The organism is Pseudomonas sp. FW507-12TSA (assembly GCF_058781435.1).
The window spans coordinates 57,672-115,342 of the sequence record NZ_JBYSWT010000019.1 but is presented as its reverse complement, the minus strand read 5'-3'; the positions used below and the strand labels follow the sequence as shown (position 1 = coordinate 115,342).

Below are 57,671 nucleotides of genomic sequence, written 5' to 3'. Positions count from 1 at the left end.
TGCGGTTGCTGGCATTGGCGGCCAGCCAGGTGATAGTGCACCAGGACGCCATGGCCGGCGTTGTCGGCATCGGCGGGCCGGTAGCCAGCAACCAGTTTCTCGATCCGCGCACCGTGCTGTTCATGGAAGCGCAATATCGGATCCAGCAGCCCTCCTCGCTCGTCACGTGCCTGGATATAGTCGGCCAGGGCCAGGTGCCGGTGCCGGGGATAGTCCTTGCAACGGGTCACGCCGACCACCGTGTCCACGCCGTTTTGCAGCGTGCAGTATTGCAGCATGAGCTCCAGCAACTGGTCGCCATAGCCGCTGTACTGGTGCGCCGGCAAGATATTCAGGCTCTGGATCTGCACGATCCTGCCCTTGCCGTGGAACAGCTGGTCGACGGTGGCGAAATTGACCGTGGCCAAGTCCTCGATGCGCAAGAGGCGCTGGGAATAGATCACGCCCACCACTTGCCCGCCGAGTTCCAGGACCAATTGCCCCGCAGGATCCTGGCGCAAGCGGCGCCGCAGGATCGCTTCATCGACTCGCCCGCCTGCTGGCCAGCAAGCCTGTTCGAGCTCCAGCAAGGCGCCCATGTCCCCCGGGGCTGCATGGCGGACACGATACTCGCGGCGCTTGTAGCAACCGCTGGTGGCGCTGCAACCGAGGCCATCCTGGGGGAACTTGTGGAGCATGCCCGGCTCGGCGAACAGCCCGGCTCCGGCCAGCGCCATCAGGTAGTGCGCGGCCTCGACCGGATAGTGGCAGGCAAGGTTGCCGGCCCAGTGGTCGCCCGGGTACCAGTGGCTGTCACTGAGTACCAGCAACTGCTCGCCAGTCAGCATCGCCAGGCCTGCGGCCGAACGCTCGAGGCTGGCCAGCACCGCGGCGCCATCCACCGCCTGCCCGGCGAGGTCCAGGTAATGACGCCGTGGTACCAGGGACGGCGGGCGCGGCGTCGAGGCTTGGGGTGGCAGCAGGTTCTGCTGGCCGATACCCAGCCACAGAATCCGTGCATCACCCGGTACGCCTGCCTCTTGTAGTTGTTGGCGCGCCGCCTGCGGTTCACCGGCCAGGGCGCGATCCAGCTCCAGCCATCGCAGCGGGTGGTGTTCCAGGGCCCGCCCCCGAGCGGTATGCCGGCCTACCCAGTGCTCCAGCTGGTCCAGGGTGCCCGCGGGGGAGCGACCCAGGCTGACGACCCACTGCGCCTGGGCAGACACTGGCTGGGCATCGAAAAGCTGGCCCAACAGCAGCTCCAGCGTCGGTCTATCTCCCGGCCAGGCGTATTGCTCGCCTGCCTGCTGGAGCCATTGCAGCGCCTGTGCCCAGCGCTCCTCCTGGCCGAACAGGAGCTCTTCGACCATGGCGGGCAAGCTGGCGAAATAGGCCAGGAACGGTTGGCTCAATAGCTCGGCCAGCAGTGTTCGGCGCTCGGGGGCGAGCACCAGATGGCGTTCCTCCCGGCGAATCCAGCGCTGGCCCCGCAGGAAATCACTCAACCGGCGGCGGGCGTCGGGATCCATCGGCCCAGCCGCCAGGCGTCCAGGATCGACCCGGCCGCTGTCGACATCGATTCCTGCGTTGCGTTGCAACCGCTGTAGCAGCCCCAGCGCCAGCAACTGGTCCAGGCCCTGGCGGAGTACCGGGCAATGCAGGTTCCAGTCCAGCGCCGCCAGTTCCAGCCAGGGGCCTGCCGGCGATAGCTCTGCGGCTTGCGGTAGCTCTGGCGCCAGCCAGGAGAACAGCTGGCTGGCCTGGCTGGGCAGCAAGGCGATGGCCGATGCCGGGCCCTTGAAAAAATACTGATCATCGCTCGCCTGGCTCAACCAGCCACAACCTTCGAGGGCATCGAAGATCACCCGCAACGGACCGGCATTGACCGAGGCCGCATCGGTGAATTCGGCAAAGCCGAACGTCTGGTTGATGCCCCTGGCGGAAATCAGCTGGCGGCTTTCCAGGGCCAGCACACTGGCGATGAACAACAGCTGGTCGGTCAGCGCGGCATTGGTCGTCGGTTCCATGACAAGGCGTCCTGGGCTAGGTGCGATCACGATAAGGCGGTGTTGCGCGCGGCCTTGACCAGCTTGGTCAGAACCTCACCCGGTCCCAGCTCCTCGAACTCCAGCTCCCCCTGGCGCATCAGGTATTGCATGCTCTCGAGCCAGCGCACCGAGCCGCAGATCTGCCGGGACAGGTTGTCCACCACTTCCCCATCGCGATAAGGCGCGGCGTTGACGTTGGCGATGACCGGGGCCTGCAGCGGCCGGTAATCGAAGGTCGCCAGGTATTGACTGAAGGCGCGCATGGCACTGTCCATGTAGCGGGAATGGAAAGGCGCGCTGACCGGCAGTTCGACGAAGGTGATGCCCTGCGCCTGGAAGATCTCCCTGGCTTCGCTGAGCGCCACCACAGGACCGGCCAGCACCACTTGGGACGGTGAGTTGTAGTTGGCAATGTCCAGGGCCCCGAGGGCATGACGGTTCAACAACGCCTGGACCTCATCAGGGCTCGGGCCGATGACCGCCGCCATGCCGCCTCCGGTGGCGAGCGCCATCAGCTCGCCACGTTTTTTCACCAGTTTCAGGCCGGTCTCGAAGGAGAATGCCCCGGCGGCGAACAAGGCGCAGTATTCACCCAGGCTGTGTCCGGCCAGGAAGTCGGGCTTGCGCGGATCGGCCTGCTGCCTGGCCAGGAATGCCAGGGCGCTGACGGTATAGAGCGCCGGCTGGGTGAACCGGGTGTTGGACAGCTGGCGCTCGGGATCTTCCAGGCACAGGGTCTTGAGCGAATAACCGAGGATCTGGTCCGCTTGCGCCAGGTGGTCGGGGAACTGCTCGAACAGCTCCGCCCCCATGCCCAGGCGTTGCGAACCCTGCCCGGGAAACAGGTACACCCGCTTGGGGCCGGATGGCAATGGCGTCGACGGTCGCTGGACCAGCCGTGGTGGCGGGGACAGGACTGGCGCCTGCCGCGGGATGTCGAGCGGTGCCTGCACCGATGGTGCCGCCGCCATGTCCGGCTGGATGGCGGTCGGCAACGGCTGCAAGGCGCGGCCCAGGGTCAGGGCCTCGTCGAACTTCTCCAGGTCACGGCCGAACGGGCTCAACACCGCGATCGTCTGCGGCAAGGAGCGCTCGCGCAGGTTCTGCTTGACCAGGTTGGCCAGGGTGCCGCTGGGCCCGAGGTCGAGGTAGATCATCGACTCGCCGCGCTCGGCGGCTTGCTGCTCGAGCTGTGCCAGGGTCTGGGAAAAGCGGATCGGCTGGCGAATGCTCTGCCAGTAGTGGTCGCCGTCCAGCCGCTCCAGGACCTGGCCGCCGTGGCAGGAAACCACCGGGGTCTGTGCCGGTTGCCAGGCCACCTGGCGAAACAGGGCGTCGACCTCGGGCTTGAGAAAGTCGATATGCCGCGAGTGAAAGGCCTGGTTCACCGGCAAGCGTTGGTAGACCACGTCCCGGGCATTGAGCTGGCGCTCGGCCTCGGCGATCGCACTGGCCGAGCCCGCCACCACCATGACCGAGGGGGCGTTGTAGGCGGCGATATCGCAGTGCTCGTGCAACGCCGGCAGTTCCTGGAACAGCGACGGAGGAGCCAGGATCGCCAGCATCGCGCCAGTGCCCGTTGCGCCTTGCTGCTGGTGGAACAACTGCCCCTGGCGCACCACCAGGCGCACCGCCTCGGGCAGCGCGATGATCTCGGCCAGCGCGGCGCCGGCCAGTTCCCCGAGGCTGGCGCCCAGCAGCAGGTCAGGCTTGACGCCCTGCTCGGCCAGGGTCCGGCCCAACGCGTACTCGACCATGAAGATCGCCGGGTGGCTCAGGCGGATGTCATCGAACACCTGGGAGCGTGGATGGCTGTCGTGGTAGATCGTGGCGACCACCGACTGGCCCAGTTCGGCGCGCACCAGGCTATCGAGTTCGTTCATCCAGTGCTGGAACCGCAGGTTGTTCTGATAGAGCTCGCGACCCATCTGGTAGAACTGGCAGCCCTGGCCGGGAAACATGAACACCACGCAAGACTTCTGTCCCTGGAAAAGATAAGGCATGAATTTCATCCTGAAATGAATTGCGATAATGACGGCTCGCAGTATAGGAGCCGATCCGGAACGGCTCGGGGCCGTGAGAAAAAATCCTCGGCATCTTGGCCATCACCTCTATGCTGCTGTGGCGGAGCCCTTTGCAGCTTTCTCACATGGAGGTAGAAATGACGACCCAAGAACCAGTGACCGTATCGCCGATCAGCCAGTGGTACGACATGATGACCCGGATGTTCCCCGACCAGCGCCTGACGTTCCTCAACTACGGCTACCTGGCCAGGGACAGCGACTTCGACTGGATCGATGACCGGGACCTGGAGCAGAAATGCTCGGCGAACCTGATTCGCACCCTGCTGGGGAATATCGACCTGCGCGGCAAGAAGGTCCTGGAAGTCGGCTCTGGGCGTGGCGGCAACTGCTCCTACCTGGCCCGCTACACCGGGGCGGCGTCCGTCACCGGGATGGATTTCTGCCCGGCGCATATCGAGTTGTGCAACCGGGTGCATGCCCTGCCGGGGCTGACCTTCGTCGAGGGCGACGCCATGGCCCTGCCGTTTGCCGACAAGCAGTTCGACGTCGTGATCAATATCGAGTCGTCGCACTGCTATCCCGACCTCGATACCTTCGGCACGCAGGTGCGCCGGGTACTGAAGGACGATGGCTGGTTCCTGTACGCCGACACCATGAAGGGCGACAACCCCAGCACCTTGAACGAGCGTGACAGCATCGGCGTCGATTTCTTCGAGAACGTGCTGGAACAGCACGAAGCGATGATTCGCCATGCGCGCTTCGAGGTGCGCGATCACGCCGATATTTCCGAAGGCGTGCTCAGGGCCTTCGAAAGCGAGCAAGGTCACCTCAAGCACCTGCTCAAGAGCCTGGTGAACGAGAAGAAGCAACAGGGCACGCCGCTGCCGCCCGAGGTCTGGCACGCATTCGACACCATGTTCCACTTCTTCGATGACAGCGGCGTCAAGGCCTACAGGAACGGCCATCTGGCGTACAAGCTCTGGCGCCTGAAAAAAGCCCCATGAAGCCCATCGACAACAGGTGCAGAGACCGCCTCGGGCCTCAGCCAATGGCACTCTCCACCGCCTCTGGGCAATACAGGGCCGCACACGACCGGGCGATCACCCGGAATACCTCCGGTTGGGTCAACAGGGTCATGTGGTTGGCCGAAGCCACATCGGTCATTTCGAAATTCGGCAGCTGGCGTTGCCATTCCTGCCAATAGTCGGCGTGATTGAAAGCGGCGAACTCCTGGCTGTCGGTGGAAAAGAACGGTTCCAGCTCGCCCATCCACAAGCCACTGCCATTGCGAAAATAACGGCAGGCCACTTCCCCGGCCCTGGGCAGCGGCAGGATGCGGTAGTGCTCGACCTGGTAGGCCTGCTGGACCCGCGTGACTTGCTCCAGCCGCTCTTGCAGGCGTTGCTCGCTGATGGCCAGGCCACGCTGGCGAGCCAGCCCGATCAGTTGCTCGCGGTAATCCGCGATCGCCAGGGCCAGGTCCACTTCGTCGCGGTGGATCAGCACCTGGGCAAAACGCTCCGGCGTCTGGCCGATGGTCATTTGCAAGGACATGTTGACGGTCTGCAACAGGCGGGTCTTGTCACTAAGGCGCGCGGTGCGCTCGCCGGTCACGTCCGGCGAGTCGAGCATCACCAGGCTGTCGACGATTTCCCCCAGTTCCTGCAACTGCCGGGTCACTTCATAAGCCAGCATGCCGCCCAGGGAATAGCCCCCCAGGTCATAGGGGCCCTGCGGCTGCACCGACTGGATGACCTGGATGTAATAGGCCGCCATGGCCTGGATACCCTGTAGCGGCGCGCGATCGGTCATCCAGCCCCTGGCCTGCAGGCCGAAGAACGGGCGTTGCACCTGCTGGGCCAGCCCCTGGTAGATCTCGCTGCCCCCCAGGGCGCCGTGGAACCAGAACACCGGACGACCGTGCTGCGCCTGGTTGAGCCGCTGCAGTTCCGGGAAACGCACTGGCGATCCGCCGAGCAAGCCGATGATCTGCGCGGGCAGCGCCACCTCTGGCCGGTCATCCGGCGCCAGCGGCCGGTCGAGCAGTTCCAGGACATCGCCAAGGGTATTGCAGAGCTGGATATCCGCCAGCACCAATCGGGGATCGATCCGGGCCTGCACCTGCATCGCCCATTGCAACATCACGATCGAATCGGCGCCGTAGGCCGTGAGCGGCCTGGCCGGCGCCAGTTCCTCAGGCGCCATGCCCAACAGTTCCGCAAGCAGGCACAAGCCCTGCTCAGCGGCGGTACGCGGTGCTTTTCCAGATTCCAGGGGAGCGCTCGCGCCAGCGGCGGGCAGCTCATCCGTCGAACTGGGCGCGGCGCCCTGCTCCAGCCAATAGCGCTGCCTGTCGAAGGCATAGGTCGGCAGGTCGATCAGTCGCGCACCGGCCTTCGGGGCCAGTTCATGCCAGGGAACCTCGCCCCCCTGGGTCCAGAGCAATGCCAGCTGCTGCAGGTCGCCGGCACCGACCAGGCCCTGGCCGAAGGCCGCGGCCCCGGGCCCGGACAACAGACTGGCGAGCGCTGCCGGAACCGCCTCGACATCACCAAAGGCCAGCGGCAAGCCTCGGGCTTGTAACGCAACCAGGCTTTCGCCCTGGGCAAGCGCGGCCAGGATCTCGGCCAGCAGCGTGCGCAACTGGTCGATGCCGGCCACCCGCAATGCCAGGCGCAGCGGCATGGCCTCACGGCCAACCTGCAGGGTATGGGCCAGGTCTTGCAGGCGCACTGGCCTATGGCGATCCAGATGATGCGCCAACCTGGCCAGTGCCTGGTGCAGGGAGTGCCGGGTGCGCGCGGACAGCGGCACGATCTGTTCTTCGTCCGGTCCTGGCGGTGCCTCGCCCGCGTTCGTGCCTGGGTACTCTTCCAGGATCAGGTGGGCATTCGAGCCGCCGGCGCCGAAGGCACTGAGCGCGGCCCGACGCGGCACGGCCTGGGCCATGCCGTCGATCTCCAGCAGCGGCTGCGGCCAGTCGGCCAGCGTACGTTGCAACACGAATGGCGAGTTCTCGAAGTCCAACTGTGGATTCAACTGGCCAAGCAGCAACGATGGCGCCAATTGCCGGTGCCGCAATTGCAGTACCAGCTTGCTGAGGGCACACATGCCCGAGGCGGCTTCGGCATGCCCGACATTGGATTTGACCGAACCGATGGCGCAAGACCGGGGCGCAACCCCGGCCTCGGCGAATACCCGGCTGAGGGCGCTCAACTCGATCGCGTCGCCCATGGCCGAACCGTTGGCCGCCGACTCGACATAGCTGATGGTGCGCGGGTCGATGCCGGCCCGCTTGAAGTTGCCCTCGATCAAGGCTGCCTGCAGCTTGGCGCTGGGCATCGAGAAACCATGGGTATGGCCGCCATGGTTGACCGCCGTCGACTTGATCACCGCCAGCACCGGATCGCCATCGCGCTCCGCGTCGGCCAGGGTCTTGAGCAATACCGCCCCGACGCCTTCGGCCGGCAGGTAGCCATCGCCGTCGGCGAAGCTGCGGCTGCCGGCATGGCTGCCCAGTACCTGGCCGATGCTCAGGCCGATGTACTTCTTCGGATGCAGGCTGAGATTGACGCCGCCGGCGATCGCCAACCGGCAATCGCCGTTGCGTAGCGCTTCGCCGGCGGCATGGATCGCCGAGATCGACGACGAGCACATGGTATCGATGGCCAGGCTCGGTCCCTGGAAATCGAAGAAATAGGACACCCGGTTGGCGATGGCGCTGTAGGACGTCACGGACACCAGGGACTCGCGGACCAGATCCGCGGCGAACGCCTGGTATTGCTGGTACATCACTCCGACGAAGACTCCCACCTGCTGCTGATAGCGTTGCTTGAGCTGTTGCCGGGTGATGCCGGCGCTTTCCAGCAGGTTCCAGCAGGTCTCCAGGAACAACCGGTCGTTGGGGTTGATGATCGGTGCCTCGCGGGGCGAGAGATTGAAGAACAGCGGATCGAAATCCTCGATGCCATCGAGAAAGCCGCCCCATTTGCAGTAGGTCTTGTCGAAGCGCCCGCGCTCCGGGTGGAAATAGGCCTGGTGGTCCCAGCGCGCGGCTGGTACTTCGCTGATCAGATCCTGGCCCGCGGCCAGCTTGCGCCACAAGGTCTCCAGGTCTTCGGCGCCCGGATAGCGCCCACTGATCCCGACGATCGCCAGGTCGCGACCGCCAGTGGCCGCTGGCTGTGCGGCCCGGGCCTGGCGCTGGCCCTGTCGCCGCGCGGCTGCCGGTGCCACCCGGGGCGCGGCGTCGGCCTGACCGGGCGGCGCACGGCGCGCCTGTCCCGGCGCCAGCAACTGGCGCAGCCGCTCCGGTTGCTGGCGGCTGAAATACTGGCTCAACTCGCGCACAGTCTGGTGTTCGTACAGCAGGGTATTGGGCAGCGAGCCGAAGCTTCGCTCCAGCTGGCCGGTCAACTCGGTCAGCAGGATCGAATCGGCCCCATAGCGTTCGAACGACTCGTCGCTGTCGATCTTCTCCTGGGGACGCTTGAGGGTCTTCGCCAGCAGCTGCTTGAAATAGCGGAGCGCCAGGTTCTCCAGCTCATCCTCCATGACCTGCGGCACGGGTGCGGCTTCTGGCTCGACCGTCGCTGGTCCAGGCGCCTGGCGCTGCCCGGCGATGAAGCTTCTGATCCTGGCGATATCTCCTTGCAGCACCAGCCAGCGCCCAGCGCCTTGGGCACTGGCCAGTAGCCGGCGCAACGTGTTCAGGCCGCCGGCATCGCTCAAGGGACGGATTCCGCTGTGCTCGAACATCTGGCGTTCGCGCAGGGCATCGATCCCCATGCCGCCGTTGCGCCACAACGGCCAGTCAATCGCCAGGGTCCGCCCATGGCGCAGGCCTGCCTGGACCTGGGCGTTGCGCCAGCCGGCCCATTCATCCATGAAGCCATTGGCCAGGGCGTAGTCGCCCTGCCCTGGGTTACCGATTACCGCGCTCACCGACGAGTACAGCACGAAGCAGTCCAGCATCAGGTGCGCGCTGGCGAGGTCGAGGTTCAGCACCCCCGCCACCTTGGGCGCCAGTACCGCCGCCATGTCGCTTGCGCGCTTGTTGCACAGGCGACTGTCGCGAGTGATGCCCGCGCAATGGACAATCCCGTTTAGCGTGCCGAACAGGTGCTCGCAGCGCTCGACCAGTGTCCGTACCGCCTGCGGGTCGCTGATATCCAGGGCGTGCAGATGCACCTCGGCGCCCAGCGCCCGCAGTGCCTCGATGCGAGCCTGCGCGTGCGCCGATAGTTGGTCGGCCCCACGACTGGCCAGCACCAGTCTCACGCCTCGGGCCTGGCGGGCAATGCTGTGTGCCAGCAGCAAGCCCAGGCCACCGGTACCACCGCTCAACAGATAGGCCCCGCCCGGTCGCCAAGGATCGGCAGGGTCGTCGGCCAGCGTGGTTTCCTCCCAGGCAAGCACCTGGCGCTGGCCTGCGAGGTAACGCACCTGCTCGGCATCCCGCCGGCCATTGTCCAGCAGCCGTTGGGGCTCCAGGTCCCCGGGCAGTTCCAGAAGCTGGACGGCGGCCACCAGGCCTTCGTTCCTGGCCGTCTTGAGCAAGGCCAGCAAGGCCTTGAAAACGGCGGTGGCCGGCCCTGCTTCGCCCCATACCAGTTGCACCAGGCTGTCGGCGGGGCACGCCTGCAAGCGCTGGATCAGGAAGCTGGCCAGCTCCGGCAGGGCAACGCCCGGATCGTCGGGCACCTGGGGCAAACGTTCGATAACGATCGATTGCTGCGCGCCGGCCAGGGCCTGGCAACTATCTTGCAGGGATTGCAGGTCCACGGTCGGGGCTGCGGCCACCAACACCCACTGCCGGGCAACGGATCGCTGAGCGGGCTGTTCAAGGGTTTCGTCGCGCCACACTGGACGCAGGACCAGCAGCGGCTCGGCGGCCGCCGCAAGCACCCGCGACGAAAAACCCTGCAGGCGCAGGGCTATGCGCCCCTGATCGTCGCAAAGGTCCACGTCCAGCTTGCTGATACGCCCGGGCTGGTGGCCGGCGCCATGGCGCACCCAGGCCTGGCACGGCTGCTTGAGCAAGCGCAGATCGCCAAGGATCACCCTGTCCAGGGCGAACGGCACCAAGGGCCGTGGCTCCTGACCGGTTGCTTGATGACCCGGCTCGGCCAGGCCCATCCCGGCCTGCAAAGCGGCATCGAGCAGGCCGCACGGTAAGTCAGTGGCGGTATCTGGCTCGCCCAGCAGCTTGGCCAATACCTGGTCGTGGCCGGCCTGCAGTGCCTGGATCCGGCGAAACCGTTCGCCATAGACCAGGCCCATTGCGGCGAACACGCGATAGCAATGTTCCGGCTCCAACGGCCGCTCGCCGGTGGCGTTGGCGATGACCGCCAGGTCCAGCGGTGCCGGTTGCTCGCTGGAACCCAGCAGGGCCACCCCGGTGCAGTAACACGAGTCATCGCCCAGGGCATCGCGGATCTCGAAACGAATCTCACCGGCGCCCTGCTCCGCCAGTTCGATATCGATCAGCAACTCACCGCCCTCATGGCACATGGGGCGGCGCCAGGCGATGTTCTTCAGGCCTGCCAGGCGTTGCTCAGCGCCCAGGGACAACTCCAGGGCGGCCCTGGCCATCTCCAGGTAGGCCACGCCAGGCAGGGTCTTCCGGCCATTGACCCGATGCTCGGTGAAAAACCACTCGTTGCCGCTGAAGCGACTGCTAAAGCGTTGCCCCGAGAGATCCGAAGTATTGCGGTGTACCAGCGGATGCAGGGCGCCCGGCCCCGGTTGCACCGGCTCGGCGCCGGTGCTGAGCCAGTAGCGTTCGCGGCTGAACGGATAGGTCGGCAAGGGAATGCGTGTCGGCCGGCAGTGCCGGTAGAGCTGGCGCCAGTCCACTTCGGCGCCCTGGACCCACAAGCCCAGCAAGGTGCTGCCATCCTGCTGCTGAGCGCCAAGCACTTGCTTCGCAGCACTCGGGGCGCAGGCCCGGATGCCAGCGCCGCAGGCACGCAACTGCTCCACCAGGCTGGCGTGACTGTGGGCTACGAAGGCCAGCCGGTACTCCATCGCCTCGCGACCCAGTTGCAAGCTGGCGGCCAGTTCCGCCAGGGCCGGTGGTCGTTGGCCATGCAGGAACTCGAGCAACTGCCGGACCCGCGCCTGCAGGGCGTCGGGGCTGCGGGCCGAGAGCGGGAACAAGGTCGCCGCCATGCCTGGTTGCGCCGTGACCTCGACGGGGTCGACCGCTTCAAGCACCACATGGGCGTTGGCCCCGCCGAAGCCGAATGAACTGACGCCGGCCCGGCGCGGCAGCGGATTGCCTTGGCTATCCTGGGCCGATGGCCATTCGCGCCCGGCCTGGAGGATCTCGAACGGGCTGTCGGCCAGCTCGATATAGGGATTGAGCCGTTCGCTGTGCAGGCTCCTGGGCAGATAACCGTTGTGCAGTACCAGCAGGGTCTTGATCAGCCCGGCGATCCCGGCTGCGGACTCGAGATGGCCGATGTTGGTTTTCACCGAACCCAGGTAGCAACGCTGGCCGGGCTTGGCGCCCAGTTCGGCGAAGGCCTGCTTGAGCCCGCTGATCTCGATCGGGTCGCCCAGGCGCGTGCCCGTGCCGTGGGCCTCTATGTAGCCGATGCTGGCGATGTCCAGGCCGCGGTACGCTTGCTTGAGCAATTCGGCCTGGGCCCTGGGATTGGGTGCGGTCAGGGAGTTGGCATGGCCGCCATGGTTTTCCGCCGAACCGATGACCGTCGCGACGATATTGTCGCCATCGGCCAGGGCCTGCTGGTAGTCCTTGAGGATCACCACCCCGACGCCTTCGCCCCGCACATAGCCGTCGGCATCGTCGGCGAAGGCCTTGCAACGGCCGCTCGGACTGAGCATGCCGGCCTTCAGCGCACCGATGAACACCATGGGTTCCAGGCACAGGTTGACTCCGCCAGCCACCGCCACCGCGCAATCGCCGTTGCGGATCGCCTGCACGGCGCGATGGACCGCCACCAGCGAGCTGGAACAGGCGGTGTCGACGGGAGCGCTGGGGCCATGGAAGTCGAACAGGTAGGAAATGCGGTTGGCGATGATCGAGTGGGCATTGCCCGTAGCATCGTGGCTGCCAGCATCGGCGCGGGCCAGCAGGCCGTTGTAGTCGGCGGAAGAAATGCCGATGAAGACCCCCGTATCGCTGCCTCGCAGGTCGCCGGGGCGAATACCCGCATGCTCGAAGGCGGCCCAGGTCTGCTCCAGCACCAGCCGATGCTGCGGGTCCATGGCCTCGGCCTCGCGTGCGCTGATCCTGAAGAAGTCGGCGTCGAACGCCAAGGGCTCGTCGATGAAGCCGCCCGGGCACGCGAAGGCATCCCGCAGGTGGGCACGCTCGGCGATGCCCGGCAAGTGCCAATAGGGCAACTCACTGATGTGCGAACGCTCCTGGCGCAACGCCTGCCAGAATTGCCCGGCGTCGGCAGCCCCCGGAAAACGTCCGGAAAAACCGACGATCGCCACCCGGGTGCCCGCTGCCTGCGGCGCTGGCCGCGGGCGGGAAATCTCGCTGACCTGGCGCCTGTCCCGGGGCGCCGGCGCACCGGCTTGGCGCGGCGACGGTCGCTGGTTGGGCAGACGGATGTCGGATGTATGGTTCGAGGTTGTATCGTTCATGCCCTTACCGTCCTGGTTCGCCCGGCAGCCTGGCCGGCCGGGTCGCTTCTGCCGCTCAATGCAGCGCCTTGTGCTGTGCTTGCAGCCTTGCCGCCAATTCACCCAGTTGCTGCTTCTCATAGAACAGGTCGGGCATCAGCCGGGTGCCGAAGCGCTTGTTCAGGCTGTCGGTCAGTTGCATCACCATGATTGAGTCCAGCCCCAGGTCATGCACCTGTGCCGACTGGCCGATCTCCTCGGGCGAGAACCCCAGCTTGTGCTGCAACTGTTCCTGGATGAACGCCAGTACCTGGTCCCCTGGATCGCCGGCACCGGTATCCGCCCTGGCGACCTGCGGCTTGGCCTCGCCGGCGGAGCTGGCCTGCAGCGACGACCGGGAAACATCGGCGACCTGCCCCGCAAGCCATGGGTGGTCGTGGTCGATAGCCGCCAGCTGGCGTTGATCGAGATGCAGGCTGACCCGATCGGCCTTGAGGCAGATCCGCGCCTGCTCATCGAGTACCAGTAAGCAACAAGCCAGGCCGTCGGTTCCCAGCCCGATACCGCTGAGCACCACCGTGAAGTCGCCGGCCGGTGACTGGTAGCAGCACAGCTGCTCGATATTGCGTATCACCACCTGGGCCTGGCCCAGCCCCAGCTGGTCCAACAACAGGTAGAACGCCTTGTCGAGGGTGGTCGCCAGGTACGGCGTCAGGTGCAGGTTGGCGGCGTGGTGATTGTGCCGGTTGAGCGGTGGCCGGCCTTCGAGCAGCAAGCCACTGCCGCCGACGACCCACCCGCCGGTGTTCTCCAGGTAGGGAGCAAAATCGTAGCCGGCCCGGGCCAGGCGTTCGCTGGCATCGGTGGCCGGTTGGCGGCTCAACAGCTCGTCGGCGGCATCGAGCCAGGATTGCGCCACGACCGGTTGCCCGCCCGCCAGTGGGTTGATCAGGGCGAACCCCAGGTTGATCGACTGGCCATCCTGGCGTAGCGCATCGAAATCCAGCTCCAGTTGCCCGGCATCGATTTCCAACAGGCGATAACGCAGCCCGCCAACCGTCGCCCAATCGCCGATGAAATGCTCGAAGGCGCAGGATACCGCCAGCGTGCTGCCGTCGAATCGCTCCACCAGCGCCGGCATCGCCAGAGCCACATCGACGAAGTTGAAGGCACCGAGGCGCTGGCCGCCGGGTGCCCGGTACAGGTAGTCGAGCAACTGCGCCGGCGCCAGTTCGCAGCGAAACAGCGCGCCCTCAGCGGTGCTGGGGCAACTCTCGCTCACCAGTGGATGCAGTTTGCGGGTGAACATCGACGGGTTGATGATCGCCGACTCGTAGCCCGGCTCGGTGTACCAGCAGCGGTTCTTCTCGAAGGCGTAGGCCGGCAGGCTGATGCGCTGTGGCTGGCGCTCGTACAGGCTGGTCCAGTCGACATCGTTGTCGCCCCCCAGCCAGCGCCCCAACAACGCCGCCAGCGGTTCGTCCGCCCGGGGCAAGCGACTCGCCGTGGTTTCCTGGAAGTGATAGAGGCTTGCGTTGTCGTAGCGGCCCTCGATGCACTCCGCCAGGCCATCCAGCAGTGCCTGGCGGTTGGCGCAGCGGATCACCAGGCGGTTGCGCAGGTTGTTCTTGCCCACTTGCAGCGTGTAGGCGACCTGGGCCAGCGAAGCATCGCTGCTGGCCAGCCAGGTACGAAACTTTCTGAGGTTCTCCGCCAGCAGCGCCAACTTGTGCACCGAGAACACGAACGCCAGGCACTCATCCGCAATCTGCCCGGCGGCGTCGGCTGGCGGCACGAACTCCTCGACGATCATGTGGGCGTTCATGCCCCCGGCAGCGATCGACGTCAGGCCGGCGCGCCGTGGCAAGCTCTGCAGCCGGCCGTCGACCAGGTGCTCCGGGCGGCGCCACTCGACCAATTGCTGCGGCACCTTGAAGGGCGAATCGGCGAAGTCGATGTCCTGGTTGAGCACCCCCGAGTGGATCGATGGAGCGATCTGCCCGTGCTTGAGCTGCAACAGGGTCTTGGTCAGCCCGGCCACGCCCGAGGCGGCCAGCAGATGGCCGATGTTGGATTTTATCGAGCCCAGGTAGCAGAACTGCTTGTCCTGGGTATGGGGCATGAACGCATTGCGCAACCCCAGGACCTCGATCGGATCGCCCAGGCGTGTGCCCGAACCATGGCCCTCGACATAGGAAATCGACGCCGGGTGCACCTTGGCCTGCTCCATGGCCTGGCGAATCGCCAGGGTCTGCAAGTCCGGGTTGGGCACGTTGAAGCCATTGCGCTCGCCGGCATTGGTGATCGCCGAGCCCTTGATCACTCCGTAGATCTGGTCGCGATCGGCGATGGCCCGATCCAGGCGCTTGAGCAGCACCGCACCGACCCCTTCGCCGATCACCGTACCGTCGGCGCCCACTCCGTAGCTGTTGACCGACCGGGAAGTGATCGAGGTGAAGTTGCCCTGTGAGGTATTGACCACCGTATAGGGGTGGTACATCAGGTTCAGGCCGCCGGCCAGGACCATCATGGTTTCATCGTGGCGCAGCATCTGGAAGGCGGTATGGATGCAGGTCGAGGATGACGAACACATGGTATCGATGAACAGGCTCGGCCCGGTCAGGCCATAGAAGTACGACACCGTCATGGGAATGGTGGCCATGCCCGAGCCAGAAGCCATGGCGCCGGCGGACAGATTGTGTTCGAAACCGTAGTAGTGATAGTCGTTGCTCATGGCTCCCAGCAGCACGCCGACGTTGCCGCCATAACGGCGTTGCAGGGTCTCGCGGGAATAGCCGGCGTCCTCGAAGGTATGCACCGCGGTTTGCAGGAACAGCCTGACTTCCGGCGACATGTGGTCGGCATAGACCTTGGGCATCTTGAAGTAGCTGTAGTCGAACTTGTCCACATCCTTGATGAATGAGCCGTTGATGCACGTGGTCTTGCCCAGCACGTCACGGTTCTTGTAGTAGAGCTTGGCATGGTCCCAGCGCTCGGCGGGGAACTCGTCCATGCAGTCGACGCCATTGGCCAGGTTGTGCCACAGCTGGTCGATGTCGTCGGCCCCCGGGTAATGGCCGCCCAGGCCGATCACCGCCACGTATTGCGCCAGGTCGCTGTCCGGCACCGGCTGCTTGGAGGCCGACGCCACGGCCGCTGCGGCACGGGCGAAGCGATCCACCGGCGATGGCCCCTGGGCGATGCCGGCCGCTGGCGTCAAGGCATCACCGGCGAACATAGCGACGAAGTGCTGGCGATACTTCTGCGCGAAGTGCTCGACCATGCCGGCGATGTTGACGTGCTCGAACAGCAGGGTCTTGGGCAACGAGCCCAGGTGTTTTTCCAGTTCGTTGGTCACCCCGACCGCCATGATCGAATCGAACCCGTAGGCCTCGAACTTCTCCGCCGGGTGGATCTTCGCCGCATCGACCTGGGTCACCTTGGCCACGATCTGCACGATGAAGGCCTGGATCCGCTGGCGCAGCTCGCTGTCGCCGAGGCTTGCGCCGCTGTCGACGCGGGGTGGCGCTCCAGCCGGGGGGAGTCCCTGGCCGGCAGGGGCCAGGCCGATACCGGCCAGGCGCGCGGCCTCGCCATACACCACCCAGGCCTGGGCGGTGACCGACTCGGCTAACAACAGTTGCAGGCTTTGCAGGCCCACCTCCTGGGGCATGGGCACGATGCCAAAGCGTTCGCGCAGTTGTTGCTCGATCACTGGCGCCAGGCCCATGCCACCGTCGCGCCACAACGGCCAGTTGATGCTCAGCGAGCGGCCCTTGCGCTTGCCGTCGGCGCAAAGCGCTTGCCGATAATGCATGTAGGCATCCATCCAGGCGTTGGCACAGGCATAGTCCGCCTGCCCCAGGTTGCCCAGGGCCGCCTGGGATGAACAACAGACGAAGAAGTCCAGTGGCCGTTCGCCAACGGCCAGGTCCAGGGCCTCGAGCCCCCTGACCTTGGCCGCCAGCACCTGGGAGAAATCACTGGCGCGCTTGCCCGGGATCAGGCCATCGCGGATCACCCCGGCACTGTGGATCACCCCGTGCAGTTCACCCTGCCCGGCGTGGATGGCATCGATCCACCGGTTCACGGCCGCGGCGTCAGCGACATCCAGCGCCTGGTAGAACACCCGGGCACCGAGCGCCTGCAGCTGCTCGAAGGCCTGCTGCATCTTCGGTTCGCTGGCCGAACGCCCGGCCAGGTACAGCACCGGGTTGCGGCAACTACGGGCAATGTGCCGGGCGAACAACAAGCCCAGGCCGCCGGCGCCGCCGGTGATTGCATATACCCCGCCGTCGCGCCATGGCCCGGGCTCGCGCTGTGGCTTGGAGGCGACGGCCAGCTCATGCCATTGACGGGCATAGAGGCTGCCGTTGGCCAGCACTCGCACCCGCTGCCGGCAATGGACGCGGCTCTGCTGTTCGATCATCCGGTACATCCCCGCCTCTCCCAGGTCGGGGTCCAGCAGCACCAGGCGCGCCTGCAACTGGCCGTTTTCGATCATCGCGGTGCCGAGCAGCGCCTCCAGCGCCCCCAGGCGCAGGTCGGACTGGCCCTGGACGACATAAAGCTGCAGGTAGTCGCCCGCCGTGGCATCCCGCCGTTGCAGGTAGTCGAGCAAGGCCAGCGCCGCAGCCTCGTACACCGCCGCGCCGGTGGCCCCGGGCGCCCCGGGCAACAGGCTGACCTGGGCGCTGAACTGCTCGCGCAGTCGCGTTACCACGGTATCCGGCAGCCCCAACAGCAGCAACTGTGGCCGGACGCCCTCTGGCAGCGGCTCGCCGGGGTCATCCAGGCTCTGCCAGGACGGGGTGCGGATCGAGCGTGCCAACTCGCTGTCGTCTTGCCTGGCCTGCGCTACCGGCAACACCGAGGCCTGATCCTGGGTCCGCCGTGAGCTGAACCCTTCCAGTTGCAGCAGGCACTGGCCGGCCTGGTCGTGGATCTGCAGGTCGACCTTGTCGATCGTCGTGCCGGCCGGCAGCGCTCCACGGCTGGCGAGCACCGTCAGTGGACCGTCGCGCAGCGCCTGCGCGAGCGAGCCATGCACCCGCAGGCGGTCCAAGGCGAACGGTAGCGCCGGGCCCGTCGCCTGCGGACCTTGCCCCAATACCGTGGCGATATGCAGTGCACTGTCGAGGATGCCCGGGGGCAGCGCGACGCCGTTCATCTGCGGATCGAGGGCACCGGCCGACAACTGGCCGAGCACCTGGTCGCGGCCCAGGCGGATCTGCCCGGCCGCGCGGAAGCTGCTGCCGTAGTGCACGCCCAGGCTGGCGAAGCCCTGGTACAGCGCCTCGTGGCTGCGCTCGCCCAGGTCGCAGCCGGCTTCCAGCTGCGCCAGGTCCAGGGCGGCGGGAGCGACCACCGCTGCCAGCAGCGCATCGCCCTGGGCATGCAGTTGCTGCTCGCTGCCGTCGAGGCTGTAGATCTTGAACGACAGGCGATCGGCTGCCTGGGGCGTGAGTTCACAGAACAACTCGATCTCGCCGGCTTCCACCGTCGACAAAACCAGTGGCCGCAGCCAGGCCAGGTTGCACAAGGTGACGTGCTGCATGGTTCGTTCGCTGGCCCGGACGATGGCCTCGCGCGCCATCTCCAGGTAGGCGACCGCGGGAAACACCCGTTGCTCGCCGATCCGATGATCGACCAAAAAGCGCTCCTGGCCACTGAAGCGGCTGGCGAAGCACGGGCGGGCCAGGGTCGAGAGGTTGCGCTGCAGCAGCGGATGCAGCCATTGGGCTTGCGGCCCGGTCGCGGACGACTGGCGCTGGCGGGCCTGGGGCCAGTAGCGCTCGCGGGCGAACGGATAGCCCGGCAGCGCTATGCGCGCCGGCGGCGTGGCGAACAGCCGTCCGCCGTCGAGTTCGTAGCCCTGGCGATAACAGTCCGCCAGCCCCGCCAGGGATTCGCGCAGCGTCTCTGCCTCCGCGCCCCGGCAATCGCCCTGCAACTGCTCGATATAGCGCACGACGGTCTTGCCCGGGGTGAAGTCGCGATCCACCTCGCCGGCGAACAGGTTGGGCCGTTTCTCGCCGGCCAGGTGGCACTGCAAGGCGTAGCACGTTTCCTGCAGGTCCGCCGCCACCAGTGCCAGGCGATGCCGGAAGTGATGGCGACCTTCGAGCAGCGTATGGCTGATGGAGGGCAGTTGCTCATCCAGGTAGCCACCGCGCTCCAGCGCTGTCTTCAGCTGTGCGGCCCGGTCCTGGAGGGCCTCGGCGCTCTTGGCCGACAGCACCAGCAAGTAGCACGCCTGCCGTGCTTGCCCCGCGGCCGGTTGCCGACTGTAGGCCTGCAGCACCACGTGGGCATTGGTACCGCTCATGCCGAAGGCACTGACCGCCCCGATCCGTTCGTGCCCGCGTCCGGCCCGGGGCCAGGCTTTGTTGGCCTTGTTGACGTAGAACGGACTCTGTTGCCACTGGATGTAGTCGTTTTCCTGTTCGCAATACAGGCTGGCGGGAATGGTCTCGTGGCGCAGCGCCTGCACCAGGGCAATGACACTGACCAGGCCCGAGGCGGCGAAGGTATGGCCCAGGTTGGTCTTGGTCGAGGTCAGTGCGCAATGCCCCGGGGGATTGCCGCGGAACGCATCGTTCAGGGCATTGATCTCCACCGGGTCGCCCAACTGGGTGCCAGTGCCGTGGGCCACGATGTAGTCCACCTCCCGGGTCTGCAGTCCGGCGCGCCGGTAGACGTCCTCCAGCAAACGTTGTTGCGAGGCACCACTGGGCGCGGTGATGCCGTTGGTCTTGCCGTCGTAGTTGATGCCGCTGGCCCGCAGGGTCGCGTAGATCCGGTCGCCGTCGGCCTCGGCCCGGGCCAGGGGCTTGAGCAATACGCAACATACGGCCTCGCCCGGGACCATGCCGTTGGCCCGGTGATCGAAGGCGAAGCACTTGCCATCCGGCGAGAGCATCCCGGCCTGGGTCATGCCGATGAAGGCGTCGGCCGAGAAGATCAGGTTGACCCCGGCGGCGATGGCCATCTCGCATTCCTGGTTGCGCAGGCTGGAAGCGGCCTGGTGCAATGCCACCAGCGCCGACGAGCAGGCGGTATTGATCGCCATGGCCGGGCCGGTGAGGTTCAGGAAGTAGGCCAGCCGCGAGGCGAGGATGCCGTTATGGCTGGAGGTCAGGCTTTCTTCGCCGGCCAGCCGCTGGAAGTCGCCCTCCTCGACGCCGACGAACATTCCCACCCGCTGCGCCGCCAACTGGCGCGGGCCGATTCCGGCATCCTCCAGGACGTTCCAGCCCTCCTGCAACAGCAAGCGCTGGCGGGGATCGAGTTGGCTCGCCTCGCGGGGCGAGATCTCGAAGAACAGTGGGTCGAACTCGTCGATTCCCGGCACGCTGCCCATCCAGATGCAACGGGTCTTGGCTGGGTTTTCCCGGGGATCGCCGTAGTGTTCGCGCCAGTCGTAGCGTTGCGGTGCGATCTCATCGACCATGTCCCGGCCTTCGGCCAGCAACTGCCACAGTTCATCGGGGCTACGAGCCCCGGGAAACCGTCCGCTGAGGCCGATGATCGCGATGCTGTCCGCCTGGCCCCCCGGGCTCGTGGCCTGTGGCATCGGCGTGGCAGGCTCAAGCTCAAGCTCAAGCTCAAGCTCAAGCTCAGGCGCGGGGGCTGGGCCCTGGGGCCGCAGGTAGCAGGCTTCGACGGCTTGCCGGTGCTGCGTGAGCAAGTAAGCGGCCAGTTTCGCCAGGGTCGAGTGGCTGAAGAATACTTCCGGGGTCAACTTCAACCCCAGGTGCCGGCTTAGCAGCCCGGCATATTCGGCCAGGCTGATGGAATCGAAACCGAAGTCGGCCAGGTTGCGGTCGTCGTCCAGCGCCTGCCGTTCGGCCTGCAAGGGCCTGCTCGCCAAGTCGCGCAGGTCCCAGGCCAACGCCTGCTCGAGACTCAGGCCCTTGAGTTCCGGACGCCCTGCCCCTGCATGGCGCGTCGACGCCACGGTGGCGGCCTGGGGCTTGGCGAGCGGCCGGTCGATGCCGGCCACCAGTTGCCGCAGACGCTCGGGTTGGCCGGCCAGAACCATGACCTGCTGGATATCGCTGGCGACCGCCCTTTCCAGCCAGTCCAGGCCCTCGGCGCTTTCCAGCAGCCGCTGGCCGCTGGACTTGAGATAGAACTCGGTGGAATCGCCCTCGCCCACCGTCATCCCACCTTCGCGCCATAACGGCCAGTTGATCGTCACCACCCGCCGGGCCTGCTTGGCCTGGACATGCCGGGCGTAGGCCTGCTGGAAGCGGTTGGCCATGGCATAGCTGCAGGCACCCATGTCGCCGAGCAGCGCCGAGCTCGAGGAAAAATGACAGATCAGCGCCAGGGGCTGCTCCGCCAGCACTTGGTCCAGCACCTGGCTGGCCTCGACCTTGGCCTTGAGCACCGCGGCGAATTCCTGCGGCGAACTGGCCAGCACGTTGCCACTGGCCTTGAGGCCGGCGGCATGCACCAGGCCATCGATCGGCCCGCTGTGGACCAGGACCTGGGCCAGCGCGGCGGTCAGTGCCTGGCCATCGGCGCAATCGGCCTGGACATGGAAAACCCGGCAGCGCGCATGCCCCAGCGCCTCGATGCGCGCCCGGGCGCTTGCCGACAACGGCGAGCGCCCGTTGAGCAACAGCTGCAAGCGGCCGCTGGAGCGTTGCCTGGCCCGCTGCGACAGGTGACTCGCCAGCAGCCAGCCCAGTTCGCCGAGCCCGCCGGTGATCAACAAGGTGTCCAGCCGCTCCAGGGCCAAGGGGGCGCTGCCAGCCTCGAGGGTGACAGGAACCAGCGTCGGCCGCAGCGGCTCAAGGTCCTGGTACAGGCGGCTGCCCAGCACTTCGCCGCTCAGTTGCCGCCACACCCGTGGCAACCAGCGGTGATCGTCGGGCGAGTCCTGGGGACAATCGATAGCCACCGTCACCGGGCAGTCGAGCAAGGTGCCCAGGGAGCGCTCGATGCCGATCCACGACTCCAGGTGGCAACGTTCCAGGACATCCCTGGCGCGTCCGGCCAACAATAGCCGCTGGATGGGCCTCGCGCTGGCGGCCATGGCCTTGAGCAAGGCGACGATCGGGCTGCTGTCGCTGCTCCAGCGCCGATCGTCCATGGCCCACAGGTACAGCACGCGGTCGGGGCAAAAATCGGCCAGCGCCTGGTGCAAGCCATGCTGCAGTCGCTGCGGATCCTGTGCCGCGACTCGGCGCTGGCCATCCTCCTCAGGTTCGTTGGCCAGGGCCGCAGACACGAACAGCAGTTCGCTGCCCGGGCTCAGGGTCTGCGCCACATCGGCCAGTTGCCGGCGTAGCGAGGGATCGCCCAGCAGGCACAGCACCCGCAGCGGCCGGGCCTCACCCTCGGGTTCGGCAACGGCCAGCCACTGTTCGCTAAAACCCAGTAGCGCGCTGTCGGCGCTGCCGGTGCCGAGGCTTGTGGCGTCGCCAGTCGTCGTGCCCTGGGCCGGGGCTTCCAGCCAGTAGCGGTCCTGGGCGAAGGCATAACCGGGCAGGCTGATTCGTGCCGGCAAGCAGTCGGCGTCATGCAACCGCTCCCAGTCGATGCTCTGCGCCGGTTCGCTGAGCCACAGCGCGGCCAACTGCGAAAGGTCTGCGCGGTCCAGGGCCTGGTTGATATCGAGGCTGGCGGCGGCAAAGGTGGCGTCGCGCTCGCCAGCGCTCCAGGCTTGCAGTTGGTGTTGCAGTTGCTGCAAGTCGGTGACCAGGAAAATCGCCCGGGCCGCCATGGCCTCGCGGCCGACTTGCAGGGTGTAGGCCAGGGCGCCGAGATCCGGAGCCTGGTGCTCGAGGTAGGCCAGCAGTTGCTGCACCTGCTGGCGCAAGCGCGTGTCATCGCGCGCCGAGAGCGGCACCAGCACCGGCTGGCCATGGTGGATGGCGAACCGGCGGAGTTCACGGTACTCCTCCAGCACCGCGTGGGCATTGGTGCCGGAAAACCCGAAGGAACTGACTCCGGCACGCCGTGGTGTGGCCTGTTCCGGCCAGTCGCGGCCTTCCACGTCGATCAGCAGCGGCGAGTCATCGAGCCTGATATGGGGGTTCTGCTCCTGGAAGTGCCCCAGGGCGGGCAGCTTGCGGTGCTTCAGCTGCTGCACCACCTTGAGCACCCCGGCGATGCCGGCCGCCCCCTCGGCATGGCCGATGTTGGCCTTGACCGAGCCGATATGGCAGAAACCCCGGTCCTGGGTATAGCGGGCAAAGGCTCGCTTGAGGGCATTGATCTCGATCGGATCGCCCAGCCGGGTGCCGGTGCCATGGGCCTCGATGTAGCCAAGCGTCCGCGGATCGATGCCGGCGTTGCGCCAGGCCTGCACTATCACGTTTTCCTCGCCGGTCACGCTGGGCGCCGTCAGCGATGGGGTATAGCCGCCGTGCAGCGCCGCCGAGCCCTTGATCACGGCATGGATCGGGTCACCATCGGCCAGGGCCCGGGACAGCGGCTTGAGCAGCAGGGTCGCTACGCACTCCCCTGGCACATAGCCGTCGGCGCGGGTGTCGAAGGTGTGGCAACGGCCAGTGGGCGACAACGCGCGGATCGTCGAGAAATAGCGGTAGTGCCAGGACGACAGCAATAGGTTGCTGCCACCGACCAGGGCCATGCCGCATTCGCCGTTGCGCAGGGCGACGCAGGCCGCGTGCAACGCGACCAGCGACGAAGAGCAGGCGGTATTGAACATCAGGCTCGGCCCCTTGAGGTCGAACCAGAAGGAAATCCGGTTGGCGGCGATGGTGCCGCTGCCGGTGGCGATGTACGGGTCCATGGGCAGGCCGAGCTCGCCGATCTTGTCCACATACTCGTTGAAGCACGAACCGATGAACACGCCGGTGTCGCTGCCACGTAACCGGCGGATCACCCCGGCATCCTCGGCGCAGGTATAGGCGCTCTGCAGCAGCAGGCGCACCTGCGGGTCCATCCACTGCGCCTCGCGACGCGACATGTTGAAAAAGCCGGCATCGAAGCGGTCGACCCCGTCGATGAAACTGCCCCAGCGCGAATAGGTCTTGTCCTTGGCCTCGGGGTCGGCATCGAACCAGGGCGCAATGTCCCAATGATCCTCGGGCACGGTCTTGATCAGCTCGCGGTCGTGCCAGATATTGCGCCAGAACTGCTCCAGGTCGCCGGCCTCGGCGAACTGCCCGTGCTGGCCGATGATGGCGATATCCTGCTCGCTTGCGTCACTGTGTCCGGCCCGCGCGGTCGGCGCGCTGTTCGGGACGGGCGCCGGCATCGCGCCGGTGGTGTCCGTGGTATCCGGCTGGTCGAGCAAACGACCGAAGGCCGCCCCGTGCTCCTGCCAGAGAAAGCCCGCCAGCTCGACCAGGCTCGGGTATTCGAAGAACACCGTCGGCTCCAGTTCGATGGCCGTGGCGCTGGCGATGCGTTGCGCCAGGTCCACCAGGTGCGCCGACTCCAGGCCCAGGTCCATCAGGTTGCGCTGACGTTGCTCGCGACTGATGCCGCTGGCGCCGATCCCGTGCAATTGGGCTAGCAGGTAGGCCTCGATGGCCTCGCGGCTGGCGCCCTCGGTCGGTAAAGCCGGTTCCAGGTTGCTGTTGCGCAGGCGCTTGAGCGAGCAGCCGCTGAACTGCGCGACCAATTCGCCGTCGTCGCTGTACAGCCCGGCATCGAACAGCAGCAGTTCGCCGGAGTTCTTCAACAACTGCCCACGGATCCAGCCACTCATCGGGGCTTGGCGGCGGTGCAGCGTCAAGGACTTGATCCCCAGGGGAATATGCATGCCGGACAGGCTCTCCCCGTCCAGCAGCGGGACGATGCTCAAGAATGCGCTGTTGATCAGCAAGGGGTGCAAGCCGTAGTGGCGCTCGTCATCCACCACCACCCGGGCCAGCACCTCGGGACGTTCCGGCTGCCGGTAGAGCGCTTGCAGGGTGCGATAGCTGTCGCCGATGAACAGCTGTTCGCTGACCTGGTAGATGGAGGCCGGGTCCAGCCGGGTCATCGTGCTGCTCAACTCGACGGGAGCGATGGCCTGGTGCTCGGCAGCCACCGCCGTCAGCTCGCCGCTGGCCGCCACTTGCCAGGGCGCCTGCGCGCTGCGTCGGCATACCGCTTCGAACCCGGGCCCGCCAGCCCGGATCGCCACCTCCAGCTGCTCGCCACTCGCCAGTGCCACTGGCGCGGCGAACAGCAGCTGGTTCAAGCGCAACGCCTCGCCCTCGGCGAGCTGGCCCAGCCCCTGCTCCAGCGCCAGGCTGGCATAGGTCAGCCCGAGGAGGATCCGTCGTTGATCGAAGCGATGATCGCGCAGGCAGGGTTCGTCGTAGCGATACACCGCGGCCGCGACCAGGTCGGCACCGGCCGTGGGCACCTGCAGCCGACGGCCTGCCGGCCCGGCCCGCAGGCTGGCCCGCAACATCTCGAACTCCCGCGCCGCCTGCTCCGGGTTGATCTCCTGGCGCTGGATCCTGCCGTGCAGAGCCCTGATTCTACTGTCCACTGCTCTCTCCAATCCTTGGTTGCGGTAGTGCCTGCATGAGCCAGAAGTACGCTGTGCCCCGCGCGTTCATGCGCCACTGAGGTCGAGCAGGGCCTTGTTCGAAGGGCGCAGGAATGGCAGGTAGGCCGGCGGCGGCAACTTGCCCACCAGGCGCGGCACGATGCCCCTGGGTCCCAGCTCCCTGGCCAGCATGGCGATGAACAGGGTGATTTCCAGCGCTGCGACATGACGCCCGAGGCAGGCGTGGGGCCCGCCCCCGAACTGGCAGGTTTCCACCTGGTTCAAGGCACGGTCCAGGCCCAGCCAGCGCTCCGGCCGCCAGCTGTCCGGGTCCGGGTAGCGCTCTGGATTGCGCGACACGTGCAGCAGGCTGACCCCGGCCATCACTCCGGCGGGGATGGTGTGCCCCATCAGCTCGAAGCTGGTGTGCACCTTGCGCATCTCGAAGGGCGCCGGTGGATACAAGCGCATGGTTTCACGGAATATCCCCTCGGCCAGCGGCACCTGGCTGGCCAGCTCCTCGTGGGTCACGGGCATGCTCGGCAGCCGGGCGACCTGCTCGCACAGCTGTTGCCAGACCCCGGGATGTTGCGACAGCTGCAGTACCGACCAGGCCATCACCGCCGCGGTGGTCTCGGAACCGGCGAAGCCCAGGCCGAGGATGTTGTGCACCAATTCGACCTCGGACATGCCATTGCCGTGGTCATCGCGTCCGAAGATCATCGCCCCTACCAGGCTGTCGTGATCATTCCTGGCCCGGGTGTCGGCGACGATCTGCGCCACCCGTTGCTCCAGCCAGCGCCGCGCCTTGCGGCAGCGCCAGGCCGGGAAACCGGGCAGGTTGATCTTCAACGGGATCATGCCGAGGAAGAACTCTTCGTATTGATGGCGCCACAGCTCCAGCTCCTGGGTCTGGATCCCCAGGATACGGAACACCACCTCCAGGGCGATGTCCTTGGTCTGCGGGAAGATCGCCAGTTTGTTTTCCCGGCACCAGTGGCTGACGCGCCGCTCGATGGTCTGCACTATGGCTTCGCCGACCTGGGCCCGGCTCAGCCCCCTGGGGGTGAAGGCGTCGGTGCTGGCCTTGCGCGCATTGCGATGGCGCGGGCCATCGAAGGCGTTCATCGCCTCACCGGTGATCACCGGCATTTGCTCGCGCAGGTAGGAGTTGTCGGTGTACTTGTTCTGCAGGATCGCCAGGCCCGCCTCGTCGGTGATCTGCAGCACCGGCAACTGGCTACCGAAGTAGGTCCAGAAGATCGGTCCGCATGCAGCCTCGGCCTGGCGCAGTTCGCCGAGGGCGTCCTTGCCGATCCGGTGGACATGGCCCAGCAAGGGGAGCTTGCCCGGCATGACCGGGAAGCCGTCCTTGAGCTTCAGATTGGCCGCCAACGACTGGGCGTGCCGGCCCGCGCCGTGGACTGCGCCGGTATCTCCTTGGATCGCTGTGGGTGTGTCCTGGGTCTGGCTCATAACATTCCCTGTTCGCTGGTTGAGCGGGTGAGCAGTTGGGTAAATTGCGCAATGTCCATTTCGCCACCGCTGATGCGCTGGTACAGCTCGCCGGAGAACAACGCCGAAGACGTCGTGACAGGCTCCGATGCAGGTAGCGGATGCTCGAACACATAGCCGGGCAGCGCGATGCGATTGCCGCCCCGGGGATACCGCGCCGGGATGTTTAGCCCGGCGCCACGGCACCAGGCCGCGGCTGCTTGCCTCGGCGAACCCGCAGCGAGCGGCGGCTCGCCAGCCTCGATGCCCGTGCTCGCCGAAAGCCAGCAATCACCTGTGGGCAGGCCGGCCCGCAACGACTCGAGTCCGGCCAGCAGTTGCGCCCGATCCTGGACCACCAGCGCGGCCCGGTGGGCCAGGCGGTGTTCGCGCAGGGCTAAACTGTAGGCCAGATCTGCAATTTCGATAGTCGGATGTTCCTCTACCAGCGCCTGGAGCTTGTGCAGGTAGAGCATCAGGCTCGTGCGGCTGGCTGCGGCGATGATCAACAATTGCTCGCCCACTGTCCTCTCGCGCTGCGCCCGGGCGTCCCGGTATTCCTCCACCACCAGGCTGGCGTAGGCACCGCCGGCGCCGAAGGAGTTGATCAGGCAGCGCCGTGGCTGGCCGTTCGCCCCGGGCTCCCAGGGCCCGCCCTCGAGCTGCAGGCGCAATGGGCTGCCTTCCAGGCGGATATGCGGATTCAGCGGCTCGGCGTTGATGGTCGGTGCCCATTGTCGATGTTGCAGTTGCAGCAGCACCTTGGTCAGTTGGGAGATGCCCGACGCCGCCTCGAGATGGCCGATGTTGGATTTCACCGTGCCCAGGGCGCAGCTGCCGGGAGGCAGTTCGCCAAAGACCTTTTTCAACGCCGCCACTTCGATCGGATCGCCAAGCTCGGAGCCATTGGCCGCCGCTTCGATATAGTCGATTTGCGCCGGTTGCAGGCCCGAGCGGCGCAAGGCCTCGGTGATCACGCTGGTCTGCTGGCGAGTATTGGGCGCCGAATATTGCAGCTTGCCGCCGCCATGGTTCAGGGCCGAGCCCTTGATCACCCCGAGGATCCGTTCGCCATCGGCCAGCGCCGTCGCCAGCGGCTTGAGCAGCACGGCACCGGCGCCCTCGCCTGGCAACATGCCGTCGCTCAGGCCGAAGCCACGGCTGAGCGTCGAGGTGCCAAGCAGATTGGCCTGCTTGAGGGTCTGGTAGCGCGACGGATCGAGGATCAGGTTGACGCCGCCGGCCAACGCCATCGCGCACTCGCCCTGCAGGATGCTCTGGCAGGCCAGGTGGATCGCCGACATCGAGCTGGCGCAGGCGGTATTGACCGCCAGGCTCGGCCCCTTGAGATCGAAGTGATGGGAAATCCGGTTAGGCAGTTGCCAGTCGGTGACATTGGCGGCGATCGCGGCGAGCTCGTCACTCTCCTGGCCCGCCGCCGGCTGGTTGTACATCGAGCCGATGAAGACCCCCACGGCTGCTCCAGCCTCCTGCTGCAAGCGCATCAGGGCATCGCGGTTGTAGCCGGCGTTCTCGAAGGTCAGCCAGGCCACTTCGAGCATCTGGCGCAGCGGCGGCGAAAAATGTCGCGCCTGGGCTTCGTCGATGCCGAATGCCTGGTGGTCGAAAGCCGTGACCTGTTCCAGGAAGCCGCCGTAATGGCCTTGTACTTGGCCATCAGGGGTTGGCCAGCGCTGGCCCTCGGCCGCGCTGACGCAATTGCGCCCGTTGCGCAGGTTGTCCCAGAACGCCTCCAGGTCGGTTGCCAGTGGATAACGACCGCCCACCCCGATGATGGCGATATCGCGTCCGTGAACCTCAGGCTCTGCAGGACCCGCAAATTGCGCGCCGGCCACCGGGCCTCGTAGCCGACTGGCCTGGGGCGCGCGTACCGTCGGCGCCGCGGGCGCTGTCATCGGCGGCGTGGCCGCGGTTAGCGCCGCCGCGAAGCGCGCGGCCAGCGCCGGTCGATGTTCGGCCATCAGGTAGCTGGCCAATTGGTCGATGGTGTTGTGTTCGAACAGAAGGGTGCGCGACAGCTCACCGGTAGTTTTCTCCAGGGCCTGGATCAGGCTGATCTGCAGGATCGAGTCGATACCATAGCGATCGAAGGCCATGTCCCGCTGCAGGCGTTCGGGCGCCATGTTGACCAACTGCGACACCACCTGCGTGACCCATTGCCGGCACTGCCCGGCCAGCAGTTGATCGTCGCTGGCCATGGGCTCGGTGTCGGCGGCCACCGGCGCCGCGACCACGGCTGGCGCCCACTCGACCGCGACCGGCAGGCAGGCCACGCCATCGCTGGCCGCGACGATGATCTGCTGGCCCAGGCCATGGCTTGGCGCAGCGGGGAAGGCGATGCGCTCGAAGCCCTGGGCCTGCAGCAAGTGCCGCCAACGCTCGGGATACAGGCCCGGGCAGCCGGGAATCCGCAACGCCGTATCGTTGTGCAGCCACCAGCCTTCGAGCAAGCCGAAGGTCAGATGGGTGAACAGCGAACGGTCGCTGATTTCGTTGAGCACCAGCAGGCCGCCCTGGCGCAGCGCGCTCTTGGCGTTCTGCAAGGTACGCCGCAGGTCGGCCGTGGCATGCAATACGTTGGTGGCGATGACCAGGTCATAGCGCTGCGGTTCGATGCCTTGCTCGGCGCAGGGTTTGTCGACATCGAAGATCGCCGTGCGCAAATAAGGCGCCCGGGGCGCGAAATGGACCTGGGCATGGCGCAGGAATGCCTGGGAAATATCGCTATAGCAGTACTCCTCGATGCCTTGTTGCCACGGCCGCAACGCCTCGATCAACGTGGCGGTGGTACCGCCGGTGCCGGCGCCGATCTCCAGGATCCGCAATGCCTGGCCACTGGCGGCCTGGCGCTGGGCGACATCGGCCACTACCTGGCCCAGCACCGCATTGAAATAGTCGCAGATCCGGTTGTTCTGGTAGACGCCCTCCACCAGGCTCATCGAGCCATCGGGAAACATCACCGCGGTGGCGGCCTGTTCACCCCGCAGGATCGCCGGCAATGCTTCCATGCAGGCTTGCACCAGGTGCAACTGCGCCTGCAAGTCGGCATCGCCCCGCCACGGCTGGCTGGCTTGTTGCCATTGCCTGCGCAGCGCCGTCGGCTCGGGCAGGGGCGAGAGCAGGTGGCCCTGCTCGTCGATATCGGCATTCTGTACCAGTAGCCGCAGGCTCTCGCGCAACCAGCGGCGGTAGAACGGCTGGGCCAGCAGGTTGGCCGCCACCGCCGGCGCGGCGGCTATCCGCTGTTCGGTCAGGGGCCCGCCGCCGGCCAACTCGCCCAGGCAGGCGAAGATATGGGCCAGCAGCAGCCGGTTCATCTCCCCGGCCGCCGCGTGATGCTGCGGTGCCGCGCCGGCGCCATGGGCCACCTCCGACCACGATTCGCGAACCAGCGCCGACCGCGCCGGGTAGCACGCCAACTGCCATTGGCTGTCGATGCCGGTGATCGCCATGGGGCGCAGTAGCTTGATCAAGCCCAGTTGCGCCAAGGGGCCGGCCAGCAGGCGATCGAGCGCCGCCATGCCCTCCGGCGGTTCGATCGAGCCCAGGCCCTGGGCAGACATGCGGGCCCGATAGGCCGGATCGGCCACCACCCCGACGGAACCCCAATACCCCCAGTTCATCACCTTGACCGCACAGGCCAGCTGTTGCCCGAGCTGCGCGGCGAAGGCGTCGGCAAAGGCGCAACCGGCGGCGTAGTTGCCCTGGCCGGCGGCACGGCTGAAGGCATTCATCGACGAAAAGAACAGTACGAAGTCCAACGCCGGGTTGTCCGCCGCGCCGCAAGCCGCGGCCAGGGCGATGCAACTCAGGCGCTTGGCATCGAACACCGCGCGAAATCTCGCCTCGTCCATCTGCGCCAGGCGCGCATCGTCCAGCACCAGTGCCGAGTGCACCCAGCCATTGATCGGCCCGCAGGCCTCGGCGACCTGCCGACTGGCCCGCACCAACTGTTCCGGGTCGGTGGCATCGGCCTGCAGGTACAAGGGTGGGGCCGCGTCATGCTGCAGGGCCAGTTGCGCCAATTGCTCGAGCTGGTCCTCTATCCGCTGGTCGGCCGCACGCCGCCCGAGCCAGACCACCCGCGCCCGCCAGTGGCTGATCAGATGGCGGCTCCAGGCCTCGCCGATTCCGCCGGCCCCCCCGATCACCACATAGACCCCGCCCTCGCGGTAATGCACCGTGCCGGCGCCCGGCTCCGGGCTGTCGGCCAGGGGCAGCAGGCGTTGCTCGAACCACTGCCCGTCGCGCCAGGCCAGGCACTGGCCCGGCACTTGCGGCTCAAGCAGCGCTTGGGGCAATGCCTGGTCATCCGACGGCAGATCCACCAGTTCCACCCGCCACTGTTCCTGCTCCTTGGCCAGAGAGCCGGCCAAGCCGTGGCAGGCGGCCAGTTCCGGCAGCAAGGGCTCAGCGGCATGCAACGTCACGCTGGCGCTGAAGACCAACTGCAGTTGCAGCGCCTGCTGCGCCACCTGCGACTGCAACAGTGCCTTGATCAAGCGAAACAGCATCAGCGTGGCCTGCTGTGCCGGGGCCACCCAGACCAGGCGCTGGAATGGCCGGCAGGCGGCCAGCTGGGCAGCGAGTTCCTCGATGTCGCCGGACTGCGCCGCGATGCACTCGAGCCCGGGGTACAAGCCGGACAGCCATTGGCGATGTCCCTCGGATGCCCCCATGACCAGGGTCGGCAGTGCCTGTATCGGGCCTGGTCGAGCGGTGCAAGCCGACCAGCGTGGTGCCAACAGGCTCAGGCCTGCCGGCAGCGCTGGGGAGCCGGCCAGCGCTGCCACCGGTTCGCGCGCCTTGCCCAGCGGCCGCGAGCTGAAGCCGCGCAGTGACACGGCGACGTGCCCCTGGGCATCGCACAGCTGGATCTCGATCCGTTGCACGGCCGAACCTGCGCGCTTGTCCAGGCTGACCAGGGCCCACATCCGTGGCTGGCAGCGACCGTGCACTTGCACCTGTTCCACGGCGAAAGGCAGCAGTGTCTCACCCTCGCCTTCCGGGCCTTGCAGCAGGCCGATGGACGCCTGGACCGCGCAGTCGAGCATGCCCGGATGCAGTAGCCAATCGCCCTCGAACCACTGTTGCGCCAACTCCAGTTGGGCCAGCACCCGGCCCTCGCCCAGCCACAGTCGCGACACCCCGCGATGGCTCGGGCCATAGGCGATGCCCAGCGCGGCGAAGCGGGTATACAGTTCGTCGGCTTCGATGCTGCGCATCCAGCCGTCCGCACGCAGTCGATCCAGGTCCAGCGCGGGCGCCTGGCTCGTCGTGACCACCTGGGCGCTGCCCTGGCAATGCTCCTGCACCACGGCACCGACCTGGGAATAGATCCGAAATTCGATCCGCTCCTGCTCCAGGTTCAACTCCACGTGCAGCTCGTCGGCTTGTGGCATCGGCCCATAGGGCACCAGCCACGCCACGTTGCGCAGTTGCAACGTGCCGCCATCCAGGACTTGCGGGTCCAGCGCGCGGACCATCGCCGCCCGGGCCATTTCCAGGTAGGCCACGCCGGGCATGGTGCTCTGGCCCGCGACCCGATGGTCAGCGAACCAGGGCTCGTCGCCCCGCCAGCGACTGCTGAAACGCTGCCGGGAGAAATCCGAGGTGTTGCGCTCCAGCAGTGGATGCAACCAGGCGCCAGCGACCGGCTGGCCGCTGCCTGGGGTACAAGCAAGATCGGTGACCCAGTAGCGCTCGCCGGCAAAGGGGTAGCCCGGCACGTTCAGGCGGCGCATCGGCCGTCCTTCCCGGTAGAACTGGCGCCAGTCGAGCGCCAGGCCCTGGACCCAGAGTTCCAGTAGCTTGTGGTACTTGCGCTTGGCGATCCAGGCCGTCAAGGCGGCCGCCATGTCGTCATCCTGGCCGAACAGCGCCAGCGCCGGGTTGTCGCCCGTGGCCAGGCCGCGATACGGCGCCTCGCCGCTGGCGACGAAGGTGTCGAGCTGGCGTTGCAGGTCCGCCAGCGAGTCGCTCAACAAGGCCAGCCGCTGCGCCATCGGCTCACGGCCGACTTGCAGCGTGTAGGCCAGGGCGTCGAGGTAGCCCTGGACATCTCCAGCGGCCTGGCTTGGGACGCTGGCGATGAACTGCGCCAGGCGTCGCGCCGACTCACGCAGCTGGTCTTCGGTGCGGGCCGAGAGCAGGAACGCCCTGGGGCCCGGCGACGCCTCGCTGGGCAACGGCTGCGGAGCGCGGTATTCCTCCAGCAGGATATGGGCGTTGGCGCCGCCGAAACCGAACGAGCTGATGCCTGCCCGGCGCGGTAGCTCGTTGCCGTCTCGATCCTTGCAGGCGGCCCAGGGACGGCTGTGCTGGACAACGTAGAAGGGGCTGCCATCGAGTTCGATATAGGGGTTGAGCGACTCGCAGTGCAGGCTCTTGAACAGGGTCTTGTGCTTGAGTTGCAACAGCACCTTGATCACCCCGGCGATCCCGGCGGCCAGTTCCAGGTGGCCGATGTTCGATTTCACCGAACCGACCCCACAGTAACCCTGGCCCGGTTGTTCGCCGCCCAGCTCATCGGCCAGTTCGCGGAACGCCATCTTCAGGCCATTGATCTCGATCGGGTCCCCCAGTTCGGTCCCCGTGCCGTGGGCCTCGATGTAGCCGATGCTGCGCGGATCGACCCCGGCCTTGCGGTAAGTGCTCTTGAGCAGCTCGGCCTGGGCACGGGGGTTGGGCGCCGTCAACGAGTTGGCCTTGCCGCCGTGGTTCTGTGCGGTACCGCGGATCAGCGCGTAGATCGGGTCGCCATCGGCTTCGGCCTGGGCGCGGGTTTTCAACACGATCATCCCCACCCCCTCGCCCCGGGCATAACCGTTGGCCTGGGCCGAGAAGGTCTTGCTGCGCCCGTCGAGCGCCAGCATGCCGGCCTTGCTGAAGCTGATCTGGGCCTCGGGAGCGACCAGGGTATTGACCCCGCCGGCGATCGCCATGGCGCAATCGCCGCTGCGAATGGCTTGCACGGCGCGGTGGATGGCCACCAGCGAGGAGGAACAGGCGGTTTCGATCGGCTCGCTGGGGCCATGGAAATCCAGCAGGAAACTCATGCGGTTGGGGCCAACCGAAGGCACCATCGCCGTGGCGCTGTAGCCTTCCACCGGTACCCCGGCCTTGGCGATCAGGCTGCTGTAGCCGGTCACCCCGGTGCCGACGAAGATCCCGGTATCGCTGCCGGCCAGGTCCCTGGCGGCATAACCGGCGTCTTCGATAGCCAGCCAGACATGGGTCATCAGCAACCGCTGCTGGGGGTCCATCAACTGCGCCTCACGCGGCGAGATGGCGAAGAACAGCGGGTCGAAGTGGTCGACACCGTGAATGAATCCGCCCCATTTGACGTTGGTCTTGTTCGGTTCCCGGTGCGGATCGCCGTAATACTCGCGCCAGTCCCAACGGCTGGCGGGCACCTCGCTGATGCAATCGCGGCCATCTTGAAGGTTGCGGCAAAACTGAGCGACGTCCTCGGCCATGGGGAAACACCCGCTGACCCCGATGATCGCGATGTCATCCAGGGCCGCACCTGCCGCCGTCGTGGCCGGCGGTGGCGCGGCTGGCCGTGGCGTCACTGTCGGCTGCGGTTGCTCAAGGGCTTGCTCCTGGGGCGCCTCGCTCCGCGGCGCAAACCGCGCAGCCAGCACATCGTGATGCTCACGCTCCAGGTAAGCGGCGAAGCGGCCAATGGTGGCGTGTTCGAAGAAGATCGTCGGCGCCAGGCTCAGCCGCCATTGCTGCTTCAGGCTGTTGGCCAGCGTGGTCAGGCTGATCGAATCGAAGCCGTACTGGCTGAACTCGGCATCGGTGCGGATATCGCTGGCGGGAATCTTCATCTGCGCGGACACCTGCTCGATCAAGGCCCGCTGCAAGGCCTGGCCCAGCCCGGGAGCCGGGGGCGCCACGCCGGCGGACCCGGGCGGCGGCGCTGCCGGCCGTGGCGCGCCGGCCACCAGCCGGATGATCGGCCCAGGCTGGCCGTGCATGACCAACACTTGGGGCAATGCCAGGGCAACGCACTGGCGCAAGGCATTGATCCCGGCGTTGCTGGGCATCGCCAGCATGCCGGTGTCCTGCTGCATTTGCCGGGCGGTGGCGGCATCCACCCGCATGCCGCCGTCCTTCCACAGTGGCCAGTTGATCGCCAGGCTGTGGCCTTGACGCAGCCCCTGGGCGACGAGCCGCTGGCGATAGGCCGCATAGCGATCGACGAAGGCATTGGCTGCGGCGTAGTCCGCCTGGCCGACATTGCCGACCACACCGGTTCCCGAGGAAAAACCGATCCAGAAATCCAGCGCCAGGTCGGCGGTAGCCAGGTCGAGGTGACGGGTACCGGCGACCTTCGCCGCCAGCACCTGCCTGAACTGCTCGTCCTGCTTGTTGACCAGCAAGCTGTCCTGGATCACCCCGGCGCAGTGCAGCACGCCGTCCAGATGCCGATGCTCGGCGACGATCTCTGCCACCAGGCGCCGTACCGCCGGTTCGTCGCTGACGTCCAGTCGCCGGTACTCGATGCGGTTGCGCCGCGGATCGATCCCGGCCGTGGCATCGGCGGTCGCTGGCGAACGGCCGGTGAGAATCAACACAGCGTCGCTGACGCTGGCGACGATGGCCTGGGCGAACACCCGGCCCAGGCCGCCCAGGCCTCCAGTGATCAAGTACACCCCGCGATCCCGCCACGGCGCCTCGATCGCCAGGTCCATCGGGGGGCAAGGCAGCCAGTGCAGGACCTGGCGCCGGCCACCCTGGTAACGGATCGCGACATCGGACGCTGGCGCATTGTCCGCCAACCGTTGTGCCAGGCACTGGGGTTCGTCCAGTTCGAGCAGTTGGGCACGCACCGCCGGCACCTCCAGTTGCAGGCTGCGCAGCAGCGCCGCCAGGCCGCCGACCAGGCGTTCGCCTTGGGGGTCATGTACCGCCAATTGCAACAGGCGCCGGCCGCCACCTGCGCCGAGCAGCCCCCTGATTTGCTGCAACAGCGCCAGGGCGGTCCGTTCATAGTCCAGGGCGCAGTCCTGTTCGATGAAGTCCAGCACCCGGCATTGGCCCCCGACGCCCTGCCCGTCCAGTTGCCGCTGGACCTGGCCGGCGCTTTCCGGCTCGAAGCCGCTGAGCAGGACCAGGCGCTGCTCGAACTCCGGCGCGGCTGCCGCGGGCGCGGGTTCATCAAGCCAGCGCGGCTGGAACAACAGGGTCTGTGGCAGCGCCGTTGCGCCATCCACCGGCTCGTCCACCGGGTTCAGTACCCGGGAGGTGAACCCTCGCAGCGCCACGCACAGCTTGCCTTGCTCGTCGAACAACTGGATGTCCAGGCGCTGCAGGGCCGTCTCGGCCTGCTGGTCCCCGCGGCGTTCGGCATAGCTCACCCGGGCCCACATCCGTTCGCTGCAGCGGTCCAGGACCTGCAAGGCCTCCAGGGCGAACGGCAGCGTCGGCCGGGACAACGCCGGCAACTGCTGCCGCTGTTCCTCGTCCAGCACCACATCGGCTCCGAGGCTCAAGGCAATGGCGGCCTGCAATGCCGAGTCCAGCAGCGATGGGTGCAGCACATAGTCGCCAAGGCTCGCCTGCTGGCAAGCGGGCAGCGCCAGTTGCGCCAGCACCTCGCCATGCCCCAGGTACACCCTCTGCAAGCCCTGGTAGGCCGGACCGTGATCGAAGGTCATGGCCTGGTAAGCCTGGTAGCACTGCCCGGCACCAAGCTGGCCACCGTTCATGCGTGCCTTGAACGCCGCCAGGTCGGCCGACTGCGGCGCGGCGGGCGCGGCGGGCGCGGCGAAGTTGGCCAGGCCCTGGCTGTGCAACAGCGCTTGGCCCATCGCCTGGCCGGTCGCCGGATCCAGTTCGCGACTGCTGATTTCGAAGCGCAGTTGCCCATCGTCCTCGGCCGTGAGTTCGATCTCCACGTGCCGTGGCCGGTCCTCGACGATCAGGGGCCGCAGCCAGACCACCTGGCTCAGTGACGGTTGTCGTCCGGTCGCGACCAGGGCCACGGCGGCCCGGGCCATTTCCAAGTGAGCGACCCCGGGAAAGATCCGTTGCCCCGCAACCCGATGCTGCGCCAGGAACCACTCCTGGCCATCGAATCGACTGGTGAAGCGTTGCCGCTGCGGATCCGAAGTGTCGCGTTCGAGGAACGGATGCATGGGCGCCGCGATACCGGCGCCGGCCTCGCCCGCCGCGGCGCCGCGTTGTGCTGGCGGTATCCAGAAGTTCTGTCGGGCGAAAGGATAGACCGGCGCGTGTATCCGTCGCGCGGTGCTGTGGTGCTGGCGATTGAACGCAGCCCAGTCGAGGCTGCCCCCGGCCACCCAGGCTTCGGCCAGTGCTTGCAGGCTCGCCGGATCGCCAGCGACGGGTAACGGGATGTCCCGGCGTTCACCGCTCACGACTTGTCCGTCCCAGCAATGCCGGCAGGCGCGGCGATCCAGCCAGTGGTTGAGTTGCTGGCGCAACTGCTCCTTGTCGCCGCACAGGAACATCAATCGATGCGCCAGGGCCTGCCGTCCGATTTGCAGGGTATAGGCCAGGTCCGCCAGGCGCAGGTCCGGGTCCAGCAAGGCCTGGCGCAGCCGCCGGGCATAGCGCCTGAGGCTATCGGCGGTACGCGCCGACAACGGTAGCAGGCAGGGCTGGCCCGGCTCCTCGGTGGGGGCAGCCAGGGTTTGCGGCGCCTGGCGAATGACCATGTGCACATTGGTGCCGCTATGCCCGAAGGAATTGAGCGCGGCCATCCTCGGGCCGTCGGCGGGCCACTCCCGAGGCTCGCGATGGATATGGAACGCCGAGCCCGCCAGCTCGATGCGCGGGTTGAGCTGCTGGAAGTGCAGCAGCCCCGGCAGTTGCCGGTGTTTCATCGACAACAGGATCTTGATCAGGCTGACCACCCCGGCGGCCGCCGAGGCATGGCCGATGTGCGCCTTGGCGCTGCCCAGCGCGCAATAACCGGTGTCGCTGGTGAACTGGCGGAACGCTCGCACCAGCGCGTTGACCTCCACCGGGTCTCCCAGCGGCGTGCCGGTTCCATGGGCCTCGACGTAGCTGATCTGCCGTGGGTCGATGCCATGGCGCCGATACAGTTCGCCGATCAGCCGCTCCTGGGCCTGGCCGTTGGGCGCGGTGATCCCGTTGCTGGCGCCGTCCTGGTTCATTCCCGAGGCGCAGATCACCCCGTGGATCGGGTCGCCATCGGCCAGTGCCTCGGACAGGCGCTTGAGCGCCAGCATGCCCACCGCCTCGGACAGGACGATGCCGTCGCTGCGCTGGTCGAAGGTATGGCAGCGCCCGGTGGGCGAAAGCATGTCCATCTGGGCGAGGCTGATCAGCCCGGGCTCGCCGAGGGTGGCGAATACACCGCCGGCCAGGGCCAGCGTCGACTCCCCGTTGCGCAAGCTTTCGCAGGCCAGGTGAATCGCCGTGGCCGAGGACGAACAACCGGTATTGACCACCAGCGCCGGCCCCTTGAAATCCAGGTAGTAAGACAGCCGCGAAGCGATGATCGCGTCGGAGGCGCCGATGAAGGTCTCGTGGAAATAACCCGCCGGCTCGGCACCGACGAAGATCCCCACGGCCTGGTCACGCAAGCCCTTGGGGTTGTAGCCGGCATTTTCCAGGGCCTTCCAGCTCTCCTGGAGCACCAGCCTCTGGTGCGGATTCATCGACTCGGCATCGCGGGGGGAAATATTGAAGAACAGCGGGTCGAAGTCGTCCCGCTGTTCCAGGACCCCACCCCACTTGCAATAGGTCTTGCCGCTTTGGCGCTCGGCCGAAAAGGCCCGTCGCTGGTCCAGGTAGCGCTCACCCAGTTCGCCCACGCCGTCGACGCCGGTGCTGAGGTTGTGCCAGAAACGCTCGACGTCGGCCGCGCCGGGAAATTGCCCGGCCATGCCGATCACCGCGATTTGCTCGGCAACCGCCGGCCGCTCTCCGAGACCCTCCTGGACCACGCCCTGGCCATCGGCCTTGAGCCGCCGCAACAGTTGCCCGGCCTCGTCGGCACTGATCTGGCGCTGTTGCAGCCGGGCGATGATGGATTGAAATGCTTGGCTGCTCATGATTGTCCCTTCCCCACCGCTGCCTGCGCGATGCCCTGGTTGGCCGCAACGCTGTCGTTGACGATTTTCAGCAATTCATCGATTGCCAGTTCACCGTTGAGAAACGCCGCCTCCAGGTGCTCTACGGATGCGCCTGGCGGCGCCACCATGGCCTGCTCCGGGTTTGCGTCCAGGCGGGCGCATTGCTTCGGGTAATGCTCCAGCAGGTAGTCCACCAGGGCTTGCAGCGATGGGTAGTCGAACAACAGCGCCGTGTTCAGTTCCAGGCCCAGGGCGTCGCCGATGTGGCTGACGAAGCTCACGCCGAGGATCGAGTCGATACCGTAGTCGGCGAACGGCTGGTCCACCTGGATACGCCCGGGCTCCAGTTGCAGGGCCTTGGCCAGGCCCTCCAGGGCCAGGGCGGTGAGCGCCGTGCGCGCGCCCTCGGTGGTCGCGGTGGTGACAGGCGCTGTCGCGGGCGGGATCGCGCGCGGCGCGGCATTGGGCAGGGCCTGCGGATGCTGTCGAGTCTGGTCACGGCGCCCGACTATCACCTGCTGGCCCAGCTCATGGGCGCACTGTGCGGGGAACAGCACCTGGTCGAAACCGCTCTCGCCCAGCACGTTGGCCCAGCTCTGCGGGGCCAGCGCCGGAGTACCGGGAATGCGCAACTGCGGATCTTCGTACAGCCACCAGCCCTTGAGCAGGCCGAAGGTCAGGTGGGAGAACAGCGATTGCTGGCTGATTTCGTTCAGCACCAGGATCCCACCGCCGCGCAGCAAGGACGCGGCATGGGCCACGGTCCGGCGGATGTTGCTGGTGGCGTGCAACACATTGGCGGCGATGACGATGTCATAGCCGCCCTCCTCCAGCCCCTGGGTGTGTGGCGGCTGCTCGACGTTCCACACCTGGTAGCTGAGAAAAGGATGGTCCGGGCCATAGGTTTTCCTGGCGTACAGCAAGAACGCTTGGGAAATGTCGGTGTAGCAGTACTCGGCGATGCGCTCGCGCCAGGGTTGCAGCGCCGGCAGCACGATGGAACTGGTGCCCCCGGTGCCGGCGCCGATCTCGAGGATCCGCAGCGGTCGCTGCGCTGTGCTGGCAGGCAGCATTTCCAGATGCTGTCGCACCACTGCGGTCACCACCTGGTTGAAGTAGTCGGACAAGGCGTTGTCGCGGTATACCCCCTCGACCTTGCTCATCGAACCGTTGGGAAACAGCACATCGGTGGCCTGGGTGCGACCGGCGAGTATCGCCGGCAACTGCCGCAGGCAAGCGTCCACCAACTGCACCTGGGCCTTGCGCTGGGGCTCGGCGAGCAACGAGTCCCTGAGCCGGTCCCAGGATTGCTCCAGCTGTTCCACGGGCGCCTGGGCAGCCAGGGCGGCCTGGCTCCCCCGCTGTTCGATCAGCCCATGCTGCTGCAACCACTGCAGGCTGGTGGTCCACCAGCGGCCATAGTGCTCGCCGATACCCGCGAACTGGCGCAGGGCATCGCACTCATCGAACTGTCCCGGCTGCAAGAACACGCCCAGGCGGCGCAATTGGGCCAATGTCATGGCCGCCAGGGCGGCATCGAAGGGCAACGGGTCGTGGGCCGCAAGCAACGGCCGGGCAGCCAGGCGATAGGGCTCCAAGCCAATCTCGCTCCCCTGTGCCGCATCCTGGCCAAGGACCACCCGTGCGGGTTGCAACTGCATCAATTGGCGGACCGGCGCCGAAGCCGCCATGCACAGTACCTGCTCCAGCTGGCCACGGCTCAGGGCGTCGATGAAGCGGGCGAAACACAGGAAGCCCTCGCGGTCCTCCAGGGCCGCGGCGTGGCGACTCATGGGTTGCGCCGCCGGATCGGCCTCCTGTTGCTCGGCCAGGGAAGCCAGCCAGAACCCCCAGTGGATAGCCCCCACCGGGAACCCGGCCTGCTGTCCCAGGCTGCGCACCAGGGCATCGCCGAAGGTGATGCCGGCGGCATAGGCGCCCAGGCGCGCAGCGCCGGAAAAGGCAAAGCTCTGCCCGGACGAGAAGTAGCACATGAAGTCCAGCGGCTCATCGGCCAGCGCCCGGTAGAACTCGATGGCGCCCCGGCTCTTCACTGCCAGGATCGCCTCGAACTGCGGCTCGGGGATACGCGTCAGTGGATCTTCATGGCTGAACACCACCGCGGAGAAGATCGCTCCATTGATCGCCCCGTAGCGCTGCTTGATCTCAGCCACGGCGCCGTGCAGCGCTGCCGGATCGTTGGTGTCGGCTTGGAGGTAGTGCAACTGCGCCGGCGCGGCCAGGCCGGGAACCTGCTGCCGGCAGTGGGCAAGCCGGCTTTGCACCCGGGGATCGTCCACGGCGCGGCGCCCGAGCCAGATCACCCGGGCCTGGTAATCGGCCAGCAGATGGCGACTGATGATCGAACCCACGGTGCCAGCGCCGCCGAGAATCACATAGACCCCGCCTCGCTTGAGCGCCGGCGTGCTGAAGTGGCCGTCGGCCGGTTGCCCCTGGGGTTGCCAGCCCAGGTTGAAGATGCGCTGGCGATAACGCACGCCATCGCGCAACCCCACCACCTCGCCCCGGGCCAGCCCGGCCTCGCCCTGGATCTGGCGCAGCAAGCGCGACCGGCTCCGGGAATCGAGCAACTCGCGATGATCGACATCCAGGTTGCGCACGCGAAACCGATGCTCGCCCTGGGCCATGGCATAGGCCATGCCCGTCAGCCCGCCCCCCACGGCGTTCACCGACCCGGTGCCGATGGCGAAGTTGTCCTGGCTGATGATATAGCTGTCGATGAACGGGCAAGGGCTGTGTTGCTTGAGCCATTTTCCCAGGCGCAACAGGAGGATCTCGTTGGCCTTCGGACTGTCCAGTTGCGCCTGCCAGTGGCTGGGCTCGGCATGGCCGCCGAAAAAGTACAGGCAGTCGATGGGCGCCCGGGTACCCGGGCACTGCTCCAGTGCTTGCGGATCGTCCACGTCCAGTTCCCAGTGGTCCGGGGCCAGGCAGGTCGTGCGCTGGCCGGGTTCCAGGCGAATCACCCGGCCACCGTCGGTGGCGAAGCCGGCGCCGAGCAGGTACTGGGCGGCAAGTGCTTCGACCATGGGCCGGTTGCTGGCATCGGCGACGATCAGCACGCAGCGGTGCCCGGCAATCGCCCGCTCGGCAATCTGCGCCTGATCGTCCTGGTCATCGGCCTGCCAGCGGGCCAGGTAGCTCAGGTGGTCAATGCTGGTCGCTAGCGGCAATCCGCTGGGCGCCGTTGCGGCCTCGGCGCCGGGCACCGGCTCCAGGCTCGGCAGCCAGTAGGACTCCCGGGCGAAGGGATAGACCGGCAGGCTGATCCGATACGGCGGCGACCCTTCACGCCCGACCTGCAACTGCGACCAGTCGACGGCCTCGCCACGGGTCCAGGCCGCCAGCAAGGATTGCGCCAGGGGCGCGCCCGGGGCATCACCAAGCTCGGCCGGGAGCTCGGCGGCCGCGCGCTTGCCGCGCAGGTCGGCGCCATATGCCCCCGGCGGGGCCGCGCCGTCGTCGATGAAGGCGCGCAAGGCCATGGTCAGCGCCGCAGGCGAATCGACGATCAGGCCAAGTCGCACGGCCATCGTTTCCCGCCCCTGCTGCAAGGTGTACGCCAGGTTCGCCAGTTCGCCGCCCGCCAGCGCCGGACGCGCCTCCAGGTAGGCCAGCAGCGCCTGTGCATAGTCGCGCAGGCGCTCCGGGTCCCGGGCCGAGAGCAGGATCACCTCGACCGCCCCAGCGCTGGGCAGCTCGCGGTACTCGGCATGCTCCTGCAGCAGCACATGGGCATTGGCGCCTCCGGCCCCGAAGGACGAGACCCCGGCGATACGCCGCCCGCCATCGGCCGGCTGCCAGTCGGCGAGCCGCTGCTGCAGGTGGAACGGCGTGGTTTCCAGGTGCAGGTTGGGATTGAGCGTCGCCGCGTGCAGGCTCGGTACCAATTGCTTGTGCTTGAACTGCAGGAGCACCTTGCTCAACCCGGCGATGCCGGCGGCACCTTCCAGGTGACCGATGTTGGCTTTCACCGAACCCAGGGCGCAGCGGCCAGGCTCCACGCCATCGGGGGCGAAGGCCTGGACCAGGCCGCTCACCTCGATCGGGTCGCCCAGCTCGGTGCCGGTGCCATGGGCTTCGATATAGCTGATCTGGCGGGCATCGAGCCCGGCCTCTGCGATGGCCTGGCGGATCACCCGGGCCTGGGCCTGGGGGTTGGGCACGGTGTAGCCGTTGGTCTTGCCGCCGTGGTTGACCGCCACGGCGCGGATCAACCCGTGGATGTTGTCGCGATCAGCCAGGGCCTGGGACAAGGGCTTGAGCAGCACCGTGCCGACGCCCTCGCCCGGCACGAAGCCATTGCCGCCCTCGCCGAAGCTGCGGCAGCGGCCGTCCCTGGAGAGCATCTGCCCGGCGCTGAGCTCGACGTAGTTGGACGGGTGCAGGTACAGGTTGACACCACCGGCCAGGGCCATCCGGCATTCACCGCGACGCAGGCTCTGGCAGGCCCGGTGCAGGGCGCTCAGCGACGACGAGCACATGGTGTCCACCGGTTCGCTCGGGCCGTTGAGATCCAGCACATAGGACACCCGGTTGGCAGTGGAACTGAACGAGGTACGCGGAAAGATCAGCTGGCCCCGGGCACGCAACTCGGGGCCATAGAGGCCATAACCGGTCTTGGTGATCCCGGCGAAGACCCCGACCTTGCCCTGGTACTGCCTGGCCAGGTCGGCCCGGGTGATCCCGGCGTCTTCCAGGGTTTGCCAGCAGGACTGCAGGAACAGCCGTTCCTGCGGGTCCATGTTCAGCGCCTCGCGCGGCGAGATATTGAAGAACAGCGGGTCGAACTCGGCGAAGCCGTCGATGAACCCGCCCCACTTGCTGTAGCTGCGGCCCAGCTTCAGGGCCTCGGCGACCGAGTCGACATAGAAGTCCTCGAGTGGCCAGCGCTGCGCGGGGATCTCGGTGATGCTGTCGCACCCGGCCTTGAGGTTCTCCCAGTATTGTTCGAGGTTGGCCGCCTGGGGGTAGCGACCGCTGATACCGATGATGGCGATGGGCTCGACGGTGTCCAGCGGCGCGGCTGGCGCTGCCGCCTGGGCAGGCGCCTGGCCGGCCGGCTGGGCGCCCAGGCCGCTCCACAGCAGGCAAGCGCGTGGGTGCTCGGCCACCAGGTAGGCGGCCAGCGCCTGCAGGTTGGGGTATTCGAAAAACAGCGTCTTGGACAGCAGGCGCTCCGCCGGGGGCAACTGGGTCAGCGTCGAGAACACCTCCTCCAGCGCCCGGTTGAGCCGGATGATCATGATCGAGTCGATGCCGTATCGCTCCAGCGGTGCCAGGGTTTCGACCCGACTGGCCGGCAACTTGGTGACAGCGCAGAACACCGCCTTGAGCCGGTCCAGGATCGCTTCGTCAAGCTGCGTGGAGTCGCCAGCGGGTGCCATCGAGCCCTGCTCCGGCTCGCTTACCCCAGGTTCGGTGGCGGCGAAGTGCCCGCGAATGCGCGCCAGGTCGCCCTCGATCACCAGCAGCCGTTCAAGGCCCGCGCCCAAGCCCAGCTGCAAGGCCTGGATCCCCTGCAACGACTGCATGGGCACCATGCCGCTGTGCTGGCGAATATGCGCCTGGTCAGCGGCGCTGATGCGCATGCCACCGTCGCGCCACAACGGATAGGCGAGCGCCAGGGTCTGGCCGAAACGCAAACCCTGCTCGACCCGCTGGTTACGCCACGCGGCGAAATGGTCGATGAAGCCGTTGGCAGCGGCGTAATCGGCCTGGCCGATGCTGCCGAGCACCGCCGAACAGGACGAGAACAACACGAAGAAATCCAGATACAGCTGGCGGCAGGCATGGTCGAGCAGTTCCGTGCCCAATACCTTGGCGGCGAATACCTCGACCAGGTCCTGGGGTGTTTTCTGGGCCAGCAAGCGGTCCCGGTTGATCCCGGCGGCATGCAGTACCCCATCGAGCCCGCCGTGGTCGGCGCGAATCCTTCCGACCAGGCGCTCCAGGGCCTGGGCATCGGTCAGGTCCAGCGCCTGGTAGACCACCGTGGCGCCCAGCCGGCCAATGGCCTGCAACTGCGCCTGGCGCGCCTCGTCCAGGGTCGAGCGCCCGACCAGGATCAAGGTGGTCTCGCGGCATTGCTCGGCAATCGCCCGGGCGAAGATCAGCCCCAGGCCACCGGCACCGCCAGTGATCAAGTAGACCCCGCGATCCTTCCAGGGCACATGCACGCCGCCGCGATTGGCAGCACCGTCGTCCGCCAGTTCCTGCCATTGCAGTTCCTGGTGCTCGCCCTGCGCTGCAATCCGTTGCAGCACCGAGCTGGCGCGCTGGCGGCGCTCCCCCCACAGGCTGGTCAAGCGCGCCAACTGCGCCGCCGGCAGTGGTTGGCCGGCGTCCACCCGCAGCAGCAGGCACCTGGCGCTAAGCAATGGCTGCTCCAGGCAGGCCGTTTTCAACAGCCCCTCCAGGCCTGCGTAAAGCCCCTGTTCCGGGGTCCGTTCGGCGATCATCAGCTCTATCTGGACCCGCTCCTTCAACCCTTGCACGCACCGCAACAAAGCAACGGCCAGCTGTTGGTAGCAGGCTCCCGGAGTGCTCTTGTCGCAGGCCAGCACTTGCGCCTGGACCCCGGCACCGCCAACGCGGGCCAGCTCCTGCAACTGCGCCAGTTGTGCCGGGTCGAAGCCGACCCACAACAGCAAGCGCCGATGGCTCCCGGCCCCGGCATCGAGGCTCGTGCCCAGGGGTTCCTGCCACACCGGGCGAGCAAGGAACAGCCCGGTCGCCGGCGCAAGCTCCGGCGTCGACGACCGGGCCGGCTCGGCGGCAGACACGGGCACCTGCTCGATCCAGTAGCGCTCCTTGGCGAATTGATAGGTCGGCAGGTGAATGCGCCTGGCCGAACCGGCCGGCCACAACCCCGCCCAATCGACCTGCGCTCCGGCCAGCCACTGGCTGGCCAGGGGGTCGTGGTCGCCGCTGAGCTCCGGTGTTTCGCCGTCGGCCAGGCGCAGCAGCCGCGCGCGTAATTGCCCGGCATCCTCGGCGACCACCAGCGCCCTCACGGGCATGGGTTCCCGGGCGGTTTGCAAGGTGAAGGCCAGGTGTTGGAGCGGCACGTCGTTGTGCTCCAGCCACTGCCCCAGGGCCCTGGCGTTGTCACGCAGGCTATCGAGGGTCTTGGCCGAGAGTGGCACGAGCCGGCCGACAGTTTCCGGCGCCTGGCCCGGGGCATCTAGCGGCTGCCCTTGATATTCGCCGACCACCAGGTGGGCGTTGGTGCCGCTATGGCCGAAGGAATTGAGCGCGGCGAGCAAGCGAGTGCCACCGCTGGCTTGCCAGTCCTGAGCCTGGCGGTTGATGTAGAACGGCGAATGTTCCAGTTCGATCAGTGGATTCAGGCAGGTGAAACCGGGCATCGCCGGCAACGTGCGCTGGCGGATCGACAGCAGGACCTTGACCAGGCCGATGACTCCGGCCGCCGCCGCGGCGTGGCCCAGGTTGGCCTTGGCGCTGCCCAGCACGCAATAGCCCCGGGCCTCGGTGAACGAGCGGAAGGCGCGGATCAGCGCGTTGGCCTCCACCGGGTCTCCCAGCCGGGTGCCGGTGCCATGGGCCTCGACATAGCTGATTTGTTCCGGGTCGATGGCGAACTTGTGCCAGGTATCACGCAACAGTTGCTCCTGCGCTTCGCCATTGGGCGCGGTGATGCCGTTGCTCAGGCCATCCTGATTGATCCCGGACGCTTCGATGACCCCATGGATCGGGTCGCCGTCGGCCTCGGCGTCTTCCAGGCGCTTGAGTACCACCATGGCCACGCCCTCGGAGATCACGGTGCCATCGGCAGCCGCATCGAACGCATGGCATTGGCCGCTGGGGCTGAGCATGTCGATGGCCGACAGGCTGACCAGCCCACGCTGGTCCAGCAACGCATATACGCCGCCGGCCAGCGCCATGCGGCTTTCGCCGTGGCGCAGGCTTTCGCAGGCTTGGTGGATCGCCACCGCCGAGGACGAGCAGCCGGTGTTGACCACCATCGCCGGTCCCCTGAGATCCAGGCAGTAGGACAGCCGCGAAGCGATGATGGCCTCGGATCCGCCGGTAAAGGAGTCGTGCTGGTAGCCCCCCGGTTCGGCGCCGACATACAGGCTCACTGCCTGGCCCGCCAGGGTCCGAGGGTCGTAGCCGGCATCCTCCAGCGCCTTCCAGCTTTCTTCCAGCACCAGTCGCTGGTGGGGCGTCATCGACTCCGCCTCATGGGGAGTGAGGCTGAAGAACAATGGATCGAAGCAATCGCGGTCCTTGAGGATGCCGGCGCGCTTGCAACGGCTGGTGCCCGGCCGGCCATCCGTGCTGTAGGCCTCGGGCCGCAGATAGTCCGGCCCCAGCTCCTGCACGCTGTCGTAACCGGCCAGCAGGTTGGCCCATAGCTGCTCGACGTTGTCGGCGCCGGGGAACTGCCCGGCCATGCCGATCACCGCGATCGGCCCCGGACGGCCCTGCGTGGTGCCGCCGGGAACCGTACCCGCCAGCGCGGCGGCCACGACCGGGTTGTCCGGCAACCGGGACGCTGGCGGGTCCTGGACACTGGCCGCGGTACCGGCCAGGGCCGCGGCGATCGGCGCGCCATGGGCCTGCAGCAAGTAGGCCTGCAACTTGGCCACCGTGGCCTGCTCGAACAGGATCGCGCTGTTGAGCGTGATTCCCAGTTGGCTGCCCAGGTGCTTGAGGAACCCGACGCCGAGGATCGAGTCCACGCCGTAGTCGGAGAATGGCGTATTCAGGGCGATGCCCTGCTCTTCGGCCTTCAGGGTCCTGGCCAGGGCCTGGACGATCAGTTGCCGCAACCTGCCTGGAACATCGGTGCAGGGGGTGGTGGCGCTGGCAGGTGGCTGGTTCACGCTGGACTCCTTGTCGGGTGCGGGCGCGGCCGGTTGTTGCAGCGCGACGACTGGCGACGCCAGGGCGTCGCCATGGGCGGTGATGATCTGCTGTCCCAGGGCGATGGCCGGCGGGATGTGCGCCAGGGCCCGTTCGAAACCGCTGCTGCACAGCAGCTGCAGCCAGGTTCGCTCGGCGATCAACGGTGAACCGGGGATGCGCAATGCCGGGTCGTCGTACAGCCACCAGCCATCGAGCAAACCGAAGGTGACGGTAGCGGCGCAGGTCTTGCGGTTCAGTTCGTTCAACGCCAGCAGGCCGCCATTGCGCAACAGCGAGCGGACCCGCCCCAGGGTGCGGCGCATGTCGCCGGTGGCGTGCAGCACATTGGTGGCGACGATGACGTCATAGGCCGGGACGCTGTCGTGGCCCTGGCTGATGTCCAGGATGCGCGTGGTGAAGTAGGGCCGCCCCTGGGCGAAGCTGGCCTGGCCATGGTGCAGGAAGGCCCGGGACAGGTCGCTGTAGCAGTACTCGCCGATGTGCCCGGCCCAGGGTTCCAACGCTGCCAGCAAGGCGGCGGTGGTGCCGCCGGTGCCGGCGCCCACTTCGAGGATGCGCAGCGCCCGGCCGGGCTCGGCTTCGGCCAGCCGCTGGATGTGGGCACAGACCTGGACGGCCAGTTGCCGGTTGAAAAAGTCCGCAAGGCTGTTGTGTTTGTAGATGCCCTCGACCTTGTCCATCGAACCGTCCGGGAACAGCAGGTCCGTGGCCTGGAGCTGCCCGGTCAGGATGCGTGGCAGGTGCAGCAGGCAATCGTCGATCAGCGTCACCTGGGCCTGCCGCTCGGGGTCCGCCAGATATCGGTCGCGCTGGTCCTTCCAGGCGGCCAGGATCGCCTCACGGCGGTTCCGGGCGATGGGGGTGGCCACGGCGAATGTCGCGCCCTGCCGGCGCAGGTGACCCTGTTCCACCAGGATCGCCAGGCATTCCTGCCACCAGCGCCGGTAGCGCTCGCCAATCCCGGCGCGCTGGCGCCAGTGTTCGGCGTCATGGGCGTCGCTGGTCACGAAGATCCCCAGGGTCTGCAACTGGACCAACAACAGCACGGCGATGGACTGATCGAGTATCCGTGGCTCGAATATCCCTTGCAGGCGTTGGTGTTCGGCCACTGGCAACTCGACCGACGGGGCGGCGGCCGGCAGCAGCTCGCCAGGCTCGAAACGCAACTGCCGGCCCTCGGGCACCGCCATCAACTGGCGTACCGCGGGCGATGCCTTGAGGCACACCAAGCGAGGCAGCGAGCCGCTGGCCAAGTGCCCGACGAAGTGGCTGAAGCAGGCAAACCCTTCGGCATCCTCGAGGGCGTCCAGGTGCTCGCTGATCGGCTGCGCTTGGAGCGAAGCACGCCAGAACCCCCAGTTGATCACCCCCACCGGAAAACTGGCGGTGGCCGCGATCCTGGCGGCGCAAGCATCGGCGAAGGTGATGCCACAGGCGTAGGCGGACAGCTTCGCCGCACCGGAAAAGGCAAAGCCTTGCCCGGACGAGAAGTAGCAGAGAAAGTCCAGCGGCTGCCCCGCCAGGGCCTGGTAGAAATTCAGGCTGCCGCGGCTCTTGACCTGGAGAATGTCATGGAACTGCTCTTCGCTGGTGTGGCGGATGCTGTTCTCGAAGTCGAAGACCATAGCCGAGAACACCGCGCCATTGATCCGTCCGTAGCGCTGGGTGACCTGGGCCACGGCCCGCTGCAACTGCGCCAGGTCCGTTGCATCGACCTGCAGGTAGTCGACCCGTCCACGCAGCGATTGGGCCGCCAGGCGCTGGCGCACCGGTTCGCTGTCCGCGGGTTGCCGGCCCAGCCAGACCACCCGGGCCTGGTAATGCTCGACCAGCTGCCGACTGAGCACCTGGCCGATCACTCCACTGCCGCCGAGAATCAGGTACACCCCATCCTGCCGCAGGGCCGAGGGGCTGGTGCCGGACGGTGGCGGCAGCACCAGCGGCCACAGTTGCTGGACGAAGCGTTCGCCGACGGCCAGCTTGACCGGCTCGCCGCGCAATGCGGCAGGTTCGGCCAGGATCTGCGCCAGCAGTCGCTGCCGGCTGGCCGGCTCTTCGAGGTCGGCGGGGTCCAGGTCCAGCTGGCGCAGGCGCACCCGGTACTCACCCTGGGCCATCGCATAACCCAGGCCGGTGCTACCCGCCCCCACGGGATTGCCCGAGGGCGTCGAGCCGGCGAAGTCGTGGCGAGCGAACGACAACAGGAAGCAATCGATGACGTGCTCGCCAGCCTGCTGGCCCAGGGCCTTGAACAGGCGCAACAGCGGCAGCTCATGGTGCTGCAGGCTGTCGGCCAGCTCTGCCAGCGACAGGTCGGCCGCTTGTGGCGCGACGCTCACCAGGATCTGCGCCAGCGGCCCCAGCGTCGCCAAGGTGTCGACCAGGGCTGCCGGGTCGCCAGCATCGCAGCGCCAGTGACCCGGTGTCAGTTCGGCAGACGCGCCCTGCTCGCAATCAATCCGCAACAACCGGCGGCGGTCCTGGTAATGCGCGTGCAATGCCGTCTGCAAGGCTTCGCTGATACTACCGGCCTGGCCCAGGGTCACCAGCAACACCGCTCCGGGGCCTGGCTCCGGCGCCGGTTGCGCGGCTGCCTGGACCTCCCAGCGTGGCAGGTAGCAGCAATCGTCGAGGTCCGCCGCCGTCGGCGTCTCGACCGGTCCCCCAGGGGCTGGTGGTTGGGCCAGGCCAGGAAGCCAGTAGCTGTCTCGGGCGAAGGGATAACCCGGCAGGCTGATGCGCCTGGGCCGCCGATGGGTGTCATCGCCGTAGAGCCGTGGCCAGTCCACGCTGGCACCCAGCACCCAGGCGGCCGCCAGTTGCTCCAGCCGCGCCTGTTCCGGCAATGGCGCGTCGGCGGCCGGCGGCCCGTAGGGATCGCACTGGCCCTGGAATACGTGGCCCTGCACCGTACCGGCCAGCCACTGCTCCAGGCCTTGCTGGAGTTGCGCCAATGACGCCACTGTCAGCGCCAGGCGCTCGGCCAGGGCTTCGCGCCCGGTCTGCAGGGTCCACGCCAGGTCGGCCAGGGCCAGGTCCGCGGCTCCTTCACCGGCCAGCAAACCCAGCAGCCGCGTCGCCGACTCCGCCAGGCGTTGGGGATCCCTGGCCGACAGCGGGATCAACCAGGGGCCGGGCATGGCCGGCCGCAAGTCCACCTGGGCCAGATGCTCTTCGACGATCAACGAGGCATTGGCGCCACCGGCCCCGAACGACGAGATCGCGGCGATGCGCGTCGCGCCATTGGCCGTCCAGGGTGCCAGGCGCTGCTGCAGGCGCAGTGGGGTCTCGTGGAAATCGATCCGTGGATTGGGCTGCGCGGCATGCAGCGACGGCGCCAGCTGGCGGTGCTTGAGTTGCAGCAGCACCTTGCTCAGCCCGGCGATGCCGGCGGCGCTTTCGCAGTGGCCGATATTGCTCTTGATCGAGCCTATGGCGCATTGCATGCCCGCCTGCTTGGCCAGGACCCGGTTCAATCCGCTGATCTCGATCGGATCGCCCAGCGCGGTGCCGGTGCCATGGGCCTCGATATAGCTGAGCCGACTGGGGTCCAGGTCCGCTTGCGCCAGGGCCTTTTCCAGCACCCGCTGCTGCGCCGTGGCGCTGGGTACGGTATAGCCGTTGGTCTTGCCGCCGGCATTGGTGGCGCTGCCGCGAATCACCCCGTAGATCCGGTCGCCGTCGGCGAGCGCTCGGGCCAGGGGCTTGAGCACCACGGCGCCGACGCCCTCGGCATCGACGAAGCCATCGGCCTCATTGCCGAAGGCACGGCACTGGTCGCCGGACGAGAGCATCATCATTTCGCATAGGCCAAGGTAATGCCGGGCATTGACGATCAGGTTGACGCCACCGGCGATGGCCACCTCGCAGCGTCCGCCGAGCAGGCTTTGGACCGCCAGGTCGATCGCCGTCAACGACGACGAGCACGCGCTGTCCACCACCAGGCTGGGCCCCTGCAGGTCCAGCTGGTAAGACACCCGATTGGCGATCGACCAGTAGTTGCTGATGGGGTTGTAGCTGCCGTTCATGACCCCGACGAACACCCCGACCTCGCCCTGGCGATGCAGGGTCGCCGGGTTGTAGCCCGCGTCCTCGATGCTATGGTAGGCCACCTCCAGGAACAACCGCTCCTGCGGGTCCATGCGTTCAGCTTCGGTGCGCGAGATGCGGAAGAACCCCGGATCGAACTGGTCGATACCCTCGATGAAGCCGCCCCAGCGGGTGTATAGATGCCCGGGGGTGCCTTTTTCCGAGGCGAAGTAACACCGCCAGTCCCAGCGTGTGCGTGGAATCTCGCCGATGGCGCAGTGCCCGGTGGCCAGGTTGTGCCACAGCTCATCCATGCATCGGGCCCCGGGGTAGCGCCCGTCAAGGCCGATGATGGCGATACCGGCTGCCGCGCCTGCGGGTATCGCCGGCGTAACGCTGGATGGCGCGCCGGCGTCGGGCCGTACCTGCTCGGATGACCCCAGCAACGCCTCGAGCTCGGGGCCTCGATGCAGGATGAAGTGGTCGGTCAGCGCCGCCAGGGTCGGCACTTCAAAGAACACCGCGCTGTCGACGGCGGAAAAATGCGCGCTGAAGGCATGGGTCAGGCGCACTACCAGGATCGAGTCCAGGCCATAGTCTTCCAGCGGCCGGGTCAGGCTGAGCTTGGCGGCGGGGATTTTCAGGGTCGTGCCGACCAGGTCGCGCAGGAACCCGGCGACCTGCTGCCACCAGTCACCGGCAACGGCCGGCTGCGCCATTGGCGCAGGTAGCGGTGCAGGTTCGTGCTTGGGGGCAGGCGCTGGCCCGCCCTGGGGCTGGCGGACGATGCCGTCGCTCTGGGCCAGGATGATCTGCTGGCCCTGGTCGTGGGCTTCGCGAGCCGGGAACAGCACCGGGCCGAAACCTTCCTGCTCCAGCACCGCCTGCCAGCCAGCCGGCGACAGGCCGGGGCAACCGGGAATGCGCAAGGCCGCATCGCGGTAGAGCCACCAGCCTTCGAGCAGGCCGAAGCTCAGATGGGTGAACAGCGAGGCCTGGCTGATTTCGTTGAGCAGCAGCAAGCCGCCCTTGCGCAACAGCGCCTTGGCGTTGCGCAGGGTCTGGCGGATATCGACGGTGGCGTGCAACACGTTGCTCGCCACCACCAGGTGATAGCGATCGACCTCCATGCCCTGCTCGGCGCAAGGCCGGGACACGTCGAACAACCGGGTCCGCAGGAAAGGGTTGGCCGCGCCGAACTGTTCGGCGCCATGCTGCAGGAAGACCTGGGACAGATCGGTGTAGCAGTACTCGGCGATCTGCGCGTGCCAGGGCGCCAGGGCCGCCAGCAGGCCCGCCGTGGCGCCGCCCGTACCGGCGCCAATCTCCAGGATCCGCAACGGCTCGGCCGGCTCCGGGCGGGTTTCGATATAGGCCAGCGCCGCGGCGATCAGCACCTGGTTGAAGTAATCGCACAGCTGGTTGTTCTTGTAGACGCCCTCCACCAGGCTCATCGTCCCCTCGGGGAAGAGGATCCGTGGCGCGCTCAGCTCCCCGCGCAGCAGCGCCGGCAAGCCTTTGAGGCAGGCATCGAGCAGACGCGCCCTGGCCACCAGTTCAGGTTCGCGGCTCCAGCGCGGCAACTGCTCCTGCCATTGCTGCCACAGCGCCTGGGCCGGGCCGCGCTCGACCCCGGCCACATACTCAAGGCTTTCCTCCAGCCAGGGCCGCAGGTAATCCGGGACATTCGCGCCAAGGCGCTTGAGGTCCTCGGCGCGGGCAAGCCCCAACTCGTCCAGCTGGCTGGCCAACAGGCGACGCGCCAGTGCCTCAAGCTCAGCGAAAATTCCAGCGCCGGTGTGATGTGCGGCTGTTTGCATGCTTCAACTTCCCTGTGACGCGTCTGCTTTGGATGAATGAATGCCGGCTGCGGCCTCTAGGTAAGCGCGGCCAAGGCCAGCAGCCGTTCCCGCAGCCGCTCCTGCAGGGCCGCGGTGTCGGGCACCGGCCGGGTGTCGAGCGTGAGTTGCTCGCGGCCCAGTAATCCGTCCAGGCTGTCCGGGCCCTCGTTCGATACGGGCGCCAGGAGCTTGAGCAGTGCCAGTTGGTCCAGGTCTGCGGCCAGCAGTTGATCGATGGCTCGCAAGCCTTCCTCCGGCTCGATGGAGCCCAGCCCCAGGGCCTGCATGCGCTGCCGATAACGCGGGTCGCTGACCGTGCCGACGCTTCCCCAGTAGCCCCAATTGATCACCTTGACCGGGCAAGCCCAGCGCTCCCCGAGCTGGCGGGCGAAACCGTCGGCGAAAGTGCAGCCCGCCGCGTAGTTGCTTTGTCCGGCGGCGGTGCTGAAGGACATCATCGAAGAGAAGAACAGCACGAAGTCCAGGGTCGCGGCACTCGCGCCGAAGGCCTGGGCCAGGGCCACGCTGGTCGCGACCTTGGCCTGCAACACCTGGCTGAAGGTCTGCTCATCCATGTTGGCCAGGCTACGGTCCTTGAGCACGATGGCCGAATGCACCACCCCATTGATCCGGCCAAAGCGCTCGCCCACCTCGCGTTCGATCCTGGCCAACTGCTGCGCATCCGCGGCGTCGGCCTGCAGGTAGACCGGCGCCGGAGCGCCGTGCATCGAGCTGATGGCGGTCAATTCGTCGAGTTTCGCCGCGACCTCCCCCTCCAGCGCCCGCCGTCCGACCCAGATCACACGGGCGCGATGCCGGCTGATCACATGCTGGCTCCAGACGGCGCCGATGCCACCGGCACCGCCGATGACCAGGTAAACGCCGCCGTCGCGATAGACCGGTATCGCGGCCGCCAGCGCATCGGCCTTGACCTGTACCAGTTGCCGGCGCCACCACTGGCCCTGGCGCAACACCAGCGGCTCGCCGGAGGCGAGCGCGGCGAACGGCGCGCCACCCAGCGACGGCAGTTGCTGCTCGGCCAGGTCCGCCAGGCGCACCGTCCAATGCGGGTATTCCTTGGCCAGCGAGCCGGCCAGCCCATGCACCGCGGCATGGGTCACATCGCAGGACTCGCCGGGATGGATGGCCAGCGCCTGGGCGGTAAGCAGGGTCAGGCGCAGCGAGGCGCGACCATGGCCCAGTTCCAGCAGGGCCTTGATCAGCCGGAACAGCGCCAGGACACCCTGTTGCTGCGCAGCGACCAGGTCCGCGCCGGGCTCTACGGGCGGCGCCAGCCACACCACTTCCTCGAGGCCGGGGTGGGCCTGCAGCACGCCGAGATAGTCGTTCCGGCCATCCTCCAGCAGCTCCGCCCGGGGATAAAGCGTGGCCAACGCCTGGCGGCGCGCCGGTGTGGCGCCCAAGACCAATACCGGGCCCTGGGCTTGCTGTTCTTGGGATGCGCCGTCGAGCACCGACCAGACCGGCGCCAGCAGGTGCCGTGTAGCGCTGGATGGTTTGTTTTCCGTCACGGTATCGGGCCTCCTGGAGCTCAAGCCGATGAACCGTGCGCACAGCCGCCCCTGGTCGTCCACCAGGTCGATGTCGCAGCACTGGCGTGGCGGGTCGCTGCACAGCAACGCCCACATCCGTCGCTGGCAAGGGGCGATCAGTTCCAGGCGCTGCAAGGCGAAGGGCAACAGCAGTGGCCAGGGGCCGGCCAGCTCGCCGCTCAGTGGCAGCAACAGGCCGATGGCTGCCTGCAATGCGCCGTCGGCCATGCCGGGCTCCAGCCACCAGTCAGATCCGGGCGTGAGGTCTTGCAGTTCCAGCCGCGCCAGCACCTGGCGCTGGCCGTCCTGTTCGGCGATCTGCAGCTGGCGGATCGCGCGGTGGCTGGGCCCGTAGTCCAGGCCCATCCGCTGGAACAGCCCGTAGACGGCTTCAGCCTCCAGCTGGCGAACCCAGGATCGTGCCCGCCACTGCGCCAGGTCCGGCGTCTGGGTTGGCGCGGGTGTCGCGGCGCTGACCCGGGCCTGGCAATGCACCACCGGCTGGTCGCCGTCAAGGCTGTGCAGGGTGAGCGCCAGGTGGCCCGCCGTGGCTTGCAGGTCCAGCTGCAAGCGCCGCGGCGTCCCTAGCACCGTCAAGGGCGCCAGCCAATGGAGCGGCTCGATGACCATGCCCCGAGCGGTTCCCGCGTCGCGAACCTGGCTGACGGCGACCCTGATCATCTCCAGGTAGGCGACACCGGGCAAAGTCTTGTGCCCGGCCACCTGGTGATCGCGCAGCCAGGGCTCGTCACCCCGCAGCAGGCTGGTGAAGGCCGGATGCTCCGGGCTCGGGTGCCGCGCCTGCAACAATGGATGTGCCGCCGGGACCGGTGGCCGCGGGCCGCCCACGGGCGCCCAGTAACGCTCGCTGGCGAAGGGATAGCTCGGCAGGCCGATGCGCCGGGGGCGCTCGCCCTGCCCGGCGCGCAACGCGGCCCAGTCGATCCGCAAGCCGTCGCACCATAATTCCAGCACCTGCTGCCACTGCCCCTGGGCCAGCAACTCGATCAGCGGCTCCTGCCGGGAGTCGGGCCATTGCTGCTTGAATTGCTCGAGCCGTTGACTGGCCAGTTGGCTGTCACCGCGAATCCAGCTGCTGCTGTCGCCGCCGGCTAGCGCGCGCAGCGACCCCAACAAGCTATGCAGGGACGAAGTGACGAGCGCCGCGCGATGCGCCATGGCCTCGCGCCCCACTTGCAGGGTCCAGGCCACCGCCGCCAGGCTGTCGCCGGCCTCGGCCCGTTCCAGCCTGGCCAGCAGGCGCCCGGCGATCTGCCGCAATTGCTCGGGCTCGCGGGCCGACAACAGGATCATCTGCGGCTGTGCGGTATCGCTCGCCAACGGTCGGGGCCGTGGGTATTCGGAGACGATCAGGTGGGCATTGGAGCCCCCGGCGCCGAACGACGACAGCCCGGCGATGCGTGGCATGGGCCGGCCCGCCTGCACTGCCTGCGGCCACTGGCGCAGCTGCTGGTTGACCTTGAGGGCCGTGGCGGCGAAATCGATGAAGGGATTGAGGGTCTGCGAATGCAGCGAAGGCGCGATTTGTCCGTGCTTGAGCTGCAAAAGCACCTTGGTCAGGCCAGCGATTCCAGCCGCGGCCTCGCAGTGTCCGATATTGGACTTCACCGAGCCGATCCAGCAGGTCTGGTCCGGCGTACGCGGGCCCAGGGCCTTGTCCAGGCCGGCGATCTCGATCGGATCGCCCAGGCGGGTGCCGGTGCCGTGGGCTTCGATGTAGCTGATAGCTGCCGGCTCCAGCCCGGCATCGGCCAGCGCGCCGCTGATGGCCGCTTGCTGCGCCCGGGGGTCCGGCACGCTGTAGCCGGTACTCTTGCCGCCGTGATTGAGGTGGCTGCCCTTGATCAGGCCATGGATCTGGTCGCCATCACGCTCGGCATCTGCCAGGCGCTTGAGCACCACCACGCCAACCCCCTCGCCCGGGACATAGCCGTCGCCGCCTTCACCGAAGCTGGCGCACTGGCCCTGGTTGGAGATGAACTGGCCGCTGCTGAGCATCAGGTACTTGTTCGGATGCAGCGTCAGGTTGACGCCGCCGGCGATGGCCATGCTCGTACGGCCGCTGTGCAAGTCCTGGCAAGCCAGGTGCAGGGCCGTGAGCGAACTGGAGCACATCGAATCCACCGCCAGGCTCGGGCCCTGCAAGTTGAGGCAGAACGACACGCGGTTGGCGATGCTCGCGCTGGAGCCGGCGAACCCCATGCGCTGGCCGCGCAGGCTGGCCTCGGCGCCCAGCAGTTGGTACTCGTTGTACATCACCCCGGCATAGACGCCGACCTGCAGCCCCGAGCCCTCCTGCCCGGCGCCGAGCTGGCGGCTGTAGCCGGCGTCCTCCATGGCCGCCCAGGCGGTTTGCAGGAACAGCCGTTCCTGGGGATCGAGCAGCTCGGCCTCCAGTGGCGAGATATTGAAGAACAGTGGATCGAACCGGTCGATGTCCGCGATGAACCCGCCCCACTTGCTGTTATGTACGCCGGCCTGGCCGCGGTCGGCGCTGTAGTAGTCGCGCCAGTCCCAGCGCTCGGGAGGAATCTCGCGGATGCTGTTGCGGCCCTGGCTGAGGTTCTGCCAGAAGGCCTCCAGGTCTTCGGCGTCCGG

Annotated in this window: 9 protein-coding genes (2 of these 9 cut by a window edge); 1 reads left to right on the top strand and 8 read right to left on the bottom strand. The window is 67.3% G+C overall.

The features are described 5' to 3' along the window. Together AC3WK8_RS18865 and fabD are read right to left on the bottom strand one after the other, a co-directional pair. A protein-coding gene (locus AC3WK8_RS18865) for a GNAT family N-acetyltransferase (protein ID WP_103325481.1) crosses the window boundary here: on the bottom strand, positions 1 to 2,006 show its 5' portion. 4,966 nt of this gene lie to the left of the window's left edge; 2,006 of the gene's 6,972 nt are visible here — the first part of the coding sequence; it begins with the start codon at positions 2,004 to 2,006; its stop codon lies beyond the left edge, outside the window. A 26-nt stretch (positions 2,007 to 2,032) separates the two neighbouring features. Continuing rightward, a complete protein-coding gene (gene fabD / locus AC3WK8_RS18860) occupies positions 2,033 to 4,030 on the bottom strand; it encodes an ACP S-malonyltransferase (RefSeq protein WP_103325482.1) in 1,998 nt (665 codons plus the stop codon). A gap of 158 nt (positions 4,031 to 4,188) precedes the next feature. On the opposite strand from fabD, the gene AC3WK8_RS18855 reads away from it, so the two are divergent. After that, a complete protein-coding gene (locus AC3WK8_RS18855) occupies positions 4,189 to 5,055 on the top strand; it encodes a class I SAM-dependent methyltransferase (protein WP_103325483.1) in 867 nt (288 codons plus the stop codon). 37 nt (positions 5,056 to 5,092) lie between these two features. Here the strand turns inward: AC3WK8_RS18855 and AC3WK8_RS18850 are convergent, their stop codons facing one another. The 6 genes from AC3WK8_RS18850 to AC3WK8_RS18825 form a co-directional block, all read right to left on the bottom strand. After that, positions 5,093 to 12,673 carry an SDR family NAD(P)-dependent oxidoreductase gene (locus tag AC3WK8_RS18850; RefSeq protein WP_103325484.1) on the bottom strand — a complete coding sequence of 2,527 codons (7,581 nt, stop codon included), beginning with the start codon at positions 12,671 to 12,673 and terminating at the stop codon, positions 5,093 to 5,095. A 55-nt stretch (positions 12,674 to 12,728) separates the two neighbouring features. Continuing rightward, on the bottom strand, positions 12,729 to 25,121 hold the full coding sequence (locus AC3WK8_RS18845) for an SDR family NAD(P)-dependent oxidoreductase (RefSeq protein WP_103325485.1): 12,393 nt from the start codon (positions 25,119 to 25,121) through the stop codon (positions 12,729 to 12,731). Between the two features lie 66 nt (positions 25,122 to 25,187). Beyond that, positions 25,188 to 26,597 (bottom strand): cytochrome P450, encoded by a 1,410-nt coding sequence (locus tag AC3WK8_RS18840; RefSeq protein WP_103325486.1) that lies wholly within the window; start codon positions 26,595 to 26,597, stop codon positions 25,188 to 25,190. Continuing rightward, complete coding sequence (locus AC3WK8_RS18835; RefSeq protein WP_103325487.1) at positions 26,594 to 38,692, bottom strand: SDR family NAD(P)-dependent oxidoreductase; 12,099 nt, start codon at positions 38,690 to 38,692, stop codon at positions 26,594 to 26,596. Before AC3WK8_RS18835 ends, AC3WK8_RS18840 begins: the two co-directional genes overlap by 4 nt. Continuing rightward, positions 38,689 to 53,478, bottom strand: a complete 14,790-nt coding sequence (locus AC3WK8_RS18830) for an SDR family NAD(P)-dependent oxidoreductase (protein ID WP_103325488.1) — start codon at positions 53,476 to 53,478, stop codon at positions 38,689 to 38,691. The genes AC3WK8_RS18835 and AC3WK8_RS18830 overlap by 4 nt, the downstream gene beginning before the upstream one ends. Positions 53,479 to 53,534: 56 nt before the next feature. Continuing rightward, positions 53,535 to 57,671 carry the final stretch of an amino acid adenylation domain-containing protein gene (locus tag AC3WK8_RS18825; RefSeq protein WP_207245085.1) on the bottom strand. It continues 15,816 nt past the right edge of the window, so the window shows 4,137 of its 19,953 coding nt (coding positions 15,817–19,953); the start codon falls outside the window, past its right edge; it ends in the stop codon at positions 53,535 to 53,537.

What these genes read in the sequence shown, in the direction of transcription:
- fabD (WP_103325482.1), bottom strand. Translation starts at nt 4,030, where the DNA reads ATGCCTTATCTTTTCCAGGGACAGAAGTCTTGCGTGGTGTTCATGTTT.
- AC3WK8_RS18855 (WP_103325483.1), top strand. Translation starts at nt 4,189, where the DNA reads ATGACGACCCAAGAACCAGTGACCGTATCGCCGATCAGCCAGTGGTAC.
- AC3WK8_RS18850 (WP_103325484.1), bottom strand. Translation starts at nt 12,673, where the DNA reads ATGAACGATACAACCTCGAACCATACATCCGACATCCGTCTGCCCAAC.
- AC3WK8_RS18840 (WP_103325486.1), bottom strand. Translation starts at nt 26,597, where the DNA reads ATGAGCCAGACCCAGGACACACCCACAGCGATCCAAGGAGATACCGGC.
- AC3WK8_RS18835 (WP_103325487.1), bottom strand. Translation starts at nt 38,692, where the DNA reads ATGAGCAGCCAAGCATTTCAATCCATCATCGCCCGGCTGCAACAGCGC.
- AC3WK8_RS18830 (WP_103325488.1), bottom strand. Translation starts at nt 53,478, where the DNA reads ATGCAAACAGCCGCACATCACACCGGCGCTGGAATTTTCGCTGAGCTT.